This is a genomic window from Aquimarina macrocephali (assembly GCF_051627225.1).
GTDB lineage: Bacteria > Bacteroidota > Bacteroidia > Flavobacteriales > Flavobacteriaceae > Aquimarina > Aquimarina macrocephali.
Genome location: NZ_CP151795.1, coordinates 2595657 through 2653327, shown reverse-complemented (window position 1 = coordinate 2653327; position 57671 = coordinate 2595657). Strand labels below are relative to the sequence as shown.

At 33.1% G+C, this 57671-nt stretch carries 56 protein-coding genes and 2 tRNA genes (2 of these 58 cut by a window edge); 8 read left to right on the top strand and 50 right to left on the bottom strand.

Features of this window, described 5'->3' with window-relative positions; genetic code table 11:
- Positions 1 to 156, top strand: partial view of a 1-deoxy-D-xylulose-5-phosphate synthase gene (locus AAFU52_RS11590; RefSeq protein ID WP_438426481.1) — the 3' portion only. Its footprint begins 1611 nt before the window's first position; 156 of the gene's 1767 nt are visible here — the last part of the coding sequence; its start codon lies off the left edge, out of view; the stop codon is at positions 154 to 156.
- A 138-nt stretch (positions 157 to 294) separates the two neighbouring features.
- Complete coding sequence (locus AAFU52_RS11585) at positions 295 to 741, top strand: lipocalin family protein (protein ID WP_438426480.1); 447 nt, start codon at positions 295 to 297, stop codon at positions 739 to 741.
- A 54-nt stretch (positions 742 to 795) separates the two neighbouring features.
- Here AAFU52_RS11585 and dgt read toward each other — a convergent pair whose 3' ends face one another.
- The 4 genes from dgt to AAFU52_RS11565 form a co-directional block, all read right to left on the bottom strand.
- Entirely contained in the window at positions 796 to 2139 is a 1344-nt protein-coding gene (dgt, locus tag AAFU52_RS11580) for a dGTP triphosphohydrolase (protein WP_438426634.1), read from the bottom strand.
- A gap of 81 nt (positions 2140 to 2220) precedes the next feature.
- On the bottom strand, positions 2221 to 4683 hold the full coding sequence (locus AAFU52_RS11575) for a ribonucleoside-diphosphate reductase subunit alpha (protein WP_024772203.1): 2463 nt from the start codon (positions 4681 to 4683) through the stop codon (positions 2221 to 2223).
- A gap of 370 nt (positions 4684 to 5053) precedes the next feature.
- Positions 5054 to 6031 (bottom strand): ribonucleotide-diphosphate reductase subunit beta, encoded by a 978-nt coding sequence (locus AAFU52_RS11570; RefSeq protein WP_024772204.1) that lies wholly within the window; start codon positions 6029 to 6031, stop codon positions 5054 to 5056.
- Positions 6032 to 6417: 386 nt separating this feature from the next.
- A complete protein-coding gene (locus tag AAFU52_RS11565; protein WP_438426479.1) occupies positions 6418 to 6987 on the bottom strand; it encodes a DUF3109 family protein in 570 nt (189 codons plus the stop codon).
- A gap of 115 nt (positions 6988 to 7102) precedes the next feature.
- Between AAFU52_RS11565 and AAFU52_RS11560 the strand changes: the two genes are divergently transcribed.
- Entirely contained in the window at positions 7103 to 7675 is a 573-nt protein-coding gene (locus AAFU52_RS11560; protein ID WP_024772206.1) for a MarC family protein, read from the top strand.
- A 14-nt stretch (positions 7676 to 7689) separates the two neighbouring features.
- Entirely contained in the window at positions 7690 to 7890 is a 201-nt protein-coding gene (locus AAFU52_RS11555; RefSeq protein ID WP_438426477.1) for a hypothetical protein, read from the top strand.
- Between the two features lie 43 nt (positions 7891 to 7933).
- On the opposite strand, the gene AAFU52_RS11550 is transcribed toward AAFU52_RS11555, so the two are convergent.
- The 18 genes from AAFU52_RS11550 to nirK all read right to left on the bottom strand — a co-directional run bounded on the left by AAFU52_RS11550 (position 7934) and on the right by nirK (position 24677).
- Positions 7934 to 8239 carry a hypothetical protein gene (locus AAFU52_RS11550; protein ID WP_024772207.1) on the bottom strand — a complete coding sequence of 102 codons (306 nt, stop codon included), beginning with the start codon at positions 8237 to 8239 and terminating at the stop codon, positions 7934 to 7936.
- Between the two features lie 14 nt (positions 8240 to 8253).
- Entirely contained in the window at positions 8254 to 9837 is a 1584-nt protein-coding gene (locus tag AAFU52_RS11545) for a S41 family peptidase (RefSeq protein ID WP_438426476.1), read from the bottom strand.
- Positions 9837 to 10268, bottom strand: coding sequence for a deoxycytidylate deaminase (locus AAFU52_RS11540; RefSeq protein ID WP_438426475.1), 432 nt, complete (start codon positions 10266 to 10268; stop codon positions 9837 to 9839). The genes AAFU52_RS11545 and AAFU52_RS11540 overlap by 1 nt, the downstream gene beginning before the upstream one ends.
- An 85-nt stretch (positions 10269 to 10353) precedes the next feature.
- Positions 10354 to 10932: a HupE/UreJ family protein gene (locus AAFU52_RS11535; protein WP_438426474.1), complete on the bottom strand. Its 579-nt coding sequence runs from the start codon at positions 10930 to 10932 to the stop codon at positions 10354 to 10356.
- A 184-nt stretch (positions 10933 to 11116) separates the two neighbouring features.
- Entirely contained in the window at positions 11117 to 12364 is a 1248-nt protein-coding gene (locus tag AAFU52_RS11530) for an outer membrane beta-barrel protein (RefSeq protein ID WP_438426473.1), read from the bottom strand.
- A 190-nt stretch (positions 12365 to 12554) separates the two neighbouring features.
- Positions 12555 to 13763, bottom strand: coding sequence for a hypothetical protein (locus AAFU52_RS11525; protein ID WP_438426472.1), 1209 nt, complete (start codon positions 13761 to 13763; stop codon positions 12555 to 12557).
- A gap of 32 nt (positions 13764 to 13795) precedes the next feature.
- Complete coding sequence (locus AAFU52_RS11520; protein ID WP_438426471.1) at positions 13796 to 14578, bottom strand: ABC transporter permease; 783 nt, start codon at positions 14576 to 14578, stop codon at positions 13796 to 13798.
- Entirely contained in the window at positions 14571 to 15278 is a 708-nt protein-coding gene (locus AAFU52_RS11515) for an ABC transporter ATP-binding protein (protein WP_024772214.1), read from the bottom strand. The genes AAFU52_RS11520 and AAFU52_RS11515 overlap by 8 nt, the downstream gene beginning before the upstream one ends.
- Entirely contained in the window at positions 15275 to 16513 is a 1239-nt protein-coding gene (locus AAFU52_RS11510; protein ID WP_024772215.1) for a nitrous oxide reductase family maturation protein NosD, read from the bottom strand. The genes AAFU52_RS11515 and AAFU52_RS11510 overlap by 4 nt, the downstream gene beginning before the upstream one ends.
- 133 nt (positions 16514 to 16646) lie before the next feature.
- Positions 16647 to 17093: a nitrous oxide reductase accessory protein NosL gene (locus AAFU52_RS11505; protein ID WP_438426470.1), complete on the bottom strand. Its 447-nt coding sequence runs from the start codon at positions 17091 to 17093 to the stop codon at positions 16647 to 16649.
- A gap of 2 nt (positions 17094 to 17095) precedes the next feature.
- Positions 17096 to 17695, bottom strand: coding sequence for a hypothetical protein (locus AAFU52_RS11500; protein WP_438426469.1), 600 nt, complete (start codon positions 17693 to 17695; stop codon positions 17096 to 17098).
- Positions 17696 to 17797: 102 nt separating this feature from the next.
- A complete protein-coding gene (gene nosZ, locus AAFU52_RS11495; RefSeq protein WP_438426468.1) occupies positions 17798 to 19765 on the bottom strand; it encodes a Sec-dependent nitrous-oxide reductase in 1968 nt (655 codons plus the stop codon).
- Positions 19766 to 19788: 23 nt separating this feature from the next.
- A complete protein-coding gene (locus AAFU52_RS11490) occupies positions 19789 to 20364 on the bottom strand; it encodes a fasciclin domain-containing protein (RefSeq protein ID WP_024772219.1) in 576 nt (191 codons plus the stop codon).
- A 69-nt stretch (positions 20365 to 20433) separates the two neighbouring features.
- Positions 20434 to 20937 carry a hypothetical protein gene (locus AAFU52_RS11485; RefSeq protein WP_024772220.1) on the bottom strand — a complete coding sequence of 168 codons (504 nt, stop codon included), beginning with the start codon at positions 20935 to 20937 and terminating at the stop codon, positions 20434 to 20436.
- A 47-nt stretch (positions 20938 to 20984) separates the two neighbouring features.
- Complete coding sequence (locus AAFU52_RS11480) at positions 20985 to 21497, bottom strand: c-type cytochrome (RefSeq protein ID WP_024772221.1); 513 nt, start codon at positions 21495 to 21497, stop codon at positions 20985 to 20987.
- 221 nt (positions 21498 to 21718) lie between these two features.
- Entirely contained in the window at positions 21719 to 22339 is a 621-nt protein-coding gene (locus tag AAFU52_RS11475) for an SCO family protein (protein ID WP_024772222.1), read from the bottom strand.
- Positions 22340 to 22396: 57 nt separating this feature from the next.
- Complete coding sequence (locus AAFU52_RS11470; RefSeq protein ID WP_024772223.1) at positions 22397 to 23188, bottom strand: formylglycine-generating enzyme family protein; 792 nt, start codon at positions 23186 to 23188, stop codon at positions 22397 to 22399.
- A gap of 13 nt (positions 23189 to 23201) precedes the next feature.
- Positions 23202 to 24677, bottom strand: a complete 1476-nt coding sequence (gene nirK, locus AAFU52_RS11465; protein WP_024772224.1) for a copper-containing nitrite reductase — start codon at positions 24675 to 24677, stop codon at positions 23202 to 23204.
- Positions 24678 to 24895: 218 nt separating this feature from the next.
- Here nirK and AAFU52_RS11460 point away from each other — a divergent pair, with 218 nt between their 5' ends.
- The 3 genes from AAFU52_RS11460 to ric are packed head-to-tail and all read left to right on the top strand — an operon-like array spanning position 24896 to position 28393.
- Complete coding sequence (locus AAFU52_RS11460) at positions 24896 to 25330, top strand: RrF2 family transcriptional regulator (protein ID WP_024772225.1); 435 nt, start codon at positions 24896 to 24898, stop codon at positions 25328 to 25330.
- A 58-nt stretch (positions 25331 to 25388) separates the two neighbouring features.
- Complete coding sequence (locus AAFU52_RS11455; protein WP_024772226.1) at positions 25389 to 27632, top strand: nitric-oxide reductase large subunit; 2244 nt, start codon at positions 25389 to 25391, stop codon at positions 27630 to 27632.
- 11 nt (positions 27633 to 27643) lie between these two features.
- Positions 27644 to 28393, top strand: coding sequence for an iron-sulfur cluster repair di-iron protein (ric, locus tag AAFU52_RS11450; RefSeq protein ID WP_438426467.1), 750 nt, complete (start codon positions 27644 to 27646; stop codon positions 28391 to 28393).
- Between the two features lie 65 nt (positions 28394 to 28458).
- Here the strand turns inward: ric and AAFU52_RS11445 are convergent, their stop codons facing one another.
- The 6 genes from AAFU52_RS11445 to AAFU52_RS11420 all read right to left on the bottom strand — a co-directional run bounded on the left by AAFU52_RS11445 (position 28459) and on the right by AAFU52_RS11420 (position 35528).
- Positions 28459 to 29082, bottom strand: a complete 624-nt coding sequence (locus tag AAFU52_RS11445) for a thioredoxin family protein (RefSeq protein ID WP_438426466.1) — start codon at positions 29080 to 29082, stop codon at positions 28459 to 28461.
- Between the two features lie 174 nt (positions 29083 to 29256).
- The gene (nadB, locus tag AAFU52_RS11440) at positions 29257 to 30846 is read right to left on the bottom strand and encodes an L-aspartate oxidase (protein WP_438426465.1); all 1590 of its coding nucleotides are present in this window, start codon (positions 30844 to 30846) and stop codon (positions 29257 to 29259) included.
- 7 nt (positions 30847 to 30853) lie between these two features.
- The gene (gene nadA, locus AAFU52_RS11435) at positions 30854 to 31798 is read right to left on the bottom strand and encodes a quinolinate synthase NadA (protein ID WP_035093090.1); all 945 of its coding nucleotides are present in this window, start codon (positions 31796 to 31798) and stop codon (positions 30854 to 30856) included.
- Between the two features lie 162 nt (positions 31799 to 31960).
- Positions 31961 to 32809 carry a hypothetical protein gene (locus tag AAFU52_RS11430; protein WP_024772231.1) on the bottom strand — a complete coding sequence of 283 codons (849 nt, stop codon included), beginning with the start codon at positions 32807 to 32809 and terminating at the stop codon, positions 31961 to 31963.
- Between the two features lie 24 nt (positions 32810 to 32833).
- Positions 32834 to 34897, bottom strand: coding sequence for a TonB-dependent receptor (locus AAFU52_RS11425; RefSeq protein WP_438426463.1), 2064 nt, complete (start codon positions 34895 to 34897; stop codon positions 32834 to 32836).
- Between the two features lie 256 nt (positions 34898 to 35153).
- Entirely contained in the window at positions 35154 to 35528 is a 375-nt protein-coding gene (locus AAFU52_RS11420) for a hypothetical protein (protein ID WP_082994981.1), read from the bottom strand.
- 101 nt (positions 35529 to 35629) lie between these two features.
- Between AAFU52_RS11420 and AAFU52_RS11415 the strand changes: the two genes are divergently transcribed.
- The gene (locus AAFU52_RS11415) at positions 35630 to 36079 is read left to right on the top strand and encodes an RrF2 family transcriptional regulator (RefSeq protein ID WP_024772234.1); all 450 of its coding nucleotides are present in this window, start codon (positions 35630 to 35632) and stop codon (positions 36077 to 36079) included.
- 20 nt (positions 36080 to 36099) lie between these two features.
- Here the strand turns inward: AAFU52_RS11415 and AAFU52_RS11410 are convergent, their stop codons facing one another.
- The 22 genes from AAFU52_RS11410 to AAFU52_RS11305 form a co-directional block, all read right to left on the bottom strand.
- Positions 36100 to 37893: a hypothetical protein gene (locus AAFU52_RS11410; RefSeq protein ID WP_438426462.1), complete on the bottom strand. Its 1794-nt coding sequence runs from the start codon at positions 37891 to 37893 to the stop codon at positions 36100 to 36102.
- A 163-nt stretch (positions 37894 to 38056) separates the two neighbouring features.
- Entirely contained in the window at positions 38057 to 39913 is a 1857-nt protein-coding gene (gene nrdD, locus AAFU52_RS11405; protein ID WP_438426461.1) for an anaerobic ribonucleoside-triphosphate reductase, read from the bottom strand.
- Positions 39914 to 39919: 6 nt separating this feature from the next.
- Positions 39920 to 40369 carry an anaerobic ribonucleoside-triphosphate reductase activating protein gene (gene nrdG, locus AAFU52_RS11400; RefSeq protein ID WP_035093091.1) on the bottom strand — a complete coding sequence of 150 codons (450 nt, stop codon included), beginning with the start codon at positions 40367 to 40369 and terminating at the stop codon, positions 39920 to 39922.
- Between the two features lie 109 nt (positions 40370 to 40478).
- Positions 40479 to 40766 carry a LytTR family DNA-binding domain-containing protein gene (locus tag AAFU52_RS11395; protein ID WP_438426633.1) on the bottom strand — a complete coding sequence of 96 codons (288 nt, stop codon included), beginning with the start codon at positions 40764 to 40766 and terminating at the stop codon, positions 40479 to 40481.
- Between the two features lie 124 nt (positions 40767 to 40890).
- Positions 40891 to 42984, bottom strand: a complete 2094-nt coding sequence (locus tag AAFU52_RS11390; protein ID WP_438426460.1) for a PepSY-associated TM helix domain-containing protein — start codon at positions 42982 to 42984, stop codon at positions 40891 to 40893.
- Positions 42984 to 43286, bottom strand: a complete 303-nt coding sequence (locus AAFU52_RS11385) for a hypothetical protein (protein ID WP_438426459.1) — start codon at positions 43284 to 43286, stop codon at positions 42984 to 42986. The genes AAFU52_RS11390 and AAFU52_RS11385 overlap by 1 nt, the downstream gene beginning before the upstream one ends.
- 3 nt (positions 43287 to 43289) lie before the next feature.
- Entirely contained in the window at positions 43290 to 43619 is a 330-nt protein-coding gene (locus tag AAFU52_RS11380; protein ID WP_024772240.1) for a hypothetical protein, read from the bottom strand.
- A 62-nt stretch (positions 43620 to 43681) separates the two neighbouring features.
- Positions 43682 to 46108 carry a TonB-dependent siderophore receptor gene (locus AAFU52_RS11375; protein WP_438426458.1) on the bottom strand — a complete coding sequence of 809 codons (2427 nt, stop codon included), beginning with the start codon at positions 46106 to 46108 and terminating at the stop codon, positions 43682 to 43684.
- A 565-nt stretch (positions 46109 to 46673) separates the two neighbouring features.
- Positions 46674 to 47360, bottom strand: coding sequence for a DUF4386 domain-containing protein (locus AAFU52_RS11370; protein WP_024772242.1), 687 nt, complete (start codon positions 47358 to 47360; stop codon positions 46674 to 46676).
- A gap of 222 nt (positions 47361 to 47582) precedes the next feature.
- Positions 47583 to 47807, bottom strand: a complete 225-nt coding sequence (locus tag AAFU52_RS11365) for a phosphopantetheine-binding protein (protein WP_161635323.1) — start codon at positions 47805 to 47807, stop codon at positions 47583 to 47585.
- 78 nt (positions 47808 to 47885) lie between these two features.
- Positions 47886 to 48545: a 4'-phosphopantetheinyl transferase family protein gene (locus AAFU52_RS11360; RefSeq protein WP_024772244.1), complete on the bottom strand. Its 660-nt coding sequence runs from the start codon at positions 48543 to 48545 to the stop codon at positions 47886 to 47888.
- Positions 48546 to 48547: 2 nt separating this feature from the next.
- Entirely contained in the window at positions 48548 to 49477 is a 930-nt protein-coding gene (locus AAFU52_RS11355; RefSeq protein ID WP_024772245.1) for a phosphoglyceromutase, read from the bottom strand.
- Positions 49478 to 50668: an ACP S-malonyltransferase gene (fabD, locus tag AAFU52_RS11350; RefSeq protein ID WP_024772246.1), complete on the bottom strand. Its 1191-nt coding sequence runs from the start codon at positions 50666 to 50668 to the stop codon at positions 49478 to 49480.
- Between the two features lie 33 nt (positions 50669 to 50701).
- Entirely contained in the window at positions 50702 to 51979 is a 1278-nt protein-coding gene (locus AAFU52_RS11345) for a beta-ketoacyl synthase N-terminal-like domain-containing protein (protein ID WP_438426457.1), read from the bottom strand.
- Between the two features lie 42 nt (positions 51980 to 52021).
- On the bottom strand, positions 52022 to 52282 hold the full coding sequence (locus AAFU52_RS11340; RefSeq protein ID WP_024772248.1) for an acyl carrier protein: 261 nt from the start codon (positions 52280 to 52282) through the stop codon (positions 52022 to 52024).
- A gap of 55 nt (positions 52283 to 52337) precedes the next feature.
- Complete coding sequence (locus AAFU52_RS11335) at positions 52338 to 53063, bottom strand: MBL fold metallo-hydrolase (RefSeq protein ID WP_438426456.1); 726 nt, start codon at positions 53061 to 53063, stop codon at positions 52338 to 52340.
- A gap of 38 nt (positions 53064 to 53101) precedes the next feature.
- Positions 53102 to 53176 (bottom strand) — tRNA-Cys (locus AAFU52_RS11330).
- A gap of 56 nt (positions 53177 to 53232) precedes the next feature.
- A tRNA-Cys gene (locus tag AAFU52_RS11325) sits at positions 53233 to 53307 on the bottom strand.
- 69 nt (positions 53308 to 53376) lie between these two features.
- Positions 53377 to 54327, bottom strand: a complete 951-nt coding sequence (locus AAFU52_RS11320) for an acyltransferase domain-containing protein (protein WP_024772250.1) — start codon at positions 54325 to 54327, stop codon at positions 53377 to 53379.
- Between the two features lie 189 nt (positions 54328 to 54516).
- Positions 54517 to 55872, bottom strand: coding sequence for a DUF1302 family protein (locus AAFU52_RS11315; RefSeq protein ID WP_438426455.1), 1356 nt, complete (start codon positions 55870 to 55872; stop codon positions 54517 to 54519).
- Positions 55873 to 56053: 181 nt separating this feature from the next.
- Positions 56054 to 56845, bottom strand: a complete 792-nt coding sequence (locus tag AAFU52_RS11310) for an enoyl-CoA hydratase/isomerase (protein WP_024772252.1) — start codon at positions 56843 to 56845, stop codon at positions 56054 to 56056.
- Positions 56833 to 57671, bottom strand: partial view of a hydroxymethylglutaryl-CoA synthase family protein gene (locus AAFU52_RS11305; protein WP_024772253.1) — the 3' portion only. The gene runs 421 nt beyond the window's last position; 839 of the gene's 1260 nt are visible here — the last part of the coding sequence; its start codon lies off the right edge, out of view; the stop codon is at positions 56833 to 56835. The genes AAFU52_RS11310 and AAFU52_RS11305 overlap by 13 nt, the downstream gene beginning before the upstream one ends.

The following is a 57671-nucleotide window of genomic DNA, read 5'->3' as shown; positions in this document are numbered from 1 at the left end:
ATACTCGATTTTGCCAATCAGAATGATTTCAAAAACAATATTGTCACTTTAGGTATTCCTGATCAATTTATTCATCATGGCACAGTGGATCAGCTACATAACATTTGCGGAATTTCACCTGAAAAAATTCTTAGCACAATCAAGACATACCTCTAAGCATTTATTTATAAAAAATTGATAGCAGACATGGTAACAATTTTTCTCATCATGACATATATCTTAGATACAATAATTAATCCATTTATTAAATCGATAAACCTTTAAACAATAAATAATTATTACTTTCTTACAACTATGAAAAAACTAAACCTATTTATTCTATTCATCACGATATCTTTTATTTCTTGCTCTAAAGATGATGATGCATCAAAAGAAGAAACTCCCATGAATAAAGATTTAATCATAGGAAAATGGGATGTAATAGCTATTACTGACATCCCAAATGATGACTGCGAACTATTAAGTACTCTTGAAATAAAAGCAGATGGCACCTATGAGGAACAGACATATGGAGGTTTTTCAGGAGGAGCTAATTGTACTCCCGACGATTTAGATAAAGGAACCTGGAAACTATCAGAAAATATTCTAACACTAACATTAGATGAACTAGGTAACGCAAATAGTCTTACTTCTAATAATACCATCTTAGAGCTTACAGAAACTACTTTAAAATATGAATTTGAATACAATGAAGAGGGACAAACACATAAAGAGGCCTGGACTTTTACTAAAATGAAATAACCAATTCTAGTTATTTAAAAAAAGCACTTAAATGATTATTTAAGTGCTTTTTTTTTATATCTGCAATCCTTTAATCTTTTGAAATTTTAATAACGCATTACCATCAGTTAAACTCGCCACATAGTTACTTATCCCGATAAGACGGGTATAGAGATCTACATTTGTATAGTCAAAATTAATGCCTTCGGCTCTCAAAATAAGCTTGTCATAGTTAGAACTCTCTCCCTTGTTAAAGTTATCTGTTGCCACACAATAGCGATCTAAAAGAGTAGCAAGAATCTCATATCCCGCAATTTCTTTTTCGGTTACTTCCTGACTTTGATAAATCTTAGCAACGCTAATTTTAATGATGTCATCGATTTGAGCTTCGTATTTACTTTTATCTATTAATGCCATATCAAAGGTTCCCGATAATATAGCTTCTTCATGCTCGATAAAAATACTTGCTGCTTCTCCTATTAAGGTATTAATAGCTAGTGCTCTAAGGTAACTTAATCGATCTGCTGTAGTAATAAGCTTATTATATTTTGAAGTATTGATAGTATCTTTCACCAATTTGATTAAGTATTCTAAAGCATATTCTTCTTCTATCAATCCCAGGTTAATACCATCTTCAAAATCGATAATAGTGTAACAAATATCGTCTGCTGCCTCTACCAAAAAAGTTAATGGATGGCGACTATAAGTAACCTCATCACCTATCTGGTATTGCAACAACCCCACTTCTTCTGCTACCTCTTTAAAAAAAGAAGTATCGTTCTGAAAGTACCCAAATTTTTTATGAGCAATATGTGTTGTTGGTTTTTTAGGTAATGACTCTTTAGGGTATTTCATAAACGCTCCTAGTGTCGCATAGGATAATCTAAGACCTCCTTCTATCCCTTCACGGGATTCTGTAAGAATTTTAAACCCATTGGCATTCCCTTCAAAATCAATCAAATCCTGATACTGCTTAGGAGTGAGTTTATCTTTATATCGGTTACCGCTTCCTGTTTTGAAGTATTCTCCTATAGCCTTCTCTCCAGAATGCCCAAAGGGTGGATTACCAATATCATGTGCTAATGCAGCAGCTGCAACAATAGCACCAAAATCATTAAACTGATATCCATGAACAGCAGCAAGATGTGGATGTTTTTCTATGATTTTCTTACCTACTACTCTACCCAAAGAACGTCCTACTACAGATACTTCGAGACTATGTGTTAATCGTGTATGCACAAAGCTGGTTTTGGATAACGGAATAACCTGTGTTTTATCCTGTAAACTCCTAAAGGCCGAAGAGAAGATAATGCGATCATAATCGACTTCAAAACCTAACCGGGTTTCGTCTTGCTCTTTACGTAATCTTTTATTTCTATCTCCTTGTCGTTTTAAAGACAGGAGTTGCTCCCAATTCATCATATTTCTAAGAAAATTCGAATATACAAAAAAGGGAAGCATCCTAAGAAAACTTCCCTTTTGCCCTATATAAATCTAGGTCTAAGACCCACACATTAAACAATCGTCTCCTTCGCCTTCTTTAGATTGTGCAATGATTGCACGAAGTTCTTCTGGAGTAAGAGCTGTTCCTTCTGGTGCAACAGCTTCTTGTTTTGGTTCTTCTTTGGTTGCTTGCGCTTCCATTACTTGTGCAGCAGCTACGGCTACTTGCTCTGGTTTAGGTTCTTCTTTAGTTTCCTTTTTAAGCGTAAACTTAATTGCATCTACCGCAGATTTTGTTCTCAGGTAATACATTCCTGTTTTTAATCCACTCTTCCATGCATAAAAATGCATCGAAGTTAATTTGGCCATAGTAGCACCTTCTAAGAACAAGTTTAAAGATTGAGACTGATCAATAAAATATCCTCTATGACGAGACATATCGATAATATCTTTCATACTCATTTCCCAAACAGTTTTGTACAGTTCTTTTAGATCTTGCGGAATGATATCTATATTTTGTACTGAACCATTTGCACGCATAATAGCATCTTTAAGGTTATCATTCCATAATCCTAATTTCACTAAATCTTCTAATAAGTGTTTATTTACTACGATAAACTCTCCAGAGAGTACACGTCTGGTATAAATGTTACTTGTGTACGGTTCGAATGCTTCATTGTTTCCTAAAATCTGAGAAGTAGATGCTGTAGGCATTGGTGCAACTAATAATGAGTTACGTACTCCGTTTTTAAGCACTTGCTTACGAAGTTTTGCCCAATCCCAACGACCGCTTAATTCTTCATCTTTTATTCCCCATAGGTTGTATTGAAAATCTCCTTTAGATATTGGAGAACCTTCATAAGTTTGATATGGCCCATCAGCTTTTGCCTCTTCCATAGATGCTGTTACTGCAGCAAAATATAGAGTTTCAAAAATCTCTTGGTTTAATTTCTTAGCCTCATCACTGGTAAATGGCAAACGCAATTGGATAAATGCATCAGCCAATCCTTGTACGCCTAATCCAATAGGGCGATGACGCATATTAGAATTTTCTGCTTCTTTTACTGGATAGTAATTACGATCAATTACTCTGTTCAGATTCTTAGTTACCCGTTTTGTAATCTTAAAAAGCTCTTTATGATCAAACTCTCCGTTTTTCACAAACATTGGCAATGCAATAGATGCCAGGTTACATACTGCTACTTCATCTGGGCTAGTATATTCTAATATCTCTGTACATAAATTAGATGATCGTATGGTTCCCAGATTTTGTTGATTAGATTTGCGATTTGCAGCATCTTTATACAACATATATGGTGTACCTGTTTCGATCTGAGATTCTAAGATTTTTTCCCAAAGTTCACGTGCTTTGATTGTTCTTCGTCCTTTTCCTTCTGATTCAAAACGAAGGTAAGCTTCTTCAAACTCATCACTATGTATATCAAACAAACCAGGGCACTCATTAGGACACATTAAGGTCCATTCTGCATCTTCTTGTACACGTTTCATAAATAAATCCGGTACCCACATTGCATAAAATAAATCACGTGCACGCATTTCTTCTTTACCATGATTCTTTTTCAGATCCAGAAAATCAAAAATATCAGCATGCCATGGTTCTACATATATTGCAAAAGACCCTTTACGCTTTCCTCCACCCTGATCTACATAACGGGCTGTATCATTATACACTTGTAGCATGGGTACAATACCGTTAGATGTTCCATTAGTACCAGCAATATAAGAACCTGTAGCACGTACATTATGTATAGATAATCCTATTCCTCCAGCAGACTGAGAAATTTTTGCTGTTTGTTTAAGTGTATCATAAATACCATCAATACTATCATCTTTCATCGCCAGAAGGAAACAAGATGACATTTGCGGTTTTGGTGTTCCCGAATTAAATAATGTTGGTGTAGCGTGTGTAAAGTATTTTTTAGACATTAATTCATAAGTCTCTATAGCAGCATCAAGATCATTAAGATGGATACCGATAGAAACTCTCATAAGCATATGCTGCGGACGTTCAGCAATTGTGCCATTGATTTTTAATAGATAAGAACGTTCTAATGTTTTAAAACCAAAATAGTCATAGCCAAAATCTCTATTGTATATAATAGTAGAATCTAACTTTTCCTTATTAGCCATAATTACCTCATATACATCATCGGCTATCAGTGGTCCTTTTTTACCGTTTCTTGGATTTACATACTCATATAGGTCTGTAATGACTTCAGAAAAAGTTTTCTTTGTATTTTTATGTAGATTAGAAACAGAGATACGAGCTGCAAGCTTCGCATAATCAGGGTGTGTTATAGTCATTGTTGCTGCTATTTCTGCAGCCAAATTATCCAACTCACTAGTCGTTACTCCATCATACAACCCTTCTATCACTCTCATTGCTACCTTTACAGGATCAACTAGTGGATTAAGTCCATAACATAATTTTCTTACCCTTGCGGTAATCTTGTCGAACATAATTGGTTCTTTACGCCCATCTCTTTTTACTACATACATATTTCTTTTTGGTTTTTAAATTTTCTTCTTAACGAAGAAGTTGATGATAATTCGTGTTACTAATTTTATATTTTGAAGGTCAAAAATTATATTTCATCTCCTTGAAATTGGATACTAAAAAGAAATCTCTACATCCAAAAATTAGAGTAATTCCATAGATAAAAAATAATAATATGACTTTCGTCCCTTTTGTTTTTTTGTGTAGCTTTTCATAAAGCCTTATCAAACTGAGCTAATCTGAATTAAACAGAAGAAATGTTTTTGATTAGCTCAGAATGAATATATCTTTATTTTTAAGTATTTTGGATCCAACTTTCGTTGGAATGATAATCTTAAGAAATTAACGTTACACTATTAATGTTCTTTTCGATTAAAAATCTGCATCAAAACTTATCTTATTGTCTTCCGTGTCTTTATTAAGCACCCCTGCTTTTTGGTATTCTGAAACTCTTTTCTCAAAGAAATTGGTTTTACCTTGCAAAGAGATCATGTCCATAAAATCAAATGGATTTGATGTTTCATATTCTTTTTCGCATCCTAATTCTACCAGTAATCTATCGGTAACAAATTCTAAATATTGAGTCATTAACTTAGAATTCATACCTATCAAACTTACCGGAAGAGATTCTGTTATAAATTCTCTCTCTATATCTAATGCGTCTATCAGGATTTTTCTAATTCTATCTTTTGGTACTTTATTTATCAAATGTTTGTTATGAAGATGAACTGCAAAATCGCAATGTACTCCTTCATCTCTTGAAATTAGCTCATTAGAAAATGTAAGTCCTGGCATTAATCCACGTTTTTTCAACCAGAATATAGAGCAGAACGCTCCTGAAAAGAAGATCCCTTCTACCGCCGCAAAGGCAATTAAACGTTCTGCAAAAGAATCAGATTCTATCCATTGTAATGCCCAGTCTGCTTTTTTCTTAATTGCCGGAAAATTCTCTAATGCATTAAATAGTATATCCTTTTCTTTCTCATCCTTTACATAAGTATCGATCAATAAGGAGTATGTTTCTGAATGAATGTTTTCCATCATGATCTGAAAACCATAGAAAAATTTCGCCTCACTATACTGTACTTCGTTTATAAAATTTTCTGCAAGATTTTCATTAACAATACCGTCAGATGCAGCAAAAAATGCTAAAATATGTTTGATAAAATATTGTTCATCCTCAGTAAGTTTGGTTGCCCAATCCGTAATATCCTGATGCAAATCGATCTCTTCTGCTGTCCAAAAACTAGCTTCGGACTTCTTATACCATTCCCAAATATCGTGGTGTTGGATAGGAAAAATTACGAATCGATCTTTGTTTTCTTGCAAAATAGGTTCTACGGCGCTCATTCTTTTTTTTTTAGCTGTTTTTTTTGAGAATTTCTTATTTCCTAAGGGTATTACAAAGATCAAAAAATAGGTTAAAAGTTCTACGGAAAGTTAACAAACGTTTTCAACAAAGTTTTCAACACGAAGTGAATTTGCAACAAAAATGATCTTTCACAAAACACACATAACACTTTGTTAATCAAAATATTAAGTGTTTTTCAGAAAATACAGATAATGTGAACATCATCTTCAAAAATCTCTTATTTTTCACTTGCTAACCGAGGTTTTTCAACAGAAAAACAAAGAAGAGAAAATGCATCTGTTTACGGTAAACCCGTAAGCCAAAAAAACTCTTTTTTTAACAAAAAAAAGAGAGTTATTTATATCTAAAAATATAAAGAAGGGGTTTATTTTTTCAATTTTGCTGCCACGTTTTCAAGTTCTATATACCAGTCTTCTCCAAATTTTCGGATTAAGGCTTCTTTAACAAATTTATAGATCGGTACTTGAAATTCTTTACCCAATGTACAGGCATCATCACAAATTTCCCATTTGTGATAATTTACAGCAGAAAACTCGGTATACTCTTGCACTCTAACTGGGTATAAATGACAAGATACCGGTTTTTTCCAGTCAACTTCACCTTGGTTATAGGCTTCTTCGATAGCACACATAGCTGTTCCTTTTTCATCAAAAATCACATATGCACAATCTGCTCCATCAATTAGAGGTGTTTCTAATTCTCCATTAGCAGTTTTAACATGGGTTCCGTAATGCTCGATAGCCTCGACACCTTCTTTTCTCAAATAAGATTTGACGATAGGGTATATCTCTTTAAGCTTATGAACTTCTGACTCTTCTAAGGGCGCTCCCGCCTCACCATCAATGCAGCAGGCTCCTTTGCATGCAGAAAGATTACACACAAAGTCTTTCTCTATAATATCCTCAGAAACTATGGTTTTTCCTAATTGAAACATGCCGCTAAGATAATTCTTATACAAGAGATTTTTTACAATTTATTCACCTTTTTATAATACCTTTATTTAATAAAGTCTATTTATATTTGCTCAAAATTTTGAAACCATTTTTACTATGAACTTTGATCTTAAAGAAATATTTACTGCAAGTATGATTTTATTTGCGGTAATAGATATCATAGGAAGTATACCTATTATTATTGATTTACGTAAAAAAGTAGGACATATCCAAAGTGAAAAAGCTTCGATTGTTGCTGCTATATTAATGGTTGTTTTTCTTTTTGTAGGGAAAGAAATTCTAAACCTTATCGGGATCGACGTTAATTCTTTTGCCGTAGCTGGTGCTTTTATTATTTTCTTTCTAGCCTTAGAAATGATATTAGGTATCCAATTATACAAAGATGATGAGCCAGAAACGGCTGCAGTAGTTCCATTAGCCTTTCCTTTGATTGCCGGAGCTGGTACAATGACCTCTATCCTTTCTTTACGAGCAGAATACCACCCAATTAACATAGTAATTGCTATACTAATCAATATTATTTTTGTTTATATTGTTTTAAAATCATCAAAAAAGATAGAAAAAATAATAGGTAAGCAAGGAATTAATGTGATTCGAAAGATTTTTGGGGTAATTCTACTTGCTATTGCAGTTAAATTATTTGCTACAAATATCAAAGGTCTTTTTTAAAGAAAATTAAACGCATGAAATATTTTATATACTTACTAATTGCTATTGCAGCGGGTTTAATCATTTACAATATAACCTATCTAGATTTTGATGATTTATTTGCTGGTGATAGTAAAACGGCTCTTATTGGCATTTTTTCTTCTGCTTGCGTAGTTCTGTTAATGTCAATCTTGTTGGTTTCTAAAAACATCCAAAAGAAGAAAAGAGGAAATTAATTCCTGAAGCTTTATCAGCTTTGTTTTAACAGCAAAACACTACTTAAAACACAAAGAAGCAAGCGATAATCACGGGTGGAATCGAAATTACCATTAGGATCATAAAAAAGTTATGCAGCTTTCTAAATAATAATGCTCGCATTAAGGATTTTTTAAGCTTTATATCTTCAGAACTATGGATGTGCTCTCTTATTATATCACCAGAAACATAAGAGGTATCAACTAATATATCATGCTTTAAAAAAATAGAAGCACTATTATCCAACAACCTAAAAGCAACTGCTATAATAAAGAAAAAAAGCGGAGAGCATATTGCAATAGCTACTAGATATTCTTCAAATTCTGACATATATCGGATATAAGTTATTCTTCTTTAGAAAGTGATAATACTTTATTAATCATCGCATCATCTTTATTTATAATTCTTTCAAAAGCTCCAGTTCCAAATAATTGTTGCGCCATTGTCGCTTTCAAATATTTTTTTAATTGATCTTCATAGTTTTTCAACTCAATTTCTATCCCTCTTTGTCTTGAATATTTTAAAAAATCTTCAGCAAAAGCGTCATCTATGTTGATTTTTTCATTAAACTCATTTTCAGACAAATCATTATAATACGACCTGTTTTTATCAAGTTCTTCGAATACATATCCTCCCATACGACCAGAGCGTAACATATAATCTAATGTTTCACCAACACGTGTAGTATCTTTACTAACAAATATATCTGGTATAATACCCCCGCCCCCATAAACAATTTTACCACCTGGAGTTTTAAATTTTAGAGAGTCTGCTACCTGAATACTATCTGCACTCTGTAATTCTCCATTTTTATATCGCTCCATATACTCATTAAAATACTCTTTATTTCCATTAGTATATGGCTTTTGTATTGATCTCCCGGTTGGTGTATAGTATCTTGAAATTGTTAATCGTATTGCACTACCGTCACCTAATGCCATTTCTCTTTGCACAAGACCTTTTCCGTAAGAACGTCTGCCAACGATAGCACCTCTATCATTATCTTGAATTGCTCCTGCAAAAATTTCACTGGCAGAGGCAGAGTTTTCATTGATTAGCACATATACTTTTCCTTGTTCAAAACTTCCTTTATTGGTAGCAAAATTATTTTCGATGGCTCCTTTTTTATTTTTGGTAAACATAATCAGCACATCATCTTTCAAAAATTCATCCGCCATTTTTAGAGCCGGAGCAATAAATCCTCCTCCATTATCACGAAGGTCAATCACCACATTTTCGGCACCTTTATCAATTAGCTCATCCATTGCCGTTTTAAATTCTTTATAAGTAGTCTCTGCAAAACGGTTTACTTTTACGTACCCTAATTTATCATCTAGCATATAAGAGGCATCTACACTTTGTATAGGTACGCGTCCTCTTTTTACTACAACATCAAATGTGCCTTTACCTTTTCTATATACTCTAAGTTGTACCTGGCTGTTTAGCTCTCCTTTTAGCCTATTTGCCAACCCATCTCTTATAAGTCGTTCTCCAAATAAGGTGTCGCTATCTGCCATTAATATCCTATCTCCTGCCTTAATTCCAGATTTTTCACTAGGCCCTCCTTTTATGGTATTAATCACTGATATTGTATCTCTATAGGGGTAATAACTTACTCCAATACCAATAAAATCTCCTTGCATGTTCTCTGTAATCCCTTCAAGTTCTTCTGAGGGTATATATATCGAATGAGGGTCCAGGTTTTCTAATATTCTGTTTACCGTAACCTCGACGATACTATCGGTATTGATTTCATCTACATACTCATAGTCTATATAATCAATAAGCCTATTTAGTTTCTCTTTTTTGGGGTTATATGAAAATAGCTTTGCCGAAGGGTTGCTAAAATCAAGTTTACTACCCAAAAATACTCCGGCTCCTACAGCCAAACCCAAAAACAAAGGCAAGTATTTTTTTGAATATCCCATTATTCTTCTAAATCCGTAATCTGTTCTATTTCTACTCCAGCCTTAGCAAGAAATTGCAAACCAGAGTCATCTTTATAACCCATTTGATACACTATGCGTTTTATACCTGCCTGGTGAATCAATTTACTACATTCCTTACATGGTGATAATGTAATATATAATGTTGCTCCTCTACATGACTGAGTAGATGAAGCTACTTTAGAAATCGCATTTGCTTCTGCATGCAATACATACCACTTTGTATATCCTTCTTCGTTTTCACATGGATTCTCAAAACCTGTTGGAGTCCCATTAAATCCATCTGAAATAATCATTCTATCCTTTACAATAACCGCACCAACTTTTTTTCTTTCACAATGAGATAATTTCCCCCATTCTCTTGCAATTCTCAGATAGGCTTTATCGTACTTCAGTTGTTTTTTTTTTGACATAAAATAGAATGACTAGTGTATTGATAACAATCAAAGTACGAATATATTATTACGATGTGGCAAATACAACCCTAATCACACTTATTCACCAAATTTTATTTGCGATAAGCATGGGGATTACCATTCCTATCACAATAGAAGAAACAACAAGTATCCAATCTCGTTTTGAAAATCGAAAAAAAGTTTGAAATATAAAACTAATTATAAGAACAATTAAAACAATAATAATCTGTGCAGCTTCAACACCCAATGCAAATTCAATTAAGGGTAAAATTCTTGTGCCACCACTGCTATACTTAAAGAATATTGAAAATCCCAACCCATGAATCAGTCCGAAAAAAATAGTTACTCCATATAAGATTCCTATTTTACTGTTTTTTGAAGTATTCTTTACAGTAAATACATTAAACAAACCTGCAATCAATATGGTCAGAGGAATCAAAAATTCTATCAATCTCGAATTTACCGATACTACATCATATGCTGCCAGAAACAAAGACAATGTATGTCCGATTGTAAACAAGGTAACTAATAACAAAATACGTTTCCAGTTATCAAAAGTATACCCTACTGTTAGCGCAATTAAAAATAAAATATGGTCATAAGCATGCCAATCTAGCACGTGACCAAAACCCAGCTTTATATAAAGCCAAAACTCTGACATAATTTTAGGTTTTGAGGTGTGGGACTAATGTACAACTAAATACAGGAACGAAGAAATACATAAAAAATTCTTATCAAAAATTTAAGAAATTCTAAAACACAACAAACTACCAGAATCAAAAAAACCCAAGAACATGCTCCTGGGTTTTTCTTTTATTTATCAAAATTTTGATAAGAATTTTTTTTTAGAATAAAGAATAGCCTAGGATCACAGAGAAAGAACTATAATTAAATGTATTACCTATTTCACGATTCGTTGCATAACGTACTTCAATACCATATCGATCATTATACTTATATCCAAATCCCGCTATAACATTTGTTCCTGTATTCATATCAATAACAGTAACAGGAGTTGAATCATCATTAATAGTTACAGAATATGTTGCATCCAATTCATAATCCATTACAAATGCTGCATTAATAAACAATTTTGACTTATCATTTAAAAACATATAATGTCTTAAACCTATTGGAAACTCTATAGACTTATAATCAATTGTATAAGTTCTAGTATTAGTTCCTAAAAAAGTAGTTATTTTATCTTTTAAATCTGATTTGTATGATTGATAGGTTGGTTCTATAAATACAGCCCATTTATTTTTATTAAATGGTAAAATGTACTCTGCTTCGATACCGAATCTTAAACTTGTTTGGTCATCAAAACCACTTTTAGTAAAAAGATTGGTATATGAATCTAAAAGAGAAAGAGAAGAAAAATTAATCCCAGGTCTGATATTAAGGTTAAATAAATCTCTATCTTCTCGTTTTTGGGTGTTTACAAAGTTTGGATCCTTACACCTATTGTATTTTATAAAATACTTTACTAAACTATTTTTCTTGTAGTTAGTTTTTACAGCATCGCTTTCTTTGATGTTATTACATTTAACATCTGTCCAAAGTTGTTGTCGATATCGATTATTTTTATCAATCTTATTCGTTCTTTCTTTTGCTACTCCGTTTACTATTTCTTGTGTAACTCTATACGTTTTATAGATTAACTGCTCTATATCCTTATCATCTACCTGATAAAAGTATCTAATTAAGTTCCCCTCCTCATATTGATATAGGTTTGCTTTACCTTTTACTATATGTTTTAGAAATAAAGTTACTTCTTTAAACTCAGGGTTTTTGTTAATACTTAAATGATTCAATTCCTCGCTTGACATATCAATATTTACAGTTGCTTTTACATATTTAAGATCAGATACTGCAAATTCTTTAATATTTCTTATGTAACCCATCTTAGCCTCTGCATCTTCTGCTATTTTATATTCAATCTGGCTCGGGTTATCATGCCAATCTACATTTTTAATAAGGCATTCCGTTTTTATTCCATTATTATCAATAAAATATCCCTGTTCAAATTTGATTTGGGCATAACTGGTAATACTTACGATCATTAACAGAAGTAAAAGTGATTGTTTTTTCATTTCAATGTTTAGTTTTTGCGTATTTATATGGTTTCTACATTCAATTTTCACATTGCAATAATAGCAAGTCTCAGTTTCATTTTTCGGAACTGACATAAAAATGTTTTTAGTAAAAATTATTAGGTAGAACTAAATGATCTGAAAATGAATAGCTGTAGTATACTTGCAAAATATTTCTACTCTTTTGAGATCATATTTTGATTGACCTTAAATTAGTTATAAAAAGAGAACTAACACCAATTAAGACCACAACACTTGCTATTGAAAGTGTAATAAAATAGTGTTCAAAAAAAGTAAAATCAAGCCAAATGACGGCCCCTTTATAAAAAATCAATACTTCTGTGAGAGCAAATCCTAAAAGATAGATGTAATATCCCTTTTTAGGAATTTTAATAAGTTTAAAATATTCAAAGAATAAAAATAAACTAATGCTTACTACTCCCAAAAAAGTCCAATGCAAATAACCTATCGTAAAATCTACAATAGTAGTAGCCAGGTTTGCAAAATATGGAAAAGCCGAGATCAGTTGTAGTAAAAATTTAATTAGTATAAGAATACCGATTGTTTTTAATAGTTTTTTTTGAAAACCAGAGAATATGTTGTTTAATACCGTTCTTGATTTTATTAATAGCCTAATAAATATCAGAAATGCTATAAACTGAAGCAAGCCACCTACTCCTCCCAAAATATAATAAATGCTTGCCGGTCTAGTCCATAATACCGAAAGAAAAAAGCTTAAAATAATCCCAAGATTAATTGTCCGAGAAAAGTTACTAAAATCTCTATTAGAGATACGTACTTCTTGGTGCTCAAGAATAAAAATCAACAATCCAAATAAAGCTAGTATCATCCATCCGTTATACTGAAAATGCAAATAAAAATAAATAGCCAGTCTATACCAGATAGAATCTGTTCCTAGCGTACTCATTATTGCTCCCAATGCCCAAGGACCAATACTAGAAATAACCATATACCACAAAGCAATCTTTATACATTTGTAAGATTTTGCATTCTTAAACTTCTCTGGTATATTTTTAATAAAAAACCAGGTAAACCAATACGAAGCAAAAAGGAATAGTGTAGAAAAAGTTATCGAGAATAATGCATATCCCTGAAAAGGGAAACAAAACAACATTCCTAATAAAGTAAATTGGGTAAACCAGAAAATGATTCTATATCGTTTATCAACATTACACTTACCTAAATACAATTTGTAAAGTAGGGTTGTTAAACCAATATATACCCATCCTAGTAATGCAATATGAGAGTGTGCATGTACAATATATCTATAATCAACAGATATATCAAAAACGTATAAAAATCTTAAAAAAACACCCAGTGCCGCTGCCAATAAAAAAAAGGCAAGTGACATCAAGGCATTTCGTTTTGATTTTATCATGCAACAGTTTCTTCAATACAACAAATATAGTTTTAGAAATCCTTTTTCTTAGATTTTCTATAGATGTTGAATGTAGGTAAAAATACCCAAATAGAAAGTGCAATACAAGATAAAATTACTCCTAAATTAGTACCAAAAAATTTCTGAAAAACTGCACCGGTATATCCTAATAAAGCAGAAATATCAAGTTTTAATAATATCAAGATTCTAGATAAATCAATAGGGTTAAATAAAGTTACTCCTATCGAAAATTTATCTAATGGGTAAGATTCAAACATGATTAATGACATTAAAAAAAGACCATCATAAATTACTGCCATAAATAACCAGAGCAAAATAGCATAGCTAAACCCTTTTATTTTGTTTTCATTATACAAAGCAATATTAAATGCCAGCGCCGTAAAAATTAATGTCAAAAATGTACCAGTAATGAGGAGTAAGGAAAATTCCCAAATCGCACTCGATTGAAAAAGGCCGTACATGGCAAACGGTAATCCTAACCCTATTACCAAACTCATAGACAATGAAAGCGCTACTCCTAAATATTGCCCAATAAAAATAGATGATCTCTTAATGGGCTGCGCCAAAAGTAATTCGGTAAACTCCTTAGAATTATAATAATACATGACCCCAAAAATAGTTCCGATAAGAGGAACAAGAATAATAATCACATTCATCAAAGTAATTACAGCTTTTGACAAATCATTATTGAGGAATAATAATACAAATCCTAATGCCAAATAAAAAAGCAGGTATACATAACTCCATCGGCTACGGATAAGGTCGTAAAAACTATATTTTAAAATCTTAAGCATTATTTTCTTTTAGCAAATTAGCAATCGCATGTTCAAAGTCGTTTTCCTTCGTTTTTTCTTTTAGAGTGCTTATATTTCCCTTGAAATATACCTTACCCTCGAGAAGAAAAACGATTTCATCGGCTATCTCTTCAACAAAACTCATAATATGAGAGGTGATCAAAACGGTTTTTCCTTTTTCTTTTTCTATTTGTATTATTTTTTTAAGCTCTAACAGGGCAATAGGGTCAAGCCCTGTAGTAGGTTCATCTAAAATAATTAATGGGCTATCAAACATTAATGTTAATACTAAATTTACTTTTTGTTTTGTTCCCCCGGATAGGTTACTTAGTTTTTTATCCAGAAAAGGGTTCAATTGAAAAGAGGATATCAGCGCAGTATCATCTCCAGATTTATTTCGTAAATCTTTGATCATTCTAATCAATTCTTGCACTGTAAGATTTGCAGGGAAATTAGCTATTTGCGGTAAATAGTCTATTTGCTCACGATATTTCCAACTTTTCTTAATTGGAGTATTATCAATAAAAATATCACCTTTATTTGGGATAACCATCCCAAGAATAGATTTGATCAATGTCGTTTTACCAGATCCATTTGGCCCTAGTATTGCAAATATCCCGCCTTCAGCAATACTTAGATCGACTCCTTTTAAAACCTGATTCTTTCCAAAATCCTTATGTAAATTATCAATTTTAATCATCCTTGTTTTTTCATTAACGGATACTTATCAAGTAAATCATCAGGGGTAAATACAGGCGATACTTTTTCAGAAAAATCAATCATATCAATAAACAAGCTCCTCATTAAGATAATCGTTTCTGGGGTCCTGTTTACGATATATGAAAATAATTTTACCGGCCTGTAAGGTACATCTCCAACACCATTTTTATCTAAATCATATCCTGTATACCCACTCCAATAATTCTTATCAAATTTGTTGTCATTAAGTTTACTGTTATAGGAGACATCAAATGAATTATACATAAAGTTATTGTTACTAAATATATTTGCATAACATGCACCACGTACTTTGATGGCCCAACCGTTTTTCACAAAACTGTTTTTAGTATACTTAATTCGATTAGAGCCTTCGATATTAATCCCTATTGTATTCTCTTTAAAAATGTTTCCTGTTATTTCTGCATCATTGATCTCTTTCAACAAAAGACCATAGGATGCTGCTCCCCAGTTTTCTTTAAATGTATTACTCAACATTTTTATCTTCTTGGAGAACATTACAGCGACACCTGCTCCATTATTCTCAAACGTATTATTCTCATACAGGTCATTGTTAGAAAACATAAAATGCAACCCATATCGTAAGTTATTAGAACTTATATTATTTTTTATTCTACAATCATTAGCAAACTCAAGGTAGATACCATCTCTTACATGTGTAATGATATTATTTTCTATGTCTATATTTTGAGAATACCATAGTTGTATACCGTTACCCGAATTATATTCTTCTACTGCGTCACCTATAATCTTATTATGAAAAACTCTGCCATCTCTTGATTTCTCTAGATATATCCCAAAGAATAACTTTTCTAGCACTAAATTTTGTATCAAAAAATTTTTGCTTTTTACTACCCGTACAGCCGCATAATCCTCTGTATAACTAGTACCTACATTAATAATGAATAATCCATCTACCGTAACATTATCAGAAATCACTTTTATAATTCCTCCTTTTAACTCCCCATCAATTATGGGGTAGTTTTCTCCCAATAATGTCAAAGGTTTATCAATCACAATATTAAATTCATTATACTTTCCTTTTTTCACAAGTACTGTATCAAGTGCCGTGGCTATAACTATACCTTTTTTTATTGTTTTTATTTCACAGGAATTACAGACCTTTATAGTCTTGCCGAGAAGTAATACTGGCAGAAGAAAGATTGCCAGAAATAGTATTTTCCTGATTTGAAACATTTATTTATTATTTGCTTTTTTTATAGGTTAGATCTTAATCAAGACGGATCAACATAGAATTTGAATAGTTCCCGGTTTTCATCGGGATAAGTATTTTTACCTATTAGTTATACTGGATAGATATATTTTTATTTTAATGCTTTAGATGTTCTAAAAGTTCTTCCCAGGTAAATAAATTCCCTCCTTTTTCAGATTTCACTTTTTCTGCACTCGCCTTACTTTCAAATGAGGTTAAAAACGCTCCCATGGGACTCGATATATTTTTACTTATCAAAAAAGTAGCTTGTGTTGCATCAATTAATTCTTCTGGAGAATCGTAATGATTAGAAAGGTAAAGTGAGATCTCTTCTTTATCTATCTCTGCAACATAATTTATCATACATTCTACCGCATCGAACTTAAATACCTTACCTTTTTTTGTAACGATCTCGGCAGCATGAATTTTGTCGACAATGGTCATACTGCAATAATGACAATTATCTTCTCCGTAATGTATTGTTTCTGGTTGAACATTGCACGAACCAAAAAGCATGATCACTAAAATAAAAAAGGCGATATTGTTAAAGCTATATTTTTTCATTTTCATTGATGTTTGAAGTTTTTTTCACGTTTCCCTACAAAATAAGAAATAAAGGTCAGAGCCATTCCTATTGCTAAAAAATATGCCCCTAGTTGAGGGTATGAGTGCGCTCTAAAATTTAAAATATCTTTGGTTCCAAATAAAGGGGGTTGAAACCCCATAACAGTTCCATCTGGATTGGTAAATTTCATTATTGCTTTTGGGTCCAAATCATGCCCATAGTCATGTTCCCACAGGTAAAAATCATAGATTCCTGCCAAGGCTAAAATAGCCATTATTATAAACCATCCCAAAAACCATTTATAGTTTGCTTTAAAGGCTAATATAATTCCTAAAAAGGCCATTACTATAATCACAATAGGAAAAATCCTGAATTCTGGAATCGATTCGGGAATGTATTTCATTCCTACATAATGATTCATCAAATTGATATTCTTAATATCATGAGGATGCATGTCTGCGAAATCATTTATGTAGATATCCATTCCTAACGGAGTTGGATATTGAGGAGCTTCTAATGTAATATTCCAAAGAGGAAATACGAACAGAAATAAAGGTAACAGTACTCCTACAAGCATTAATATTCTTGATTTCTTCTTCATGACTACAATTTTTTTAAGTTGATTTAAAAGCGAGAGGGGATTTTGTCCTCTCGCTTTTTTGGAAATATAACTAATCTATCTCCTTCCTGGTAGAATCTGAAATTAATCTTCTCCCAGAGACCAGGAAAGTTCTATATCAGATGATGCAGGTGATACTCTAACATATCCTTGCATCTCTTGATGTAATGCCGAGCAAAAATCGGTACAATAGAATGGCCAGACTCCTACTTGTTTAGGTTCCCAAACAAAAGTTTCTGTTTGTCCAGGCATTATTAACAGCTCAGAAGTATTGGCTCCGATCATACTCACTCCATGCGGTACATCATAATCTTGTTCTAAATTTGTGACATGAAAATAGACTTTATCTCCTACTTTAATCCCTTCTATATTATCGGGTGTAAAATGGCTTCGAATCATAGTCATATATACATGTACTTCTTTTCCTTCGCGTTCTACTCTTACATTTTCATTATTTTTAATACTATACTTATGTTCATTTTCTTCTAGCTTATAGATCTTTTTAGAACGAGGTTTTATTAAATCTGCAGATATCCCAGCGGCATAATGTGGTTCTCCAATAGTTGGAAAATCTAATAGTAATTCCATTTTTTCACCTGTGATATCATACAACTGTGCCGATTGAGTAACTTCTGGTCCAGTTGGCAGATAACGATCTTTGGTTATCTTGTTCATCGCCAGTACATATTTACCAAATGGTTTTCTAGAGTTCCCTCCTGGAATCATCAAGTGGCCTACAGAATAATATGTAGGTTTTCTATCTATTACTTCCCAACTTCCTAGTTTCCATTTTACTACTTCAGAAGAAATAAAGAACGTGGTATACCCATTTCCTTTACCATCAAACTCGGTATGTAATGGTCCTAGTCCGGCTTGAGAAACAACACCAGCCAATGCATCTTCAAATTTGATAATCGGAATTCCATAAGCATCCCCATCAAACTGTTTATTTTCGATAGCCTTAATCATTTTACTAAACGAGTGTACTGTAAGATCGGCTGAAAGTTTACCGTTCCCAACAATATATTCTCCCGATGGGTCTACATCACAACCATGTGGTGATTTAGGTGTTGGTAAAAAGTATACTAAACCTGGGCATTCTGCAGGATCTAATACTTTTACTTCTTTCTTCATTGTAGAAGTCGCCGTGTGTGTTTTCTCATCATATACATTATGTGCATAATTAGCCGGCATTGTTTTAAACTTCCCTTGTTTGATATATTCTTCTGCTTTTTTCCAATTAATTGCAGCGATGAAGTCTTTATCATTTTGAGATGCATTTACTTCTAATAAAGAATTTGCTTCTTCTGTATTGTATGTAGTAAAAAAGAACCAACCATGTGAAGCTCCTCTACCCGGGTGAGCTAAATCATAATTAAAACCTGGTAGTAAAATCTGAAAAGCCATTTCCATATTTCCATGATCAGGATCTACACTAATAAAGGATACAGCTCCTTTAAATTTTCCTTTATATTCTTTGATAGCAATATCTTCTTGTGGTACAGGTACAGAAAAACGAGTTCCTGCTACTACATATTCTGTATTTTCTGTTACAAAAGATGAACTATGATTACCAGCACTATTAGGAACTTCAATTATTTCTGTAGTTTCAAAAGTACTTAGATCAATTCTTGCAATTCTTGGGGTATTGTTTCCGTTAATAAAAACCCAACGCCCATCGACTTCTCCATTGGTCTGTGATATATCTGGATGGTGAGAGTCATCCCAAGGCACAAAACCATAAGAGGTATTAAGCATTGGTTTTGTTTCTTCATTATATCCCCATGCTTTTTCTGCATCTTGAGAAAAAACAGGGATTACTTTAAATAATCGCCCCGATGGAAGTCCATATACAGATAGTTGTCCACTAAACCCTCCCGAGACAAATGCATAAAATTCATCATGCTCTCCAGGAGCTACATAGACTTTTTCTGCAGCATTAGATCCTAATGCTCCATCGGTTATTTTTTTATCTTTATTAATATCTGCACAGCCGGTTATTACCAAGCTAAGTACTGCTGTAATAAAGAGTATTTGAGATATACGTTTCATTGGTTTATCTTTTTATTAGTTTATTAATTTGATGGTGGTAATAATACCTTATCAATAACATGTACAATTCCGTTTCCGGCAGGAATACTTGCTAAAATTTTGGCTTCGCCAATAAAAACATCTTCGCCTTCTTTGGTTACTTTCACATTTACACCATTAGACTGGCCCAGTTTTTTAAATTTTTTCAGAAAATCTTTTGAGTAATTACCTGGTGTTACATGGTATTTTAGAATGTTTGCTAATGCGTCTTTATTTTCTGGTTTCAAAAGATTCTCTACAGTTCCTTCGGGTAATGCATCAAACGCTTCATTAGTTGGAGCAAATACCATTAAAGGCCCTGCATTTACCAAGGAATTTTCTAAACCGGCAGCCTGAACAGCTGCCACCAATGTAGTATGATCTTTAGAACCAATTGCTATATTAAGTACATTAGGGGTCGCTTCATCATCTTGAATAAATGCTTGCCCTTGTTTTTCGGTGGTTTCGGTTACTGTTTTTTTTGGTGTTGAATTTGTTTCCTCTTTCTTAGTTTCTGTTTTACAACTTAGCAAGAAGGTAAAGCTCATTAGAATTAAAAAAAATGCTTTAGTTGTTTTCATAATATTTAGTTTAGTTTATTTTTTGTTGTGTCTATATTGATCTGCACAAAATCTATAAATCCTACTACATCAAATACTCTGATTTTCAGGTGTTGTAGGGTTGTATCCAAAAACTTTATTTGGCAAAATGGTTCCATGAATATGTAATATGTATCCAATACAAGCAAAATGGTGGATTGCATGACTATGAGCTTGGTTTAACCCTCCTCCTAGGGTTGTTGGAATCTCAACCATCCCCATCCCAAGATCATCTTTTATAATAATAGCAATACTGGGATCTAAATCAGAAATACATTCCAGGTCAGAAATTATTTTTCTCAAATATCTCTGACCTTCTACTGGGTTTTGTTCTACAATAGTTCCCCTTTTTCTCTTGGTTAAGTCAATAATTCTAGAATCTATACCATTAACTATACATTTAAAAATATCTAGTATATGACGTAAATGCCCACCTATACTACTGTAATAAGGCGCTGCAGATGTACTGGAATAAATAGCAGGTGGTAATTCTGCAAATATTTCTTCTGCTTGTTTTAAATTTATTATGGTGGGTTCAACAATCTGCTTTAACATTCTTTATCCTTAGACAGGTTACAATATTTCCAATAAAGCCTTTTGTACTATCCCTTTTTCAAAGTTCTGAAGTATTCTAAAATGGCTCTAGCTTCTTCTTCTTTTAAACTTTGATTTGCCATTGGAGACCCATTATGTTCTTTTAGTAACTCTTGAGCCAGTGGATCTTCTTTAATCATTTTTTCAGGATCCAGAATCATATTCATAATCCATTCTGGAGTTCGTCTTTCTAAGATACCAACGGGAGCTGGCCCGATAAACTTCTTATGGGTTTTATGACAAGCAGTACATTTTGTCTTAAAGAGTTCGGCTCCCTGAGCAGCCATTGTTTCGTCAATAGTGGCATCTAATACTAAATTTTTGATTGGTCCAACTCCTTTATTTGTGAGATCAACTTTTTTTGATGCAGGAGTGCCAGTAGAAACGGGTTTGGTTTCTTTTTTTTGAGTTGTTGTACTCTTTCCTATTTTAATTTGTTCTTCCTTTTTTTCTTCTTTTCCTCCGCAACTTATTAATAGAGTAACAGCGAATAAAATTATCAATTTGTCTAGTCTAATCATTTTAATAGATTTAAGATTATTGTTCAAAAATTCATTTCTCAAGAGAAATATTATTTTGATTATATCAGACAAAATTAGGTATGGGATAGGGAGATAAATATGACAAAAGTCATATTTCGGACAAATTAGTCTTTTATTTTACGGTTTTCAGAAAGTTGAACATAAAATTCTTAACTCGAAGGCTATAAATTAGGGTTCTAAAAGACTACATTTTCCCTTTACTAATGTGCCAACTCAATAATTTTATTTACGGTTTCCTTATTGTTTACTCCTAACCCTTCTTGTTGATGGACTAATTCTCCTCCCTGATCAAAAACGCTTATGATGTTAGAGTGTGAAAAATCCATTGGTGATATTTTTTTGTAATTCACGGCAAGAACAGCTGCAAATTCTCTTGTATCTGATTTAGTGCCTCTAAGAAACAGCCATTGATCGGATTCCATTTCGTTCTCAATAGAGAATTTTTTAAGCCTTTCGGGGGTGTCAGTCTCTGGATCAATACTTACTAATAAGAGTTTAATATTCTCTTTTTTAGATTCTGGAATTTGAGCTTCTATATCTCTCATATCAGCCACCAATCTCGGGCAGGCTGCTTTACAAGAGGTATAGATCATTACCATTACAAGAACATCTCCTTTTAATTCTTTGAGTTCTATTTTTTTATTGTCCTGTGTAGTCCAAATAGAAGGCAAGTTGTAGATCGAAAGTTCAGAAATAGAAGTGTTATGTTCTTTGGATTTAGATTTAGATTCAGACACAGCTACTTCTTCTTGTTTTTTTTCTTTATTACAAGAGCTTAACACAATGATTGCTCCTAATAGTAAAATTTTTATGATATTCATTTTGATCATATTTGATGATTTAACACACATTATGTATTTGAGTTTTATCTTGTGGACTTAAGGAGTTACATTAATATCTTTTACACAACGAAAACCCAAGTTCTTGACTGCATAATTTGCTTTCATACTTCCTCTAAAAGCATAGCGCATAAACGCAGCGTAATTCATTAAATCTGAAGCTCCAACAGCTGCACTGCCGCAAAATAAATTACTATCTTTATCTACATCTTTTCTAGATTCTCCCGATATCAGTACAGAATTAAAATCCAATGTCCATTCCCATACTAATCCATGTAAATCATATATGCCCCAATAATTTTTAAAAGTAGATCCAATACTGTTATTAAAAGATTTAGGAGTTTCGTACCATTCTAAAATATATTGATTATAGGTTTCTTTTTTTCTTGCGTCTATAGTCTTATCATCTGCCATTGCAGCGTATTCCCATTCATCAATAGTTGGTAATCTTTTTCCTTGACACTCACAATATTTTTTGGCGGCAAACCAAGAAATACCTGTTATAGGAGAATTAGGTTTCAATTGATCACTTAGAGTATTATCATCTTTCCAAAGTACCAAATAGTTTTTATCTGCAAATAACTGCTTTACATGGCTTCGTTTCCATTGTGGGTATTTCTTAACAAATGCTAAAAATTCACTATTTGATACAGGATAAACATCCATTAAAAAATCATTGACTTTTACCGCTGTAGAATCAACTCCGTATAGAGGAATATAAACTCCTCCTTTAACAGTAACCATATTTTCTGTTTGTGCTATAACACTATTTAATGTATATCCTATACATATAGCAAAAAAGAAAACTATTTTTAAAGGAGGAGTTAGCATTTATTCTATAATTTTAATGTGCGTTTCTTTTACTTGCAACCATGGATGCTGTTACTTCTTTTTTAGAATTTCCCCAACTATTGTATATGTAAGTAAGCACATTGGCTACTTCTTCATCTGTTAGGTCTTGTTTAGTCATCACACTATTGTATTTTTCACCGTTTACAGTAATTTCTCCTGTTTTACCGTTTAGTATAATATCAATTGCACGGTTTAGATCAGCATTTAAATAATCTGATTTAGCCAGAGGCGGAAAAGCATTAGGAATTCCTTGACCTTCGGCTTGGTGACAAGCAAAACAAGTTCTCATATAGGTAGCTTTACCAAATTCCATTTTTTCCTGTAGTGTTTTTGCCGTTTCTTCGGTTTTTACTACACTCTCATCAACGGGCATTTCCTGGATTCCACTTCCTTCTGGTTGATAGACTCCTTCTTCCTGTTTACCAGAATAGATTTTCTTGTTCTCTTCTCCTTGTACCTTAAGCATTCCTAAGGCACCTTTATTAAATGCTCTAAAAATAGAGTGATCCACCAAAATGAAGGTTCCCGGAACATCAACTTTAAATTCTACGATAGCTGCACCTCCTGCAGGAACCAGAGTAGTTTGCACATTGGTATTAATAAGGTCACCTCCTTCTACCCTAACGACATCAAAAATTTCGCCGATAACATGGAAAGAAGATACAAGGTTTGGCCCACCATTACCTACATATAATCTTATCGTTTCTCCAACATTTGCTGTAATGGCATTATCACCGGTTAACGAACCTACTTTTCCATTAAAAACCACATAATCTGCATCTTCATCTACAGCTTTTTTCATATCAAAGGGCTGCAATCCTCTTTCTCCATTCTCTCCTTTGGTATAAAAATCCCCTTGCATTACATAATATTCTTTATCTACCGGTGGAAGACCTTCTTCTGGCTCAACAAGTATTAATCCATACATTCCATTAGCAATATGCATCCCTACCGGAGCTGTCGCACAGTGATATACATATAATCCTGGATTTAGTACTTTAAAAGAAAACTGAGCTTCATGTCCAGGAGCTACAAAAGAAGATGTTGCCCCACCCCCTGGGCCTGTTACAGCATGTAAATCTATATTATGGGGTAATTTGTTATCTGGGTGATTTTTTAAGTGAAACTCTACTTCATCCCCAACTTTTGTTCTTATAAAACTTCCTGGTACCGAACCTCCAAACGTCCAATACACATACTTTACTCCATCTGTCATCTCTCCTTCTTCTTCTAGAACCTCCATATTCACGATAAGCTTCTTCGCTTTTCTTCTTCCTGTAGGTCCAGGAACATTGGGAGGTGAAGTTAATTCGGCAATCATTTCTTGACTTACAGGAATGCCTTCTGGCCCCAGATAATTCTTTGCCTCTGCTTCTTTGTTTTGTGAGCAGGCAGATAGGATCATCAATAGAACGCCTATAAACAATCCTGTACTAGATAACAATACAAATGGTTTTTTTGATTTCATATTCTTACTACTTTTACTATTAATAAAAGACTTTTTTATCTTTTATTTTGTAAAAATAAGAATTACTACAGCACATGAAATATGATAAATATCATATTTTAAGACTAATTAGTCTTTTATTAAAATACAAGGATAAAAATTAGCAATTATTTAATTCGGATATTTTTATCCTAATTAAATAATTACTAATTTTGCACTATAACTAATTTTTGAATAGAATGTTTTCAAAAGCCTGTGAATACGGAATTAAAGCTGCTATCTTTATCGCCTTAAAATCATACCAAGGAGAGCGAGTAAGTCTTAAAGACATTGCTGCCAAAATTGATTCGCCAGAAGCATTTACTGCAAAGATTCTCCAAAAACTAGCTAAAAATAATATAGTCGATTCTATAAAAGGTGCTGCCGGCGGTTTTGAAATAGAAAAACACAAAATAGCATCAATACAACTTGCAAAAATTGTTGATGCAATAGATGGTGATAGTATTTATATTGGTTGTGGGTTAGGTCTCAATAAATGCTCAGAAGATCATCCATGTCCTGTTCATTATAAATTCGCTTCCGTAAGAGAAGAATTAAAGAAAATGTTAGAATCTACCAACCTTGAAGAATTAGCTCTTGGGATCAAGTCTGGAGCTTCATATTTAAAAACCTAAAAAAAATTACTCTTAAACAGGACAAAATTGTCCGAATTAATTTTTCAATATCTAAAAAATGAATAAAGAACGAAAACTATGGCTAGGGTTTACAGCAGTGATACTGTTCTCTTTTGGCGTATTGGGTTATTATGGTTATGAGATTTATCAACAATCTCCTCCGATACCCAATAAGATTATTTCATCTGATAACAAAGTTATTTTCACCGGTAAAGCGATTAAAGAAGGCCAAAATATTTGGCAAAGCATTGGTGGTCAAGAAGTCGGTTCGATCTGGGGGCATGGGGCCTATGTTGCACCTGACTGGACAGCAGATTGGTTACATCGTGAAGCTCTGTTTATCTTAAATAAATATGCAAAATCGGATTTCAACAAAAGTTATGATGAAATTAATGAAGAGCAACAGGCTGCCTTAAAAATACGATTGCAAAAGGATCTAAGAACTAACACTTATGATAAGGCCAGCAATACAATTTCTATTTCAAAAGAAAGAGTTGAAGCTATACATCATTTAAGTAATTATTATAAAGATCTATTTACCGATGATCCAAAGTTTGATCAATTACGATCAGACTATGCAATCCCAAAAAACACTATTAAAAGTGAAGAGCGAATGCAAAAAATGAATGCTTTTTTCTTTTGGGCTACCTGGGCTACCGTTACAGAAAGACCCGAGGATGTAATTTCATATACCCACAATTGGCCTGCAGATGAGTTAGTTGGTAACGTCCCAACTACAAGCCTATACACCTGGTCGGGAGTGAGTATTATTTTATTGATTTTATGTATTGGTGTACTGGTCTTCTATCATGTCAAATCTGGTGAAGACGAAGATGCTCCTCCTCCATCAGAGGATCCGTTATTAAAACAAGGTATGACACCTTCTATGCGATTAGTTAAAAAATACTTTTGGGCTGTAAGCCTTTTAATGGTCGTTCAGATGTTATTAGGTATTGTTACTGCTCATTATGGTGTAGAAGGAAATGGATTTTACGGGATACCTTTGGATGAAATCCTTCCATATTCTGTTACCCGTACCTGGCATACTCAATTAGCCATCTTCTGGATTGCAACGGCCTGGTTAGCAACAGGGTTATACATTGCGCCAGCAGTGTCTGGCAAGGACCCGAAATTTCAAGTATTTGGTGTTAATTTTCTATTTATTGCCCTTTTGATTATTGTAGTAGGTTCAATGTTTGGTCAATGGATGGGAGTTATGCAAAAGCTTGACCTGATAGAGAACTTCTGGTTTGGACATCAAGGATATGAATATGTTGACTTAGGTAGATTCTGGCAAATCTTTCTACTTATTGGATTATTTCTATGGCTGACTTTAATGGTTCGCCCACTGCTACCCGTATTGAAGAAAAAAACTGAAGAAAAAAACCTCATCATCATGTTTTTAATATCCTGTACTGCAATAGCCATGTTCTATGGTGCTGGATTAATGTGGGGCAGACAGACAAATCTAGCGATTGCTGAATATTGGAGATGGTGGGTTGTACATCTTTGGGTAGAAGGTTTTTTTGAAGTTTTTGCCACTGTAGTAATCGCTTTCCTATTTGTAAGACTAGGATTATTAAAAACTAAAACCGCTATCCATAATGTACTATTTGCTACTATTATATTTATGTCTGGTGGTATTTTGGGTACTTTTCATCACCTATATTTTTCTGGGACTCCTACCGCTATAATGGCTCTGGGTGCTACATTTAGTGCTTTAGAAGTTGTACCTCTTACCCTTATTGGATATGAAGCTTATCATAATTATAAACTATCTAAAGCAACACGTTGGCTTGAGGATTACAAGTGGCCAATCTATTTTATGATAGCAGTAGCTTTCTGGAATTTTCTTGGGGCAGGAATTTTTGGCTTTATTATCAATCCGCCCATTGCTTTGTATTATGTTCAAGGGCTTAATACAACCCCACTTCATGCACATACAGCTATGTTTGGAGTTTATGGTATGCTGGGAATAGGCTTAATGCTCTTTGTTTTAAGAAGCCTATACAGAGACATACTCTGGAATCAAAAATTACTAAAAATTACTTTTTGGTCCTTAAATATAGGATTATTGGCAATGGCCCTGCTAAGCTTATTACCAATAGGTATATGGCAAGCACTTGAAAGTATGGATCATGGAATGTGGTATGCCCGTTCTGCAGAACTAATGCAACACCCTACAATGGTTATTTTAAAGTGGTTACGATCTATTGGGGATATTATTTTTGCAATTGGTATAGTAACTACTTGCTGGTTCGTGTTTGACTTAACATTAAAAAATAAAATAAAACAATTTTAAATAAATAAATTATGGAAACATTAATAAAAACCAAGGTAGGGCAATTCGTTGCAAAGGATTATCGAACTGCTACCGTTTTTTCAAAATATGGAATTGATTTTTGCTGTAGAGGAGACAGAACATTAGAAGAGGTTTGTAATAAAAATGGGATTGAAGTTGAAACCATTCTGGAAAGTTTGAACGACGTTTTAATCAAAAAAGATGATGTTGCTATTGATTATCAATCCTGGCCACTTGATCTATTAGCAGATTATATAGAAAAGAAACATCATCGTTATGTAGAAGAAAGGATCCCGATACTACGCCAATATTTGGAAAAACTCTGCAAAGTACATGGAGGGCGCCATCCAGAGTTGCTAGAAATTCATACTCTATTTAGTGAAGCCTCTGGTGAACTTGCACAGCATATGAAAAAAGAGGAAATTATACTGTTTCCTTTTATTAGAAAAATGGTGAAAAGCCTAGAACAAAATCATAACGTGCAACCTCCACATTTTGGAACTGTAGAGAATCCTATTTCGATGATGATGCAGGAACACGATAATGAAGGAGTACGATTTCGTAAAATTTCAGGATTATCAAATAATTATACTCCTCCCGAAGATGCTTGTAATACATATAATGTTACTTTTTCAATGTTAGAAGAATTTGAAAAGGATTTACATTTACATATCCATCTAGAGAATAATATTTTATTTCCAAAAGCAATAGAAATGGAAAAGAGGATTGTAGAAGGATCAAAGTCTTCTGTTGAAGATTAATACCATTTAAAAAACTTCCGGAAAATCGATTTTCCGGAAGTTTTTTATAAATAAGCAAGATTTATTTAATCAAAATCTTTTTCTAACGTAAGTGAGTCTTCAACTATATTCACAAGGTCATTAATAATAGCTTCTCCTTTATTTTTATTATACCAAACTTGTAGAGATTTTTTAAAAGTGTCATCTATTTTTCCGTTTTCCTTTTTGTAAGCCAGAACCATATTAGTAGCTACTTGTGATCTTGGACCCCATCTATTTAAGACGTTACCATTATTATCTACTATCACTAGTTTAGGTATAGAGCGTGTTCCGTTTGTTAAAAAAAGATCCATAAACTCAGGATTATCATCTCGTAACAAGACTTTTAAGTCAATAGCGGGTACTTCTTTTGCTATTTTATTTAAAACAGGAATGGTCTGCGCTCCATCAGCACACCAACTTTCTATAAGAACAAGCCAGGTTTGCTTTTCTTTCATATCTCGAAAAACTTGTTTGGCTTGCTCTGGGATCGCAAGAGTTTTATCGAGTCTTCGCATTCTGCTTGCATTTAATTTGGTAAAATCTACACGTTGCTTAACCTGTTCTATTCCTGTTGTACTTTCTTCTTCAACAAGACGATTTATTAGTTCAACATATGCTGTATAGGAAATCCCTTTGGCTATACCTTCTTTAATTATTTCATTCGTCATATCATAATATATTAGGGGTTTGTATTGAACTCATCTTGAGCACTACTTTTGCCTGCAAAATTTACATTTTGCACCCTGATTTTGTTGATTTTTTTCAACGTAACCATAGCTATGCTGAAAAAAACCACCTTCACCATGGTACAAAAGCCAAACTTTTCGGCTTAAAACCATTACTCAAGATGAGTTCATTTCTAAAATTTCTAGAGAAGCACTATTATTATCTATGTTAAAATACCCTCCTTTATTTTCTTTTCTTTCTAAGGATTGCCCTATAATCAAGTGCGCAATATTAATCATGTTTCGTAATTCACATAATGCCGTATTTACCTTCGAATCTCTATAAAGCTCTTCTACTTCTCTATACATTAAGTCTAAATGTTCTTTAGCTTTTATCAAACGGTGGTTACTACGTACAATACCTACATAATCTCTCATCAAGGCCTGTAATTGCCTGATATTATGCCTTATGATAATGTGTTCTTTATTGACATGAGTTCCCTGATCATCCCAATCAGGAATAGATATTGGAACCGATTGCACAGTATTAGAACATAGGTATTTGTAACTGTTATGCGCATACACTAAAGCTTCTAACAAAGAGTTTGAAGCTAACCTGTTTGCTCCATGCAAGCCTGTTCTGGAACATTCTCCACAGGCAAATAAATTCTGAATAGATGTCATTCCATTTTTGTCAACTTCAATACCACCACATAAATAATGAGATGCAGGAACTACCGGAATCCAATCTTTTTCTACGTTAACATGATTCGCTGTGCATTTTTTATAAATTGTGGGAAAATGTTTTTTAAAACCTTCTACCTGAAGATGGGTACAGTCTAAATAAACACAAGAATCCCCAGATTTTTTAAGTTCGTTATCTATACTTTTTGAGACTATATCTCGGGAAGCAAGTTCTCCTCTTGAGTCATAATCTAACATAAACCTATGTCCATTCTTATTTCGTAGATATGCTCCAAAACCTCTTACTGCTTCGGATATTAAGAACGATTGCCCATCTTTATCCTCGTATAATGCTGTTGGATGAAACTGAACAAATTCCATATCTTTAATTCTTGCTTTTGCTCTGTATGCCATTGCAATTCCATCACCCGTTGCTATAACAGGGTTAGTAGTATGACCGTATACTTTACCAATACCTCCTGTTGCTAACAATGTTACTGCGGCTTTTATCGTTTTTATTTCTCCAGTTTTTTGATTCAGAGCGTAAGCCCCATAACAAGAAATATTTTCATGACTTTGTATTTGCAATTGATGTTCTGTAATCAGATCAATTGCAAAATGATGACTTAATATACTAACGTTAGGCAATTGATGAATACGAGTTAGTAATGCTGTTTCTATTTCGCGACCTGTAATATCTTTATGATGAACAATACGGTATTCTGAATGCCCTCCTTCTTTACCAAGATCTAAGTTCCCGTTATAATCTAAATCAAAATTAGCTCCCCATTGAATTAAATCATTAAGTCTTTTGGGGCCTTCTTTAACGACCATTTTAACAATTTGCGGATCGCACAAACCGTCGCCTGCAATCAAAGTATCTTGTATATGTTTTTGAAAAGAATCTTCTTTAGCATCTAATACTACCGCTACCCCTCCTTGGGCATATTTCGTATTAGATTCATCATCATCTGCCTTCGTTATTATACAAACTCTTTTATCTTCAAATTTTTCTGCTACTTTAACCGCAAAAGTTAACCCAGCTGCACCAGAACCGATTACTAAATAGTCTACTGATATCATCATCCTTTTATTTAGAAAGTTCTAACATTCGTACAATAGGAGTTAATGCTTTTTTTCTTATATCCTCTATGACATTTATTTCTGGGGTTTCATTATGAAGACAATCATATAATTTCTGAAGTGTGTTTACTTTCATATAACCACATTCACTACAAGCACAAGTATTATCCTCTTCGGCAGGAGCAGGAATCAAGATTGTATTAGGTACCTTCTTTTTCATTTCGTGTAAAATACCTGCTTCAGTTGCTACTATAAACTTCTCTTTAGGATGTTCCTTTACATAATTTATCATCCCTGCAGTAGATCCTACATATTTTGCAGTTTTTAAAATATGCTCTTCAGATTCTGGATGAGCTATAATTACCGACCCTGGATTATTTTTATATAAATCCAATAATTTGTCAATACAGAAAGCTTCATGTACTATACAACTGCCATCCCAAAGTAACATATCTCTACCGGTTTGTTTTATGATGTATTTACCTAGGTTCTTATCTGGAGCAAAAATTATAGGTGTATCCTTTGGTATCGACTCCACAATTTTAAGAGCATTAGAAGAAGTGCAAACCAAATCACTCATTGCTTTAATTTCTGCCGAACAATTGATATAAGTAATTACAATATGATCCGGGTGTGATGCTACAAAAGAACCAAATGCATTGGGAGGGCAGGAATCTGCTAATGAGCACCCGGCGGTTAAATCTGGTAAAACTACTTTTTTTGCAGGGTTAAGGATTTTCGCAGTCTCTGCCATAAAGTGCACACCTGCAAAGACAATAATATCTGCATCAATTTCTGCTGCTTTTTGGGATAGCCCTAAACTATCTCCAACATAATCAGCAACCTCTTGTATTTCTGGCCGTTGATAATAATGTGCAAGGATTACAGCATTTTTTTCTTCCTTTATTTTGTTTATTTTTTCTTTTAACTCCACTTTTACAATACTATTCATTACATCGCGAAAAATAGAGGTCTTTGAATGTGAATACTATGACAAAAGTCATAATTAAAGACAAAAAAGTCTTTTTTATGTTATTTCACCATACGACTCATTTATACATCATAAAAAAAGGCCTCTCTTTCGAATGGCCTTTCATTAAAATAAAAGAGAAATTTAAAACTCAATTTCAAAAAATAAACTGCTTTCGAGGTTATCCGTGGTAACGTCTTCTCCTTTTAGTACTTCTTGAGATTCGTTTAATAATTTCAAGTTAATTTTCCAATACCCTGTCATGGTTAGTGATAATTTTCCATTGTACATTTTTGATGCACTATCATAACTCAAATCTTCATTATTTGGCGAGCTATGATTACCCATACTAGGCATTCGAGGGTCTACTGTAATTTTATAGTTTTCTACTACAGGAAAAGTCATCATGTTTTCCATTTTAAAAAGCATCGCACTAAAATCATTTACTGCAACTTTTGGATCTACAGGTCCAGCCATAGTCAAAATATAGCGAGTACCATCACTACCCATGAATGTGCTTACTTTTTGTTTACCATCTGCCGGTGATATTACATCTATGGTTTTCTTTGTTGTGAATTCTTCTCCATTAATTTTATAGGTAATGGTAAGATCCCAATATTCATCGCCATTGCCTGGCATTTGAAAAACCAAGAATCCTTTAGAAACCGTCTTGTCTTCGGTAACAGTCAAGGTAGATTTTGGACAAGAGTGTTCCATTTGTGTCATATGCATCATAGGCATCCAAGAAATTTCGGATTGAGAAACATAGTTTTTTGTCGCCATATCTTTAATACGTATATACACTTCATTATATCCAATGCTAAAATCGTTCTTCTTAGAATACAATTCTATAGAATGATTGTTAGCATCAAAAGAAGTTACCAGGTTAAATCCTTCCATAGGATTTACTATCATTTCGTCATCATCAGAACTACATGAAACAAAAATGGTTGAAAGTATGATTACTGTAAAAATTAATTTTATGGTTTTCATTTGTTTATTTTTAATTATGTTTTTTTAATTGATTTTGTATGAAAATGTGATGAAGAAATTACGTCCCATTCGAGGAACATTTTTCCAATCTGTATACGTTGAATAGTATTCGTCAAAAATATTTTCTACACCTGCCTTGGCATATACCACATCGTTATTCAGGTAAAAGGTTTTTCCCAGAGTTAGAGAAAAAATGATGTAGGCTGATGTTTTATCTTCGCCAAATTCTGGATTAAAATTTATTTGATCTCCAGCACCTTTCATGGTAACTTCTCCAGAAAAACTCCTTTTATTATACTGAATCCCGGATCGATATGATATAGGACTTATAAAAGGCAAATTGCGATTGGTATCATCTTTTCCCTGATGGTAGGATACTGAAGCAGACCATCCAAGTTCTGGTATGATTTTGTATTCTGTACTCAAAGACACATTAATCAAATCGGCATACTCTAGATTTTCATATATTTTTACTCCATCAGCACCAATTGTCATAGTACTAAGTGATTCATTTACCTCACCAATAATGTAATTAGGCATTCGAAAAATATTTCCTTCCAGAGCAATTTTTAATTCGGATTTTTCTAACGAAATTTTAGCATTAGCCTCTATAGATTGTTCATTTTTTAAGTTAGGGTCACCAATATAATCGTGATTATCAAAACTGTTAAAAAGATAAAATCCATATCCTTCTGATACTGATGGTGCTCGTTCTCCATAAGACAGTCCAGCATTGATGTGAATAGGTTCTAAATGTTTATGATATTGCAGCGAAGCACTTTTAAGAAAACGTGTTTTGGATTCTTCCATATCTGGATAAAAGATTCTGAGACTGTTAAGTCCAAAATCATCAGCTATAGTATTGTTTTGTACAGCTAATCTCGCAGATAGTTTTAAAGAATTTTTTTTAAAGCTGATCTTATCTTCAGCATATAAACCTGTATTCCAAGTTCGTACATCGGGCCAAGTAAGCATAAACATAGGGTTCTCATTGGGATTATTGGGGTACATTGTCATTTCTGCAAGAGACTTATTGTAAAACCCGTCCCATTTCATCAAAAAGTGTTGTTTTTTGGTTTTTAAATTCGCTTCAGAGAAAAACCCATACGTATCACTCCATCCCGGCATATCCATTCGAATAGGTACATCTGGTCTTTGAGAATCATCCATCACATGAGTAACTTTATTAAAGTACACTTTAGACTTCCAATCGCTAAATACACCTATAGTATTTTGTTCAAAACCTATAGATGCAATAATTGCACGTGCCAAAGAAACATCCATGGGTAATGCAGGATACCCTACATCTCGTGCTTCATCATAAATAGCAGTTGCTGTGAGTGCCTTGTTTTTATCAATCTTATATCCTCCGTTTACAGAGACATTATACTTTGTATATTGAGAAAAATTGATTTCTTCTCCATTTCCTGCAGTATAGTTTTCCGCTTTGCGATAAATGATATCTCCATCTACATAAAAATCAGAATTTGAATAATTGGCTTCTGCCCCCAGAACCACTAATTGGTTATTGGTTTCGAATCCATCTTCTAAACTTGCTTTGAATCCTGTTTCTCTAAAATTGCTTTTATCTAACTCCAGATCTATTGCGCCTCCTATACAGTTTCCATATTCCGACCCTTGTTGTCCCGATGCAACATGGGCTTTAGCAAGGTTGGACACATCTACATAAGAGGTAATAGGATCCATTTTATCTGTACACGCACCAAAGATTCGCATCCCATCAATAGTAACAGAAAGTCTTTCTGATGTCATATTATTTAACGCAGGTTCCCAAGCATAGGCTCCTCGTTTTATCATACCCACTTTTTGTGAAAGCTCCAGATATTCATCTAACGATGATAATGGTTTAGGTTGTTTTTGGTAATCCAATTCTTTTCTGGCAGATATCAAAATAACTTCTTCCAGATTGATGGGTAGGATAGTATCCTGCTTTATCTGGGTTTCTTCCTGAGCATTAACCCAACAGGGGGTAATTTGAAAAAGCAGGATATACCATAGCATATTTACCCTTTTAAACGGTGCCCTCAAAACCCTATACAAAGAGGTTGCACCAATACTAGTTTTCATTAGAATATATTTTATAAATAATTCAACATATAAATAAGTTTATGTACATGTATTTGAGGTATATCATACCTTCAAAACAAATACACTGATAGAACTCATTTAAGCTTTTACTTTTTGCTGCAAATTTTTCTTATTCACCCTAATTTTGACTTTTTCGTAACGTAGCTATAGCTATGCTCCTCAAAAAAGGATTCATTATGGTAAAAAATCTTAAATTTTCGTGTAAAACAAAAAATTCAAATGAGTTCATATTGAATTATCCAAACTCGGGAGGTGGAGAAATATCTGTAATAAGTAATTTAGAAATTATTTCTTGTGTAGTTTTATAATTGTTCTCAACTGTATTTTCTGGTTCATTTTTTAAATCGAAATCAAGTAATAGTTGAAAAAAAACAATATGCTGAATCTCATTCTTAGATTTTTTGTCTTTGAATGGATTATTTTCTGAGTCGGATTCTTTGGCTAATTGTTTTTTTAAATAGCATTTACCATCACACTTTAATCTAGGCCTATCTTTATTTATACAGAGGTTTTTTACGATGTAATCATAATTCATGATATACTCTCCTACTGGCCAAAGAGGCTTGATAAGCATCAGGAGAGCAACGAATAGAATTACCGTACTTTTCATGCGGCAAATATAGCTCCTATTACAGGAAGAAAAATATGATAAAAGTCACAAAAAAGACAAAACGATCTTTTTTATTATATTTGATCTAAAAAAAAGCTATTATGCTATCTAACGCTTGTAAATATGCTATAAGAGCAATCCTTTATCTAGCAATACACTCTGATGAGACTCATAAAATAGGAGTAAAAAAAATTGCCGAAGAATTAGAGACGCCTCAACCTTTTTTGGCCAAATTATTAAGGCAATTAACCTCTAATAAGTTGGTTTCCTCTACTAAAGGTCCTGGGGGTGGTTTTTTTCTGGATAAAAAAAATAAAGAGAAATCAGTTTGGGATGTTATTTGTTGCATCGATGGTACTCATAAATTTGATAAATGTTTTTTAGGACTATCAAAATGTAGCGATAAAAATCCATGTCCTGTACATTCTACCGTATCTCCATTTAAGAAAAAAATATTAAATGAATTTAGAGATAAAACGATTTCTAAACTTGTTGAAGAAATTGAAGTAGAAGGAACCGTAATTTCTTTAAAAGGATTTGATCTAAAATAATAACTTTACCTAGATATCATTTACAAATCATCAATTTCTGAGTTTATTTGGTTTAAAGTCATTTTGCTATTATCCAAATCGTTTAAAATTTGAGATTTAGAATTTTCAAAAGCTATTTTTATACTTCCAAAAATGTTTTCATAATAAGAAACTCCTTCTTTTAGGTTTTTTACAAATACTGACAAATATTTTTTCTGCTTATCATTTATAGAATGCTTTGTTTCTTCAAGCTTATCTTTTAAAAAATCAATATAAATGTTTAGCTCTTTTATAAACATGTTAGGACGATCTGTTCGTACAACTTCATCAGATTCTCCATAAATATGGCTTGTTATTTCTTTTAAACTCATAAGCTTAGAGAAATAAGCCATATTTGGCCCAGGGCATATCGAAACTCCATCTCCTTCAACTTTAGTATCTAAGTTATATTTCAGTAACGCAGAAGTTCCCAGACCAACACAGGTACATGATTTTTCTGTGATTTGATCAAATTCTCTTTGATAATCTTCCTGAGAAAGACCTTTTTTATCCAGCTCCTTAATTTTTATATGCTGATATTGTCGTGATGCTGTACATATCCCTTTTTCGGTAAATTCTTTATTTAGAGCAACAAATTTTTTAGGACATGAGCTACCAGGCCTGTTTTTTTCTAATAAAGTTAACTTTTCCTGATCTTTTGTATTTCCTTTTAGGCTATTAAATGGTATTCCCAAAGGAGAGATATCACTTAGGTATAAATCATCTTCTTTGGCTTTTACTAATTTATCTAATGTACTATTATCGACTGTTGTTGCTTCTGGTACCAAAAGAAACGGAGTTCCCCACCCTACTGAATCTACTTTGTAATGTTCTAATAAAAACTGATGTTCTTCTGCTGTACCCACCCCGCCCTGGGCAGTGATTTTAACAGGTAAAGGAGATTGCGGAACATGTCGGTTTTTACGAGACCATACCTCTGCTATAATCTTATGTATTTCAGAAATCAATTCTTCTTTCTGATCTCTAAACTGAGCTAATATTGGCCCCATAAGATATCCATCTGTTGCAAATGCATGACCCCCGCAATTAAGTCCGGATTCAATTCTATATTCTGAAACCCATAATCCTTTTTTGGCTAAAAATTTTCCTTGTATCAGGGCAGATCTATAATCACTTACTTTTAAAACTATTTTCTTTTTAATTTCTCCGTTCTGGTTTGGATAAAAATCCTCAAACTCTTCCATATAACTATAGAGCCTGGGGTTCATCCCGGCAGAAAGTATTACGGATGAAGATAATTCGCTATTAGCATATCCTCTAAGCGCTGCGTGAGCATCATTATATTTAGAAGATAGTTTCTCTTTTTTTTGATAATTTTCTTTATCTACTTTGGTCATGATATTTACATCAATACTACCCATCGATAAATTGGCTTCTATTAAATCCTTGATTCCTTTAAAATTGAAATCATTGGATGCTAATCCTTTAAATCGCTGCTTTAGTAGTGAAGTATCTGGTAAAATATTGAAGTATTGTTTCAATTCATTACTACATTCTGTTGTAATATTTTTAAGTTGATTAAACTTTTTTTCTGCCAGATCATTCATCAAATTAAGATAAGAAGTAATCCTCTTAGCTCTAAAATCTTCTATACTTTCTGTGATTTCATTATATGGCATTTCGAATGTATCACAATACATCTTTCTTAGTTTTTCTAATAGAATATCATCAACCAATGAAATAACAGAATCTATTCCCAGATGAGAAACTTTTAATGGAGTATCAATAGTAAAGCCTATTCCCATTACAGGAATATGAAATGAATGTAGTTTCATTATAATGAATTAAGTTTTGTATCGGTTAATCAATATGTATTAGAACTATAGCATCAAATTGCCAATATATATTTTAAAATCTAATACATATGTATCTGTCAAAAATCACGAATGGAATCAGAACTAAATATGACAATTATCATGTTTTAATAACTTCTATGTTTTAAGCATGTCGATCAATTTCATATTCTGGTTGTTTTTCTGTCAAAACTTCAATTCTTTTATTTACCAAATTAGGTTTCGCATGTTGCGTATGATAATGTCTTAATTGATGTTCACTCTGTCGATCAGAACTAAAATTAGATACTCGTTTTAAATATCCTATTACCCGGGTGGCATGATCTACATTGTGAGAACCACAGTCATTGCATACAAACAAAGTGCGCTTATCTATATGTGAGCATTCATTACATATTGTAATTCTTATATTAAAACAGAAATAGTTACATCCTGCTGCAGCTGTTGCATGAATTAGTTTTATAAATCCATCTTTATTAGGAGTCTCTTCTAGGTTAAGATGAAGTGCAGAACCGCCATCCAAATATTGTATAATCTCTTTACCATGCAGCATTATTTTATCCAGAGAATTTACTTTATTATCCTCGACTGCATAGAAATATGAGTTATAGCAATCTCTGGGCACAAATAATCCATCTTCTTTATCCCATTTTGCATTTTTTATCCCCAGATTTTCTGCAGGAACAAATTCTGTGTTAAACATATATCCATATTTTTCTTTTGCTGCTCTATTTTCTTGATAAATTGCTTTTAGATAGGTATTCACAAAATTCTTATATGTAGTGTTATTGCTTGCTTCGATTCCCTGGCTCTCGGCGGCTTCTACCATACCATTAATCCCTACTGTTAAAAATTGTTTGTCTAACGCTATAAAACCTGCTTGATAAACAGGCAATAATCCCGCTTCATTGTATTCGTCTATAAGTTTTCTGTAAGCAACCTGATATTTATGAATCTTTTGTACTTCTTCAACAATATCAGCCTTTTTTTGAATCAGCCGGTTCATGTTAAGAGTGATTACATTTATAGATCCTGTTGCTACCCCTCCTGCACCTAAAGAATAACTAAAGGTATTATCACTAATTTCATTTCGTAAACGACAACAGGATGCTAAACTATCTGCATTTTCGGATTGGTAAATAAAAAAAGAATTTCCTTCACTTAATTCTTGTGCACACATTTCGGTAAATTCTCTATCGACAGGAGCATCATTTTTTACAAGCATTGCAGCAGTAACTACAGGAAAAGTAAGTACGGCTCTTTTTCGTTCCTTATTAAACCATTTCATGAAGAATTTTTGTAATTTTTTTACGCTTTCCCATTTTGGTTTGGTCATATCGGGAAATACAAAATCTCCAAACATACTATTAAAATAGGCTTCATCGTATAGAGAAATATTCCAGAATACGGATTGATAACCTCTTGCGGCAGCGGGTTGATTAACCGCATAAACTACATGTTGTAAATGATTTGCGATACGTTTTTCATGAGTTTGTAAATAGTCTTCTCCAAGATCTTTAACTGCAAAATGATCAAAATACATCAAAAACTCTACAGTAGCTAATGCTCCGGCAAACTGCGAACTTACTGCAAAGACAAGGTTAACAAACTCACCACAATAACTCTCCAGATGTTTTGGAGCTTTACTTTCGCCTCCTAATTTTGTGAGTCCGTCTAATAAAAATGGGTACATACTTATAGAAACGCAATATGGTTTTAGTGAAGTCTCATCGTGTACATATATTTCATGTGATTCTATCTGCCTGGTGTATTCTTCAGCTAGATCATTGCCATACAGAGCAGCTATTTTTTGTTTTACCAATGCTCTGTTTACTTGTATATTAATGTCTTTATTTAACTCTGCCTCCATCGTTGCAATGTTTTTTGAAGTCACATTGGCATTAGCATCTACTTTGGATCCATCTGCCGCATTTGTAGAATCCAAATAATGGGTTATAAAATCAATTTTATTTGCTATTTGATCATCTGAAAGTCGTATCATGAGTTTTTAATTTTTAATAAATAAGTAATTAAGTCGCTTATTGGTTTTTACTTCTATAAATTGTTGATTGGTTGTTTTGCTATTTAATCCTCCTAGAGATTGATTCCATCTTCCTGTTTTAATCCAGGTTAATTGAGTTAAAATCTTATCATCCACTTGCTCTAGACCTGTATAAAGACAAGTCTCATATCCTTTCTCTTTGGCATATTTTAGATGGTTTATTAATTCTTTTTTATACCATTCTCCACCCATAAAAACAACACAGGTGGCAAATCCAGAATACCTATCGAGTATATCTTTGTATTTTTTTTTAGTTAATTTTTCCCCACTCCCCTTTTTCCATAAAAAAGGCGAATGACATCCTTTACACCTTAAAGGGCATCCAGAAATACTAAAACATATACTTATTTCCCCTGGTACTTCCTGAAGCACTATATGAAAATCATAAAAATTCATTATTACACTATTAAAAGACCTTTTTATCTTTTATAAAAATAAGAATAGAAACTCCTTCTTTTAAATTAATAAAAATGAGTTATTAAAAATGTTATTAACAGGAAGAAAATTATGTTTCTAAAGTCGATAAGTAATCAGAAATTGAAGACTTGTATGATCTTGAAGAAATAAGTTCTTTATTGTTTTTCAGTCTTAATTGATATTCATTATTACTAGTATATCTACAAGACTTTATATATATATTATTTACTATTAAAGAGCGATGAATTCTTAAAAACTGAAATGTATCCAGGCTATCAAACAAAGCATTCATCGTTATTCTGTACAGATACGTTTTATCTTGCGTAATAATTTGCACATAATTACCATCACTTTTAGAATAGATGATATCATCTATATTAATACTCCTGTTTGGGCTATATTACATTCAGGAATTCGGGAATAAAAAAACCTGGAAAAATTCCAGGTTTTTTTATTGTTGATCACTAACATTTGCTACTTCTGCAAATTGAGAAACCATTTTATGCTATTTGAATATTTTTCCACTTATTCAAATTTATAACCAAAAAGATGCTTGCAACCGCCATTAAGAGTAATATAAAAATTTCAGAATAATTAGCTGTTTCATGCATAGTTGCTTCAATAACATGATATACATTAAATAAGGTTACAATAATTCCCCAAATAAATGAAATCCATCGAAACCACTTCTTGGATATCTGTACCGTCATTACTGCAAATAAGAAAGCTACACCTTCCATTAAAATACGCCACTGATGTGCCCAAAAAGGTGTTTCTCCTGTTGAACCTTCAATAAACACTGATTCTTTAAAAAACACATTAGCTAATCCGTAAATGTGGTGAAATATAAATCCAAGGATAATGAATATCCACAATATGATAATTTTTGTTCTCATGGTTATAGAGTCATGATTTCCGTTTTTTATTTCTAATTTACTAGCTTCCATATTATTGCTATTATTTTGTTTTGCTTTAGCTTTTTTAATTTCTTCAGCTTTTAAAGCTGAAATATTTTTATAATCTATCTGATTTTTATTAAAGCTACTTTGTGCTTTAACTTGTGGTTGTATCTTAAAATAAAAAACAAGTGAAATTGAAGCAATTATAATCCACAGAACATCGATCAATAAAATTTCAAATTGATGTTGATTAAAAGTGTTCCATATCCAATTTCCTGATATAATCCCGTTACTAATTGGGATCAGAAATCCAAAAATGGCTCCAAGTAATAAGCTATATTTATTGGTTGCATAATTATCTCTCTTAAATCGAAAAAAGAAAATAGCGATCAACCATAGAATAAAATAGAAGTAATAGATCGCGGTTTGCTTATCTTCAAAATAGCCATTCGAAAATTTTACAAATAAAAATGCTAACGCAGTCACAGGAAGCATTGATAGGCAAATAGCTAAGTAAATATGACCTACCTTAGCAGTATATAATCTTTGGCTAATTGTCATGCTCTTTTTATTGCGAGCTTCAATCCAAATTAAAACTCCCGTAATGATAACAAAGCACGTTATCATTGCTAAAATAAAATAGATTATTTTCATAGGAGTGCCGCCAAAATCTCCAAAATGTAAGCGACTTATAGTACGTTGAAAATCTTCAGAGTAAACCGTTTTATCAGGGCTTTTCTGTTCTTCTATTTTTCCCGAAAAGACATCAAGAACAGTGCGACCCGTGCCAATAAAACGTTTATTATCTTCATATTCACCAATTAAAACATATTTCATATTGGTGCCACCATAGTTTTTTATAAAACCTCTTGTTAGGTGAAAATCGGTCTGATCACTTGTCGTTTTTTTCGAAAAGGCATTAAAACTGGGAATTTCTTTTTCTGCTCTAGCAATCCACTCGTACGTTTTTCGTTCGGGACGTAAATCCTCCATCAGTTTGGTCTGATTATTATTGTATAAGGTATTAGCTGGAAGCAATACCAAAATACTTAAGCAAAAATAGGCACCGGTAACTGCAAAAATGAATTGAAAGGGTAATCCTATGACTCCAAGAGCAGTGTGAGCGTCTACCCAAACACGTTTTAAAACTGATTTTGGATTGAACGTATAAAAATTAGGGATGATTTTTTTCCAATGAACAATAACCCCGGTAACTATAGCAAATAAGAAAAATAGTGCTATAAAACCTGCTAGATATATACCGATTGAGGGTAGTTGCGCAAAAAAATGTAATCGATATAAAAACTCTCCCAAACTATATTGCTCTGGATACGTTTTGGTATCGATAGAATTAATATCAACATAGAAATAATTAGACTGTTTTCCTTTTTCTGATGCCAACGAGTCTTTGCTCGCTCCCATAAAAACATAAATATGGTCACGATCTTCTCCAAAGTTAAGTTGTAAATCTCTACCAGTTAATTGATATTGATCATCCAGCGTTTTTAATATTCTGTCATAATCAATATCACTTCTTTCAACATGACCTATGGATTTTCCTTCTTCCCATATCGCAATTTCTTCTTTAAATAAAGCAAATGCTCCTGCAAAAAATATAATGTATAAAGCAACACTAATTACTATACCACTTACAGTATGTGTATTAAAGAATATATTATGATTTCTCTTACTCATTATACAAAAGGATTATTTTGATTTCCTAAATAATATATCCCAAACAATACTATGGCTATTACTATATATAGCAACCAAGCTTTCCATCCATTTTTAAATAAAAAAGGAACAATTAAAAGTGCACACCAAACGATAAACAAAGTAAATATTGAGGTAATTAAAATTTCTTGTGGATTAGGCAACCAAAGCGGTAAACACATATGTAATAATGCAGAAATGATATAACCTCCTAAAATTCCTGCAGAAATTTTAGCAAATTGTTGCCAGGGAGATTTATCTAAATATTTTGGGTTTGCTGGCATAATTTATAATGTTAATTCAAGTATTAATAGCACTAAAAATAAAACTGAAATCTGTTTGTACGTTACTTTTTTTAATGGAGCTATAATGATGATTAATCCTAAAATTATCATCATCAAAAAAAGCCAAAATAAAATCCCCGATGTTCTTCCTAAAGAAACAATGGTAATGACTAATGAAACTAATAAAAGTACAACCGCTATAAGCTTTGAAACAACCATGTTTAATTGAATCCATTTTTCAATGGTTAAATCATAGCTTACCAGTACCTCCTTTGAGGTATGGTATAGTAAAAAACTTCCGAAAAAAATTAATAATACACTAATTGTTATCATTCTATCTTTATAAACCAAACAACTCTAAATAAGATATTTAGAGTTGTTTGTATTAAAATATTTTAAAATTTATATATTAAATTCGCATATATAGCTCTTGGGGTTTGAGGCGTTATAGTTGACCAACCTTTGTAATATTCTTTATTAAATGCATTATTCAGTTTTAGGCTGATTCTATATTTTTTCGCTTGATAAAAAATAGAAGCATTAGCAATAGTATAACTCGGAAGAATAAATTCTCCGGTAGATGCATAGTTGATTGCAAAACGTTCACTCGCACCATTGAAGCCTAATCCCAATCCAAAACCATCTAGTTTACCATTTTGAAATTCATAACTTGTCCAAAAATTATAAAGCGTCTCAGGGCCTGCTTCCAATGGTCTACGATTTAATATTTCTGCATTATCAGATTTTGTAGTTTCACTATCATTATTGCTAAAGCCTGCTCTAATATTAAGACCATCAATAGGACTAGCATTTACTTCAATTTCAAAACCGCTACTTTCTACTTCTCCTCCTTGTATTTTATTGAAAGGTGAAGCTGGATCTGTAATAACACGATCTTTTACCTTAATATCATAATAACTCACTGAAGCATTTAATCTATTATTAAATAAATTAGTCTTAACACCGAATTCTAATTGATTAGCCTGCTCAGGATCAAAAGTCTGTAACGTTTGTGGACCAGCATTCGGATCTCCTACTAAAGCAGGTTCTACATTAGTAAATCCATTTTGATAATTAGCAAATACAGATAATTTATCCATTATAGGTTGATATAAAACACCAAATTTTGGAGAAAAAGCTGTTTGGTCAAAATCATCATCAAGATTTGCTAAATCACCTTCATTATCAAACACATCCAACCTTAAGCCTACCATTACTGATAGTGATGGGATGATATTAACAACATCAGAAATATAAGCACTGTAAATATGTGATTTAGATTTTATATTAGATATACCTTGGGATTCTAGAGCGGCATCTACACTAGCAGCTGATAACGTAAATGTATCAGTCTCTACATCTGGTGTAAAAGGATTATCTCCATTAGAACCTCCTTCAGGAGTTATATTTCCATAAAAAGCAAAGCCGCTACTATTATTGGTTTGTGTTGAGTTAAAGTAATCTATACCCAAAACAACTCTATTTCTAATTGATCCCAACTTAAAATCTCCTGTGAAGTTTTGCTGAATATCTGTTGTTTGAGTATTGGAATTTTGTTTACTAATAAAACGAGAAAAAGTATCATTGCCCAAAACTCCAAAATCAAACAAATAAGAATAATATCCTTTTGTAGATGTTGAACTTTTTGATAATACAGTTTGTGATTGCCATGTATCAGAAAGCTTATAATCCATTTCTACACGATAATTTTGCGTGGGGTTTTCTAAGGTCAATTCATTACTAGTGAATGACATTTTATAATTATATCCTAGTTCTTCTAAGTTATTCGCTTGAGTCGGTGCACTTCTATTCAAAAACAAAAACATAGGATTGGTTTGCTCTGCCTGTGAAATTTCTCCATAAAACGAAAAGGATAATTTATTATTAACACGATAAGATAGTGACGGGGCTACAAAAAAAGATTTTCTAAAACCGGCATCTTGAAAACTCTGTTCTGTAGCATAAGATGTGTTCAATCTAAAATAGATATTATTATTTTTATCCAATGGGGTATTAATATCTCCACTTACTTGATTAAAACCATAAGTTCCAGATGTAAAAGAAAGTTCGCCTCCAAAGCCTATGTATGGTTTTTTGGTAACAACATTTATAAGTCCTCCATATGAAGTTACGGCACTACCAAATAGTGTCGCAGAAGGGCCTTTTACTACTTCAATTCTTTCAATGTTTGCAGCATTAATAGTTCCATTTGTAAGACCTGGTATTCCATTAACCAATTGAGGTTGTACCGAAAATCCACGTAAAGAATAATATCCGGCTCCATCTCCCCCTCGTCCTGTAGAAGACCATAATTTTTCAACACCAACTGCATTTTTTAATGCATCTTCAAAATTTGTTACCACCTGTGATTTTAACAAATCTGTGGTAACTGTACTATAAACCTGAGTATTCTCTAGGTCTTTTAAAGGTAGTTTGGCTACATAAGCTGTTTTTTTTCTTGAAAATTTATTTCTTCGCTCTGCTTCTATTATAACTTCAGCTAAAATTTCATTTCCTTCATATAGGATAATGGCATCAAATTCTTTAGTTTCATTATTAGATATCGTGAAAGGGATTTCCTTTGTCTTAAATCCTAAATAGGATACAACAAGAATATGATCACCATTTGCAATGTTTGTAATTTCAAAAGCTCCGTTTTCATCAGATTGCACTCCTTTAGTTGAGTTTTTAATCAGAATATTAACTCCTGATACTGCTGTTTTAGCGTTATCTACAGTTGTTCCTTTTATATTTCCATTTTGTGAAAAAGAAAAAGAGGTTGATAATAGCAAAGCTAAAATGGTAAGTAATTGATTTTTCATTTATTATAATTAATAGGTTTAGGGAATTATTCTTATTTATTCTAAATAAATATAATACACATGCCGCAAATCTATTAAGAATGATTATAAATAAAAATATTCTATGATGTTTTTTTAAATATTTTACTGGTATCAAGTAAAAAGCATACTGTCAAATTAGAATCATTAGTAGAATATAATCTGTATTAAATATGTTGTGGTACTCAAAAAATTTGAAGTCTTTATTAAATTTATATAGAAAGATTAAAGGTCACAATATTCGCAGCATTTTTTTAATCCTTATTCGAGGTATTAAGGATTAATCATTGATTAACAACGCTATAAGCATTAACAAAAAAACCTCTATACATGAATTATGTATAGAGGTTTCTAAACAAAATAGTGCTAAAGTAGGGACTAGTATCGAACTTTTTCTTCGAAGTTTATCCTCTGCTTCAACATTCAATCACATTACAAAATGCTTGTTTTCTATGCTTTTTTGCACAAAGCTAAAACTCAAATTCAAAGTATGTAATATATATTACGAAACTCTTACTTACGTCTTTTGTGCTTTCTTATATTTTCTTTATCCGTGTATTTTTACAGATACTCTTTTGTCAAATCCATTTACTAATAACCATATCCCTAGAACTAATTCTAACAGCGCTGTCGGGACATTCAAAATTAGGTATTCAGCTGTGATAATTTCAATAACCTGAAATAAAATCAAAATACTTGCTGCCCCTGATAATAAAGTACCTATTAACCCCCAAACTGAAAGCCATTGAGGAATTAGTTTCGATTTCATTAGTAAAATATATAACATGAAATTCCCTATACATAACACCAAAACCATGAATACATGGTTTATATAATCTCGCATAATTTTGAACACATTCCCTAAAGCTTTTAAATCCAAGGTGCTATTAGGCGAATTATATACAAATTCTTGACTTAAGGCTAAAATTGACAATAATAATATTGTTCCAAAAATTACGAGTGTTGCCGAAATTATCCTAAAACTCAAAAACCCAATTGCTAAACTACCATCAAACCTTTTGATAATAGGATATAATAAAATAGCAATTCCTAAATATGCAAGTGACATAATAAATTGAAAGAAAGCATCAGTTATTACATTATTAGAATTTGCAGCTGCCTCTGTTAAATACTTTGTAGAATCAATTGATGGTGCTATACTAAAAACCCCAGCAACCATACCAGCTATAAATAGCAAACCTGCCAATCTTACTTTACTTTTTATCAAATACATGAGCCATTTTTTTTGCTATAAAACTTTTTTTAATAAGTATAAATATTCAATAAGTAACAAAAAACACGACTAACTGGTTTTTTAATTTTGTACAAAAGTACAAAGCAAAAGCAAAAAACATATTAATTTATCTAAAAGCTTTTGAAAGCTTTTTGTTAAAAATATCAATTCCGGTTTCTGATGAAAAGTATTCAATTATTAATCTTGATCAACTAACAGGATTCACTGCTCCTTCAGCTTATTTGCAAATAGCACTGCAAGTTCACCAAGGTTATTGGCTTTATAAAATTCTCTTGCTGAAGCTTTCAATGATAGTTCTTCCAGCATCCTTGCAATGAGTTCTGCTCGACCAATAGAATCCATTCCGAGAGGAGACAGCATTGAAGAGCGTATGATAGGACCATGCGCTATGTCTAAAGAGATATCAGCTACATGAGTAGCTATCAAATCAAAAATGTCGTTTTCGTTCTTATCCATAATCTATAATTTAATTTGAATTAATTTTGAGTTAATTTATTAGTTAGGTTAAACCAGATGTGATTTATAAAAATTCACATCATGCATTTTAAATGTTGATAATTGATTGGTTGTTAGTGCTGCACTATAACCGTTAGTGAACACAAAATCTTTTACAAACCACAATTTATCGTCAAAATGGACAGTATTATTCTTCACCTCAAGTTCATTCAGAGGTATATAAAATCCTCGTCCATCCGCCTTAATCACACTTTCTTTAATTGTCCAATATTTATAAAACGCTTTTAACGGGCAACTTGCACCGTTAATTTCATCCCACTGATCAGGAGTCATTAAATTCGTGAAATCTTTAAGGTTTCTCTTTCTATTTTCTTCAATATCAATACCAAGCCTGATATTTTTCCCTATCGCACAAATCACAAAATCACCAGAATGAGATATATTAAAATCATATCCCTTCAAGGTTAAATATGGCCGTTTGTGTGTGCTATAAGCGATAAGGTCCCAAATATTATTTTCTATATGATAGCTCTTTAGTGCTTCAATCAATAATAAGCGTCCTAACAAGTGTGCATGTCTGTCCTGCCAACGAATGTATTGTGAATTTTTTTTTCTCAAATCTGGCGGTAGCAATGATAGGTAATCCGAAAAAAGACTTTGCTCCATCGGATTTTTAAAGGATGTAAAAAATATATCTATTGATTGCATTCTCAAATCTTTTCAAACTTAGTAATAGAGGCCGTATTAAATAGTTTTGAAAATATGGTATTGAATATTTCATCAATAGCTCTCACTTTTAAAAAGTGATGTGCTTCTTTACCAAAGAAAATAAACGGAACCTCATTTTTACTGTGACCGCCAAAAGAAAGGTCTTCAATATTCCCATGGTCACTGGTAATTAAAACATGAGTATTTTCTGGTTTATCATGAATTACTCCACTAAGAAATTCATCAAACATCTCCAAAAACATAATGGATTTATTCATATCCTTTCTATGCCCTATTAAGTCGGGTAAAAAACATTCATATAAAATTAAATCATGATCTTTTGTTAAGTTCTTTAAATTTTCTCCGGCTATAAATGGAGTTATTAAAGGTATTTTATTATTGGGCACATCTTGTAAAGTAAGGTTTGTAATATCCCAATGTACAGCTCTGCCTTCAATAAGGTCATTCATAGTATTAAAACTATTTTTGGCTGCTAATACGCAACGTGTAGTCACACTGTAATTTGGAGAATTCGTATCAAAAGATTTGAAAAAACCATCGGTATAGGAGTTAGCAAAAATGCTTTTGATATAATTCTCATTGGCGTATTTAAAAATTGATCTTTTATTGATCAATGATATCAATTGATCATTTGGATACGCCATCAAATGATGTCCTAAAAATGCCTGAGCATTATATCCGGTAAATAAAGATGACTGCCCTGTCGCGCTTTGAGGTACTCCTTCAACTCCCAGGCATGCATCAATGCCTTTCACCAGAAAATTTTGCTTTACAACATTTGTGGTATTGGTTAATACCTCGCCAACTAGGTTAAACATTGTTGGCATTAAAGCTCTGGTAAATGGGTTTGATTCTACATTTTTTCCTAAGCCAACTCCATCTAAAAAAATAAATATTAATTTATTTTTCATTTAACTCCTTTGAACAGGTTTCACTTCTCTTAGATCAAAATATCCATTATACCCTTTGATATATACTGCTGCTCGATGCCCAAATAATATTGTGGCTTCTGATCTGGTTTCCAGTTCATTTTCATAAAAGTCTGAGATTACCCTTGTTCCTACCGGGTAAACTTCGTTCCATTGTTCGACAAGTTTAGTCGGGTCTGATAGCTTCTTTTGTTTTGCTTTTTTTGTTACCGATTTGTTTTTTTTAACTGGTTTGGTCGCTTTCTTTGAACTACTAGGTGCTGCTTGGGAACGTTTTTCTTGATTGGTCTCTGCTTTTTTACCGGCCTGTTCCTTAACCGTTTTTGCATAATCTCTTTTGATATACCCCATCAATTTGGTCAGTACATCTCCTACTCCCAGTTCTTCAAATTCCATCTCTCCCTGATGCAGCAAATATGTCATGCTTTCGGACCATCTTACACTGTTGGATAACTGATCTATTAAATGCTGAGCTACATTACCATGTGCATAAGGCTTTCCGGTAACGTTAGCAACTACATCGATTTTTGGTTTGTAAAACCTTGTCTTCTTTGCAAACTTTTCAAATTCAGCAGCTGCTTCTTTCATATAGCGTGAGTGAAATGCACCACTGGTGTTTAAAGGTATAAACATGATATCTGCTTTTTCAAAAAATGGATGTGCCTTATCAATATCTTCTCTTAAACCTGAAATAACAATCTGAGAAGAGGCATTTAAGTTGGCTATATCAATAGTAATCAGGTTTGCATCCTTAAGTATTTCCAGAATTTTTTCTTCTGAAGAATTTAAAATAGCAGCCATTCCTCCATTTTTAGCCTGGCTCATGAGTTCGCCTCTCTTTTTAACTAGCTTAAGACCGCTTTCAAAACTAAACACGCCAGAGGCCTGCAATGCATTATACTCACCTAGACTATGGCCTGCTAAAAAATCTGGTTGTTTTTCTCCACCCTTAATTTTCTTCTGATAAGACAAAGCATTCACAACATATAGTGCTGGTTGAGTGTATTGTGTTTGATTCAACTGATTTTTGGGATCTTCTAAACAAAGTTCCTTAATAGAATATCCCAATATTTTATCCGCTTTCTTTGTTAACGCAGGAAACTCATCAAAAAGCGTCTCTCCCATTCCTTTTCTCTGGGAGCCCTGCCCAGGAAATACATATGTTTTCTTCATTTTTATCTTGTTTTTTATATTAGGTTTATAATTTTATCTTCTTTTTAATACGATCGAAGTATTTATTCCACCAAAACCAAAAGAGTTACTCATTGCAACATCAACCTGATAATCAACAGCTGCAGTACCACAAAACTGTAAATCGTTACAAATCGGGGTTTCCAGATTTTTATTTGGATGTAGAAATCCTTGTCTCATTTGTTCAACTGTGGCAATTGTCTCTACTATGCCTGCCGAATACAAACAGTGCCCTGTTAACCCTTTGGTAGAATTTAACCACAGATCAGATGTATGATCTTTAAAAACTTTGCTAATAGCTTCTGCTTCAGTTTTATCTCCTAAGGGAGAAGAGCTTCCATGAGTATTTATATAATCAACATCTGAAACTGATAACCCAGCTTGATTTAACGCTGAAAGCATCGCTTTTGCTTCGCCATTTACATTTGGATTAGCAGAACTATTGCTATCAAGGTTCAATCCATAACCTTTGACTTCCGCCAGGAATGGAATGCCTCTTTTAGTAGCACTTATTTCTGATTCTAGAATTACACTGGCACTAGCTTGTCCATAAATAAAACCTTCGTGTTGTGCATCAAAAGGGCGGCAGGATTTTTCTGGTTGATCTATATATTTCTTACCTCCCATAGCTCCAATGTTAATAAAACCTTGAATATCCATTGGGGAAAGGTCAGCAACAACACCCGTCACTAAACACACATCAACCAGACCTGAGTGAACAAGCTGATATCCTTTTATAATACCGACATTCCCGGTTGCAGATGCTCCTCCTACGGCAAATCCTTCACCTTCAATACCAAATAGTTCGCTCAAAACACCGATTTGATTGGTCTCCAAAAACTCAAGTGCATATCGAGGAGATAGATACTCCGGATTTTTCCTGAATTTTGAAATCAAGTCATATTGATAATTTTGAGTACTGTTATGCCCAGCAACAATCAATCCTATTCGCTCTGGCAAAGGCTTGTTATCTTGCAATCTGGCACTAAACCATGCTTCTAAGGCAGATATAATGGATGTTTGAATAACAAAAGGAGCTCTTCTACCTAATCGCTTGGCGTGATGATATTTCTCTTCTGATACATTTTGAAAACGATCTATAGAATCAGAGAAGGAAAAGTCTTCTATCTTAGCAGCAATATCAACAGATATTTTTGGCTCCTTTATAGTCGGTATTTGCTTAATACCCGATTCTCCATATCTTAACGAGTTGCTAAATGTGGAAACACCATTTCCTACAGAAGAAACTGTTCCCATACCGGTAATTCCAACCTTATTTGTGGTTACTATCATCTATCTTATTTTAGTAATCTATTGGCAATACCATTAGCTATATTAATTACTTTCGACAGATATCGTATAGTTCTCAGCCAACACGTCTACCATACCTTGAATATTGCTTACTTGAGCAAAGCTCATTAAAGGTATTTTTAGGTCTAATTCTTCCATCGACATGGTAACAACCTCCATCCTATCAATCGAATTCGCACCCAATTCCCGTAGATTTCTTTCAATGAGAACCTGATCCGGATTTATATCCGGAAGCACTTCTATAATAACATTTTTTACTACTTCAAAAACATGTTCTTTTGACATAACTTCTATTATTTATTTAAATATTATACACTTCTTTTTTGCTTAAGATTTTATCTTACTGAAAATCAAAAAAGTTCAATTTATTCTGTCCCTTTCTTAAACGATATGCAGCAAAATCATTTTTGTTTTTAAATTGCAGATATATATTCTGCTTCAATACTTCTGAAAATACCTGACCAGGTGGTCTTCCATAGCTATGACCTGGGAAAATGAGCGTATCTGATACAATCCTTTTTTTTAGATATTCAATACTTTCGAACATATTATGTGCTCCTTGCATGTCAAAACATAAGCCACATCCTTCGGCAAATAATGTATCCCCGGTAAATAAACTATTTCCTATTAGATAACACATACCGCCAGGTGTATGACCCGGGGTAAATAAAGGTTCAATCTGTATTTGGCCAACTGACCATGGTGTTGTACCGACACCTTCTAATTGTGGAGCATGAAAACCAGAGTACCTAATTTCTTCATTAGACATCCAAATGGGGCAGCCGTATTTTTCTGCCAGAGGTTTGGCTAAATGAATATGATCAAGATGAGAATGAGTAAGTAAAATTCCGCTTAAGACTGTTTCGGTATTCTCCAGTGCCTGCTCTACTTTTCTCATATCCCAGGCCGGATCCACAATAATAGCTTGATTATTAATATGGTCAACCACCAAATAACTATAGTTCACCATAGACATATAAGTCATTCTCAGTATGACAACCTGTACTATACCGCTGTAACCCGTATCGGTATATCCAATATCCATTATCAGATTTTCAAATTTCATTGATGTGTAAATTAATGTGCTCTATTTTGCATTTATAGAGGCGCCGAGTGGATTCGAACCACTGAAATAAAGGCTTTGCGGACCTTCCCCTTAGACCTCTTGGGCACAGCGCCATTTGCGTAAGTCGTAGATTCAAAATTCAAAACTTACAGATTATTATATTCTTAAGAGGTGCTGAGTGGATTCGAACCACTGAAATAAAGGTTTTGCAGACCTTCCCCTTAAGCCTCTTGGGTACAGCACCTTTTCTTATTGTTTTTTTATAAAATATTTTTCGTCAATACTTCTGAAGAATGTTTATAGCAGTGATTCACTAACACAAACAAGTTTTTAATTTTTGAATGACATTTAAATCACTTCCGAATTGATTTATCATTTGCAATGAAATAGAACCTGAATCTGAAGGAAGTATATATTTAACAAAAGTTGACAAAGTTCCACTAGGTCCTATATCTATAAAAGCATAATCTTCGGTTTCCAGTATTCTTTCAACAGTTTGCTCGAAATTAACAGGATTACGGATAGCTTTCCATATATAGTCCCCGTTCAATTCCTGGACTGTCCCTGTTTGCAATGACGATATCACTGGAATTTTGGGAGGTACTACCCGAATATCTTTGAAAATTTGCTTATAATGCTCTTCGATTGGATCTATGAGTTTGGTATGAAACCCATATTTTACTGGTAATATTTGTGATATAATATTTTCCTTATTTAAGTTTTGATAAAGGTTTTGTATTGTGTGAGGCAAACCGCTCACAACAAAGTTCTCTCGAAAATTTCCCGCTGTAAACCAACAATTACGAAAAAGATCTGGGTAGCGGATCATTATTGATTTTGATCCCATAATAGCCAACATACCTGCAGGTTGGGTCTTTTCATGAACAAGCTTAGCTATATCAACCGATACCCTGATCCCATCTTCCAGGGAAATGGCACCTGAAACAACAGCTGCATGGAGTTCCCCCATACTATATCCCATAAGAAAATCTGGTTGGATATTCATTCCTTTAAGTATTTTGAACATACTATATTGGATACTCAATAAAGCAGGGTTCGTATAAAGAATGTTATCAAAGGGTTCGCTCTTTCTCTTTCCCCGATATAAAACATCAATTAAAGAGGTTCTTATTAATGGAAAAACTATTTCATTACAATGATCCATCCAATATCTGAATTGTTCATTATGTTCATAGAGTTCTTTACCCATTTCATAGTATTGAGACCCCTGGCCAGAGAACATACTTATAATCTGTTTATTCATTTGATCTTTTTTATTTAATGACAGGATTTCCTAACCTCATTGTACTTTTTGTATAACCAATATGATTAGGAAACCTGAAAAATCTTCTGGTAACCGGATAAGATGTTTTACTTCAATATTATCAGAATTCTTCTTTTTCTATTTATAGCCACGAAAAAGTACCATATATAGTTTTCATTATGTAATCAATTAAAGCTGATACAAAACCCTAAAAGCAACCTGTTTTTGATCACGATAAGGGTAAAATCCACTTCTGGCATCATCCACGATAGGAATGAGTGCATCAAAATTCAAAGTGATATGATCATTCCAATTGTAGGAAGCCGATAACACATTAAAAAAATTAGTATAAGGTCCGTTGTACATAGAAGCCCAACTAAGGGATAGATTATTTTTCATTAGCTGTTTGCTCAAGGCCAAAAGGGCTATATAATTATTTCTGGGAATTCCCTGAATTTGGTCTGACCAGTCCATGATATGGTAATTCACTGCTTCTATACTTAACGTAAAAGTACTGTTGGGGGAATAATCAACACCAAGTGAAGCATCCAGAGCATTTTTTTTTACAACCTGAAACGATGCATCGTTATATGCTTTTTCAGATTTTATTGCTACTTCACCTTTAACGAGTAAATTATTGATTGCTCGATTGAAGGTAACACCAGTCATAAAAAACCGTTGCTTACTTTTGGTAATAAGATCAGGGTTGACCATTCGTAAGGCATATTGATTATCTATCAAACTGGCTGCCATAATACTAATGTCACTTTTTCCGAAGGTTTTTCTCCAACGTAAACCATATTCAGAAAAATTTCCCTTTTGTTTTTCCTTTAGATATTCAACTTTCCCGTCAAAAGGATCATAATAATATCCTGTTCCTTTTCGAGGTTGTTCGTTAAATTCGGAATAAGGCACAAAAAACGCACTCCAATATCCAAATGATGAATACTGGTCTATGGTTAGCATAGGTTGTCCTATCCTAAGGTCATCCATATTGAGACTTAGCGGTTCCCGGTAATCCAAACGGCCTATTTCATTAGTAACAATCGCATAATCAGATTCCCCCCATACAACTATCTGAATTCCAGCTTTGATACTTGTTTTATTAAAACTAGTCTGTAAATAAGCTTCTCTTGTTCTTCCTTCCAATGCCACTATATCCTCTTCATCACGAATCCTATGATCATTTTTGAGAAAAGTAAACATTTTAGTGTCTATATGGACTGAAAGGTACTCCAAGAAGGATTTAGAATATTCTAACCGAAACGAAAACCGGTTATTCATTATCTTATCTGGTTTTTCGGCTTTATACGTAAATCCATATTGTATCCCCAAACGCATTGCACTAAACACATCTGAAACCCATGAAATGGAATCCTTTTTTTCTTCAACTAGAGTAGATTCCATATCAATGATATCGAAATCCTCGATGTCTTCTATGGTATCATTTTCTACAGGAATCTGGCCATAAATACATGAAATACTTATAAATGAGATGATAATACTATATACAACATCATTGGTGAAGTTGGAGCAATTCTTCATGCCTCTCTCTAAAAAATAAATTAATAATGATTTGTTTTCTTCGTGACGTTAATGATGTATCAAAATCATTTGAAGTCACGCCCAGAATGTTAATTGGGTTTGATTTTTGAATGATTTAAACAGTATGAGCAAATTCGATTTCATTGCTAATCTTACCGGGTATTACATCCGTATGTATTATTTATCCTTTTTCCCAGGGAAATTGCCCGGTTTTTACAAATCTTGCTATTTTATTCAGGTTCCTTTCATCAGAAAACACTTCAATATTAGCTGCAAGAGCGTGTGACTTAGAAGCATTTGGAAAATTGTCCAATTTATTCAGATAACTTTTATAACTGGTTATTCCTTGCTTGGAAAGCAAGCGTAGGCGTAATAAATGCTTTCTCAACAGGTTTTTACTATTCTCATCATATGCATCCACCAATCCCCAGTCATATGCCTCTTTTGCTTGTACAGGTTGAGTCATTAATGTCATGTAATGTGCTTTAGAGAATCCTATTCGACGGATCAGAAAAGGCAAAACACAGGCAGGCATCAGTCCAAAAAGAAGTTCTGATAAACTAAATACTGCTTTCTGTTCACAGAGTACTATATCGCAAGCAGCTACAAAACCCATTCCACCGGCATTAGCCTTTCCTCTAACATGTGCAATGGTAATATATGGGCCTGAAGCTAATTTTTGCCATAGATTATACATTAGTTCGGGGTTTTGATCTTGGTGCTGAGTCCCGTTTTCAATACTCTGTTGAATTCCTTTGAAATCTGCTCCAAAGCAAAACACTTCAGGAGAACCTTCGACAACCACGATTTTTGCCAACTCTTCACATAGATCAAGTGCATTTGTAAACTCTTCGATCAACCTATTATTAATTGCATTTTTAGCCTCTGGACGATCGATTTGAATAAAACAAATATCTCCTTCAAATCTGGTTTTTATAGTTTCGTATAACGTTGCATTGCTTATGATATCCATTCGTATTCTCTTTTAAATTCTTTAATCTCTTTTAAAAAAAGTGTCTCTCTGTTCAACGTTTTTCTAGCTTGAGAAATAAAATCAGTATCCAATTTTACATTGCGTGTACCAAATTTTACTGCATTGCTACCTACCAGTAAATCTTCATATTCATCCATTTTTAGTTCATACCTTTTATCAAATTGTTCTTTAATCTTGAACTTTTGTATACTTTCCTGACTTTTTTCACCTACTATACCGCTAAAAAACTCAGAACAACAACCTGACCCATAAGAAAAACATCCAACTCTTTGTGGTGCGTCAAAACTGCCATTCTCAATCGTACTAGCGAGTGACATCATGGCTGTCGCTCCCATAATATTGCCAATACGCTGACAGTAGACCAATCCGGGAACTACTCGGTTCTCAAAATCCATTTCTATGTCCTTAGGCTTTGCTTTCACTGCTTTGCGCATTAAATTACGATGTGCTCCTTTGACCATTCCTCCAAAAGGAGTATGAAAGGCCAGATAGCTAAAAGTCTTGGCATAGTCTGCCTCGGGAACACGTTTTTGGTATTCATAAAAAGAATTCTCACAACAGTCTAAATAAGAGAGTAATGACAAGTCAGAATCTCCGGCTTCGCCATCTGTAGTAGGTCTACAAGTATCCATCACCTGATAACCATAATATCCATTAGCGCCAATATCTACCTGAAACACATAAGGTTTCTCACTAACCAGCATAGCAACCGCTCCGGCTCCTCCGCTAGGTTCTGCAAATGACCATTCCATAGTGAGTGCATCCCCACCTTCTTCTATCATAAAACGGGATACATCTGTAGCAA

Coding starts and splice junctions, on each gene's coding strand:
- AAFU52_RS11520 (WP_438426471.1), bottom strand. CDS start 14,578: ATGCTTAAGATTTTAAAATATAGTTTTTACGACCTTATCCGTAGCCGA.
- nrdD (WP_438426461.1), bottom strand. CDS start 39,913: ATGATACGACTTTCAGATGATCAAATAGCAAATAAAATTGATTTTATA.
- AAFU52_RS11530 (WP_438426473.1), bottom strand. CDS start 12,364: ATGAAAAAACAATCACTTTTACTTCTGTTAATGATCGTAAGTATTACC.
- AAFU52_RS11410 (WP_438426462.1), bottom strand. CDS start 37,893: ATGAAACTACATTCATTTCATATTCCTGTAATGGGAATAGGCTTTACT.
- nirK (WP_024772224.1), bottom strand. CDS start 24,677: ATGAAATCAAAAAAACCATTTGTATTGTTATCTAGTACAGGATTGTTT.
- AAFU52_RS11420 (WP_082994981.1), bottom strand. CDS start 35,528: ATGAAAAGTACGGTAATTCTATTCGTTGCTCTCCTGATGCTTATCAAG.
- AAFU52_RS11545 (WP_438426476.1), bottom strand. CDS start 9,837: ATGGGATATTCAAAAAAATACTTGCCTTTGTTTTTGGGTTTGGCTGTA.
- AAFU52_RS11390 (WP_438426460.1), bottom strand. CDS start 42,984: ATGAGTAAGAGAAATCATAATATATTCTTTAATACACATACTGTAAGT.
- AAFU52_RS11380 (WP_024772240.1), bottom strand. CDS start 43,619: ATGATAACAATTAGTGTATTATTAATTTTTTTCGGAAGTTTTTTACTA.
- AAFU52_RS11475 (WP_024772222.1), bottom strand. CDS start 22,339: ATGAATATCATAAAAATTTTACTATTAGGAGCAATCATTGTGTTAAGC.
- AAFU52_RS11510 (WP_024772215.1), bottom strand. CDS start 16,513: ATGTTTCAAATCAGGAAAATACTATTTCTGGCAATCTTTCTTCTGCCA.
- AAFU52_RS11455 (WP_024772226.1), top strand. CDS start 25,389: ATGAATAAAGAACGAAAACTATGGCTAGGGTTTACAGCAGTGATACTG.
- AAFU52_RS11485 (WP_024772220.1), bottom strand. CDS start 20,937: ATGTTAAAGCAGATTGTTGAACCCACCATAATAAATTTAAAACAAGCA.
- AAFU52_RS11430 (WP_024772231.1), bottom strand. CDS start 32,809: ATGAAAACCATAAAATTAATTTTTACAGTAATCATACTTTCAACCATT.
- AAFU52_RS11310 (WP_024772252.1), bottom strand. CDS start 56,845: ATGGATATCATAAGCAATGCAACGTTATACGAAACTATAAAAACCAGA.
- AAFU52_RS11375 (WP_438426458.1), bottom strand. CDS start 46,108: ATGAAAAATCAATTACTTACCATTTTAGCTTTGCTATTATCAACCTCT.
- AAFU52_RS11355 (WP_024772245.1), bottom strand. CDS start 49,477: ATGAAAAATAAATTAATATTTATTTTTTTAGATGGAGTTGGCTTAGGA.
- AAFU52_RS11470 (WP_024772223.1), bottom strand. CDS start 23,188: ATGCTAACTCCTCCTTTAAAAATAGTTTTCTTTTTTGCTATATGTATA.
- AAFU52_RS11315 (WP_438426455.1), bottom strand. CDS start 55,872: ATGAAGAATTGCTCCAACTTCACCAATGATGTTGTATATAGTATTATC.
- AAFU52_RS11425 (WP_438426463.1), bottom strand. CDS start 34,897: ATGAAAACTAGTATTGGTGCAACCTCTTTGTATAGGGTTTTGAGGGCA.
- AAFU52_RS11385 (WP_438426459.1), bottom strand. CDS start 43,286: ATGCCAGCAAACCCAAAATATTTAGATAAATCTCCCTGGCAACAATTT.
- AAFU52_RS11490 (WP_024772219.1), bottom strand. CDS start 20,364: ATGAAAACAACTAAAGCATTTTTTTTAATTCTAATGAGCTTTACCTTC.
- AAFU52_RS11540 (WP_438426475.1), bottom strand. CDS start 10,268: ATGTCAAAAAAAAAACAACTGAAGTACGATAAAGCCTATCTGAGAATT.
- AAFU52_RS11360 (WP_024772244.1), bottom strand. CDS start 48,545: ATGCAATCAATAGATATATTTTTTACATCCTTTAAAAATCCGATGGAG.
- AAFU52_RS11555 (WP_438426477.1), top strand. CDS start 7,690: ATGAAATATTTTATATACTTACTAATTGCTATTGCAGCGGGTTTAATC.
- nrdG (WP_035093091.1), bottom strand. CDS start 40,369: ATGAATTTTTATGATTTTCATATAGTGCTTCAGGAAGTACCAGGGGAA.
- AAFU52_RS11460 (WP_024772225.1), top strand. CDS start 24,896: ATGTTTTCAAAAGCCTGTGAATACGGAATTAAAGCTGCTATCTTTATC.
- AAFU52_RS11415 (WP_024772234.1), top strand. CDS start 35,630: ATGCTATCTAACGCTTGTAAATATGCTATAAGAGCAATCCTTTATCTA.
- AAFU52_RS11560 (WP_024772206.1), top strand. CDS start 7,103: ATGAACTTTGATCTTAAAGAAATATTTACTGCAAGTATGATTTTATTT.
- nosZ (WP_438426468.1), bottom strand. CDS start 19,765: ATGAAACGTATATCTCAAATACTCTTTATTACAGCAGTACTTAGCTTG.
- AAFU52_RS11565 (WP_438426479.1), bottom strand. CDS start 6,987: ATGTTTCAATTAGGAAAAACCATAGTTTCTGAGGATATTATAGAGAAA.
- AAFU52_RS11575 (WP_024772203.1), bottom strand. CDS start 4,683: ATGTATGTAGTAAAAAGAGATGGGCGTAAAGAACCAATTATGTTCGAC.
- fabD (WP_024772246.1), bottom strand. CDS start 50,668: ATGAAGAAAACATATGTATTTCCTGGGCAGGGCTCCCAGAGAAAAGGA.
- nadB (WP_438426465.1), bottom strand. CDS start 30,846: ATGATATCAGTAGACTATTTAGTAATCGGTTCTGGTGCAGCTGGGTTA.
- ric (WP_438426467.1), top strand. CDS start 27,644: ATGGAAACATTAATAAAAACCAAGGTAGGGCAATTCGTTGCAAAGGAT.
- AAFU52_RS11585 (WP_438426480.1), top strand. CDS start 295: ATGAAAAAACTAAACCTATTTATTCTATTCATCACGATATCTTTTATT.
- AAFU52_RS11535 (WP_438426474.1), bottom strand. CDS start 10,932: ATGTCAGAGTTTTGGCTTTATATAAAGCTGGGTTTTGGTCACGTGCTA.
- AAFU52_RS11480 (WP_024772221.1), bottom strand. CDS start 21,497: ATGATTAGACTAGACAAATTGATAATTTTATTCGCTGTTACTCTATTA.
- AAFU52_RS11550 (WP_024772207.1), bottom strand. CDS start 8,239: ATGTCAGAATTTGAAGAATATCTAGTAGCTATTGCAATATGCTCTCCG.
- AAFU52_RS11370 (WP_024772242.1), bottom strand. CDS start 47,360: ATGTATTTGATAAAAAGTAAAGTAAGATTGGCAGGTTTGCTATTTATA.
- AAFU52_RS11505 (WP_438426470.1), bottom strand. CDS start 17,093: ATGAAAAAATATAGCTTTAACAATATCGCCTTTTTTATTTTAGTGATC.
- AAFU52_RS11340 (WP_024772248.1), bottom strand. CDS start 52,282: ATGTCAAAAGAACATGTTTTTGAAGTAGTAAAAAATGTTATTATAGAA.
- nadA (WP_035093090.1), bottom strand. CDS start 31,798: ATGAATAGTATTGTAAAAGTGGAGTTAAAAGAAAAAATAAACAAAATA.
- AAFU52_RS11445 (WP_438426466.1), bottom strand. CDS start 29,082: ATGACGAATGAAATAATTAAAGAAGGTATAGCCAAAGGGATTTCCTAT.
- AAFU52_RS11345 (WP_438426457.1), bottom strand. CDS start 51,979: ATGATAGTAACCACAAATAAGGTTGGAATTACCGGTATGGGAACAGTT.
- AAFU52_RS11335 (WP_438426456.1), bottom strand. CDS start 53,063: ATGAAATTTGAAAATCTGATAATGGATATTGGATATACCGATACGGGT.
- AAFU52_RS11500 (WP_438426469.1), bottom strand. CDS start 17,695: ATGAAGAAGAAATCAAGAATATTAATGCTTGTAGGAGTACTGTTACCT.
- AAFU52_RS11570 (WP_024772204.1), bottom strand. CDS start 6,031: ATGAGCGCCGTAGAACCTATTTTGCAAGAAAACAAAGATCGATTCGTA.
- AAFU52_RS11320 (WP_024772250.1), bottom strand. CDS start 54,327: ATGAATAAACAGATTATAAGTATGTTCTCTGGCCAGGGGTCTCAATAC.
- dgt (WP_438426634.1), bottom strand. CDS start 2,139: ATGAATTGGGAGCAACTCCTGTCTTTAAAACGACAAGGAGATAGAAAT.
- AAFU52_RS11525 (WP_438426472.1), bottom strand. CDS start 13,763: ATGATAAAATCAAAACGAAATGCCTTGATGTCACTTGCCTTTTTTTTA.
- AAFU52_RS11515 (WP_024772214.1), bottom strand. CDS start 15,278: ATGATTAAAATTGATAATTTACATAAGGATTTTGGAAAGAATCAGGTT.